Genomic DNA, 55,902 nt, shown 5'->3' with positions numbered 1-55,902 from the left:
TATTTAAGCTGCCCGCATAGTTCCAAGCCTGCTTAGGCGGTAATCGGTCCAGCAGTCGACTTCTTTGCACACCCAATGAGAGGTTGTGCTTGAACCCAGCCAAAGTCACTGCGCCTGCCACCTCAGTCTGAAGAGTGTCTGAGATGCGTTTTTCGTTCAGGCTACGAAAGTCATAGAGTGTGGCGTCTTGATCGACGGGGTATGACAAGCCCATGGAGCGCAGGTTGGAGCCCCATGCAAAAGTCAAATTGTCATCGGTGCGTAGTCGCTGACCGCCGTATTGCGTGGTCCACAGCCAGCCATTCTCAAGATTTTGCTTGAATCGGATGCTGCCAGTCATGCCTTTGAAAACGCCTGGTACTGACCAGCTTTGGCGAGTCAAATTGCTTTTGCCATCCACAGGCGCAGGCAGCTGGTCACCCAACAAGCTGTAGCCGTTCACCCCCATCTGTTGGCGCTCGCTTTGTTCAAACTCCCATTCCAGTTTGCTGTCTGGAGAAATGCGCCAATCCATGGCCAGGGCGATCAGGTTGCGGTGACCCTGGGTGTTGCGGATGTAGGGGTTCAGGTCTTCATAGGCCGCGTTGAAACGGTAGCCAAAGTCCTTGTTCTCGCCAAAGCGGCCGCCCAGGTCGAGGCTGATGCTGCTGCTCTTGCCCGGGCCGTAACTGGCGCTCACGCTGCGGATGACTTCGTCGTTGCCGTTGGGGGCACGCTTGACCACGTAGTTGACCAAACCGCCCGGTGCGCTGGTGCCCGCCTGGATGCCGCTCGTGCCTTTGAACAGCTCGATGCGCTCCTTGTTGTCCATGCCGATCATGGTTTCGGCCGAAATCGGCAAGCCTTCGCGGCGGTAGTTGTAGCGGTTGTCCAGCGTGTAGCCGCGCACGCTCAGCATGTCCCAATAGGCCGGCGAGTTGTAGCTGTCGGCCACGCTGGCGTCTAGGCGCAAGGCGTCCGATACACGTTGTGCACCCACGTCCTGCAGCACCTGGCGATCAAAACTGATGGCGCTGAATGGCGCTTTGCTCAAGGGCACATCACCAAAGCCGCTGATCTGCGAGGGTGCGGTGTCGGTGATGGTGATCTCGGTCGGACTTTGTGCATGGGCACAGCTCCAAGCCAGCCAGGCCACAGCACTGGCGATGTGTGTCGCTCGGCATGCGGCACGGGCGACAAAACGGTCAGAAGACCGGCGAGAGAATGGCGAAAAAAATGCCATGACGTTTTTCCTTCAACGTAATGGCAGGTCGGCTGACTGGGAACATGGCGCGCACCCAAGGCGGCACCGTTCTTTTGACAAGCTTCCCTGCGCGAGGATTACCTCAATCAGGTTCAAAGGGACTTTCTCAGTCGAAGACCTCACGGACTTCAACACCCCTAGCGAATGCGCCGCAAACATGCGGCGCAGTGTGGATTTTAGGCGATCCCCAGGCGCTTGTGCAGCAGAGTGGACGTTGTCGTGTACTGCAGCAGGGTCTTTGCGTCGGGCCGCAGCAAGCTCACCGCACCAAAGGCGGCCAGCGTGGCTTCGTGGAAGCCGCACAAGATGAGCTTCTTTTTGCCGGGATAGGTGTTGATGTCACCTACGGCAAAAATACCGGGTTCGGAGGTGGCGAAATTCTCGGTGTTCACCACCAGCTGCTTGCGTTCCATGGCCAAGCCCCATTGCGCCACAGGCCCCAGCTTGGGTGACAGGCCCAGGCAGGTTTGCAGCAGGTCCAGCGGCAGCCACTCGGTGTCGCCTTGGGGGTTGAGCAGTTCCAGCGCTTGCAGGCGGCCCGCCTCGCTGCGCAGTCCGGTGGGTTGACCGGCCATAAAGCGCATGCGGCCAGCAGCACAGGCTTCGCGCATTTGAGCCACCAGCTCGGGTGCGGCTGTGAATTGGTCGCGTCGGTGCAAGAGCGTGACACTGGCGGCGGCCTGATCGCCTGTGCATGCGTTCAGGCAAGTTTGCAGTGCCGCATCGCCATCGCCCGCCACCACGAGATGCAGGCCCGTCCAGCGTGTTGGCTGAGCCTCGTGTGCAAACACTTGGCTTTCGTTGAAAGCCTCCAGGCCATCGAGCACCAGTTGGCGTGGCACAAAGGCACCCACGCCAGCGGCGATGAACACGGTGGAGGCTACAAAGCGCTGGCCAGCAGTGGTGTCGACTTGCAGTCGACCATCCGTCTGACGCTCGATGCGGGTGACTTGCCAGCCCAGATGAAACGATGCGTTGAAAGGCGCGATTTGCTGCTGCAAACGCGCCACCAGTTCACGACCGGTGCAGACCGGAATGCCGGGGATGTCGTAAATCGGCTTGTCTGCATACAGCTCGGCGCACTGGCCGCCCACATGGGGCAGGGCGTCGACCACTTGGCAGCTGATGCCTTGCAGCCCGAGCTGAAACACCTGAAACAGCCCCACAGGGCCTGCACCAATGACCAGCGCTTCGGTGTCGATGGGAGTGGTCATGGGGTGTGCGTGGCGGCTTGAGAAAAAATGGCCGAAAGATTCGGCCATCGTGACAGCGCTGAGGGGTTCAGCGGACCAGTTCGGCCAGTTTGCCGGTCTTGTCTTTCCACTCGTCGGCGGTGGGCAGAGGGGCCTTGCGCTTGGTGATGCTCTTCCAGCCCGGCAGCAGAGCCAGCTCGGCGTTGATTTGGGTCATGTGCTGCTGGTCGGCCGGCAGGTCTTCTTCGGCATAGATGGCGTTCACGGGGCACTCGGGGATGCACACGGCGCAGTCGATGCACTCATCGGGGTCGATGGTCAGGAAGTTGGGGCCTTCGCGGAAGCAATCCACAGGGCAAACGTCCACACAGTCGGTGTATTTGCACTGGATACAGGATTCGGAAACAACGTGGGTCATGATGGACTCGGAAAAAGGGATGGGCGCCGCACATGCAGCGCCAAACCCATGATTTTAAAGGAGATCAGTTCACCAGCACGGCGCCTGAGGTTTTGTGCGTGGCGGTGTCCACCAACACCAGGGCGCCCAGAATGCGCGACTGGGCAAAGGGCAGCGTCACCAAGGGCTCTTGCAGGGCCAGGGTGACGTGGCCAATCGCGTTGGGGGCCAGCTCGGTGGCTTCTTCTTCGGCCAGGGTGTTCACGTCCAGGCGGTGCACCACGCGCTGCACCTTGACCTTGACCCAGCGGTGGCCGTGCAGCGCCCAGTACAGGCGGCCTGCCAGCAGGGGCTCGTCGTCCATCCAGGCGATGGTGGTGTTGAGCTGGCGCTGGCCTTCGGGGGCCCCAACGGCTGCCAGCAGCCAGTCGCCGCGCGACACATCCACCTCGCGGTCGAGCACGATGCCTGCGCTGTGACCGGCGGCTTTGTTTTGCGGCTGGCGGGTGGCCGACAGCACTTGCGAGACCACGGCGGTCTGGCCGCTGGGGAAGACCTTGATGGTCTGGCCCGGCTCGATGCTGCCCGTGGCCACGCGGCCCCAGAACACGCGGCGGCCTTGGGTGGTCACGCCGGAGTCGTGGAACTTCTCGACCCACTGCACCGGGAAGCTGAAAGCCACATCGGTCTCGGCAGGCGTGACCGGCAGGTCTTCGAGGATGCTCAAAAGGCTAGGGCCGGTGTAACCGCACCAGTCGGGTTGGCTGTCCACCACGTTCCAGCCCTTGAGGGCCGACACGGGCACCATGGCCGTGACGGTGATACCAGCCTCTTTGGCGAACTTCTCCAGAGCACCCGCGATGTTCTTGTACGCCACAGCGGCATCGGCCACGGCGTCGAGCTTGTTGATGGCGAACACGATGGAGGGCACGCGCAGCAGGTTCACCAGCAGCGAGTGGCGGCGCGTTTGCGGCAACAGTTGCAAATCGGGGTTGGCCCAGTCGAGCTTGATGGCGTCCACCAGCACCACGGCGGCGTCGGCGCTGGACGCGGCCGTGACCATGTTGCGGGTGTACTGCTCGTGGCCGGGCGCGTCACCGATGATGAACTTGCGCGCTTCGGTGTTGAAGTAACGGTAGGCCACGTCGATGGTGATGCCTTGCTCGCGCTCGGCGCTCAAGCCGTCGGTCAGCAGGGCCAGGTCGGTTTCACCCGAGCGCTGCACACCGGCCAGGTGGTCTTGCAGCACGGCCTTGGTGTCCACCAGCAGGCGGCCAATCAGCGTGCTCTTGCCGTCGTCGACCGAGCCGCAGGTGATGAATTTGAGGGCAGAAAAGTGTTGGTTGTTGCTCATGTCTTTTGCTCCCTGATCAGAAATAGCCGTCTTTTTTGCGCTTCTCCATCGAAGCCTCGGACGTCTTGTCGTCCATGCGGGTCGCGCCGCGCTCGCTCACATCGGCCGCCAGCGTCTCGATCACGATCTGCTCGGGCGTGGCCGCATCGCTTTCCACCGGGCAGGTGCAGGTGATGTCGCCCACGGTGCGGAAACGCACGTCGCGAATCTCAACCTTTTCGCCGTCTTTGGGTGGTGTCAATTCGGTCACGGGCACCAGCAAACCGCGGCGGTCCACCACCTCGCGCTTGTGGGTGTAGTAGATCGAAGGCAGCGCGATGTTTTCGCGGGCGATGTATTGCCACACGTCCAGCTCGGTCCAGTTGCTGATCGGGAACACGCGAAAGTGCTCGCCCGGTTGCAAGCGGGTGTTGAACAGCGTCCACAGTTCGGGGCGCTGGGCCTTGGGCTGCCACTGGCCAAAGCTGTCGCGGTGCGAAAAGATGCGCTCCTTGGCACGGGCCTTTTCTTCGTCGCGGCGGGCACCGCCGATCAGCGCGTCAAAACCGAACTCTTCAATCGCTTCGAGCAGCGTGACCGACTGGTGCACGTTGCGGCTCTCGCCCGGGTGGGCCAGGCGCACGGTGCCGCGCTTCATCGAGTCTTCAACGCTGCGCACGATCAGCTCGGCGCCGAGTTCTTTGGCACGCGAGTCGCGGAAATCGGTCACTTCCTTGAAGTTGTGTCCGGTGTCGATCATCAGCAGCGGGTAGGGGATGCGGCCCGCACCGAACGCCTTTTCGGCGCACTTGAGCATGACCAGCGAATCCTTGCCACCCGAAAACAGCAAGGTGGGGCGCTCGAAGGCGGCGGCGACTTCACGCAGGATGAAGATCGTCTCTTCCTCCAGCGCATCGAGGTGGCTGTTGCTCAGGGTGTGCAACTCGGTTTGTGTCATGGCGTTCATGTTGATTACTCTTCAAATTTGGTCAAGGCGGCGTCAGAAATATCCAAGGGTGATCGACTTGATGTGTGGGGCGCGGGAGGCGACGATGTGTGGCGCGAAGCGACTTCTGAGGAGCCTGCCGCGCCCCACACATCACTCCCCCAAATCATTTCTTGACGTGCAGCCCACACTCCTTGGCCGCCTCGTCTTCCCACCACCAGCGGCCTGCGCGGAACTCTTCGCCCAGGCTGATGGCGCGGGTGCAAGGGGCGCAGCCGATGCTGGGGAAGAACTGGTCGTGCAGCGGGTTGTAGTCCACTTGGTTTTCGGCGATGTAGTGCCACACGTCGCCCCAGGTCCACTTGGCCAGCGGGTTGAACTTGGCCAGGTGTTTGGTGGCTTCTTCGCTGGTGTCCAGCAGCGGCACTTCGGCGCGGGCGGTGGATTGCTCCTGACGCAAGCCCGTGATCCAAGCGCGTTGTCCCTTCAGGGCGCGGGCCAGCGGCTCCATCTTGCGGATGCCGCAGCACTCCTTGCGCAGTTCCATCGTCTTGTAAATCGCGTCCTGGCCTTTGTCGCGCACGAACTGGATCACCGCTTCCTGCTCAGGGCGGAACACGTGGATGGGCGCACGCGAATGTGCCTGCGTGCGTTCCAACAAGGCCAGGGTTTCGGTGTGCAGCGCGCCTGTCTCCAGCACAAACACCGGAATGTCGAGCTGCAGGCTGTTGATCAGGTGCGTGATCACCACGTCTTCGGCGCCCAGGCTGGAGGCTTGGGTCACCGGGGTGAACTCGGCGGCTGCGCGTTGCAGCAAGGCCTGGGTCTCCGCCAACTTGGCGGCAAAGTCAGGGCTGGCTTTGGCGTTTTGCTCGGTGGCTTTGAGCGGTGCGCTGCGGGAAGAAATCAGTGACGAAGTCATCAGGCCGCCTGCGCGAAATGAGGTTGCGTTTCCACAGCCGAGCCTTGGTAGAAACCGGCGTAGCGGTCCAGCTGGCGCTGGGCGGCGCTGGCATCGACGCCTTCTTTCAGCACAGCCACGTCAAAGCCAGTGCGCTGCATCTGCACCAGTTGGTCGATCAGCACGTCGCCGGTGGCGCGCAGCTCGCCTGAAAAGCGCAGGCGGCGGCGCAGCAAAAAGGCCTGGCTGTAGGCGCGGCCATCGGTGAAAGCCGGGAACTGCAGGTCGATGCGGGTGATGCCCGACAGATCCAGCGTGCGCGGGTCCACGTCGTTGGCGAGTTCCAAGACGCCGGTTTTGCTGGCGGTCTGGTGTTCTTGTGCGGTGATGATTTTCATGGTCGTTTTTTTCTGCTGTAGGAGCGGCGCCCTCGCCGCGATTGGCTATTCATCGCCGCGAGGGCGCGGCTCCTACAAGGGACTTCAGGCGGAGGTTTCTTCGGCTGGGTGGCGCGCCGCGTTGGCTGCAGCCTTGAACGGGTCGTTGCCGACACGGTGCAGGGTCTCGATGAAGGCTTCCTGCTTGCCGTTGGCCGTCGCCACGCGCAGTTGTTTGTAGGTGTCCAGGATGGCTTCGATCACGTCGGGCACCTCGAAGGAGGAGAACGACGGGCCGACCACCTTGCCGGGTGTGGCCGCGCCGGACAGGTCTTTGCCGTCCGAGCCGCCCAGCGTGACCTGGTACCACTCCTTGCCGTCTTTGTCGACACCCAAAATGCCGATGTGGCCCGAGTGGTGGTGACCGCAGGAGTTGATGCAGCCGCTGATGTGGAAGTCGATGTGTCCCAGGTCTTCCAGCTCGTCCAGGTCTTGGTAGCGCTCGGTGATGGCGCTGGCCGTGGGGATGGAGCGGGCATTGGCCAGCGCGCAGTAGTCGCCGCCGGGGCAGGCGATCATGTCGGTCAAGAGGCCAATGTTGGGCTGGGCCACGCCCAGCGCCTTGGCTTCGAGCCACAGGGCGTGCAGCTGGTCCAGGCGCACCCAAGGCAGCAGCAGGTTTTGGGTGTGCGAGACACGGGCTTCGCCCGCCGAGTATTTCTCGACCAGGGCCGCAGCGGCGTCGAGCTGCTCGGCCGTGGCGTCACCGGGGGCGTAGCCTGGGCGCTTGAAGGACAGCGATACAGCGCGCAGTTGGGGGTTGCGGTGTGGCTTGACGTTGCGTGCCAGCCAGCGGGCAAAGGCGGGCGTCTTGGCCGCTTCGATGCTGAGCGTCGCTTCGGCCTGGGCCAACCACTCATCTGTGTTCTCGGGCAGATTCAGGGCGGGGTCCACAAAACCGGCTTTCACGCGGTCGAGTTCGGCTTGCGGCAGGGTGTGCGGCGCGCCATCGCGTTCGATGATTTCACGGAACTCGGTCTCGACTTCGTCAAAGTAGCGCTGGCCTTCGGCCTTGACCAAAATTTTGATGCGGGCCTTGTACTTGTTGTCGCGGCGACCCCAGCGGTTGTAGACGCGCACCACGGCTTCGAGGTAGTTCATGATGTCCTGCCAAGGCAAGAACTCACGGATCACCACACCGTTGACGGGCGTGCGGCCCATGCCGCCACCCACCAGCACCTTGAAGCCGACCTTGCCAGCAGCGTTTTGGATGACCTGCAGGCCCACGTCGTGCCAGCCAATGGCGGCGCGGTCTTCGGTGGCGCCGGTGATGGCGATCTTGAACTTGCGCGGCAGGTGCGCAAACTCGGGGTGCAGCGTGCTCCATTGGCGGATCAGCTCGGCATAGGGGCGCGGGTCGACCACTTCGTCCACGGCCACACCGGCCAGCTCGTCGGTGGTGGTGTTGCGGATGCAGTTGCCGCTGGTCTGGATGCCGTGCATGTTCACGGTGGCCAGCAGCTCCATCACGTCGGCCGATTTGTCCAGCGGAATCCAGTTGAACTGCACGTTCTGGCGCGTGGTGAAGTGGCCGTAGTTGGTGGTCAGCTTGGGGGCCAGTCCGGCGATTTTGTCTTGGGTGGCTTGCGCTTCGGCCAGCAAGGATGCATCGGGTGTGTCGAATTCGCGGGCGATCTTGGCCAACACCTTGATCTGGGCGGCGTTGATCTCGCCGTAGGGCACCGCCACGCGCAGCATGGGCGCGTAGCGCTGCACATACCAGCCGTTTTGCAGGCGCAGGGGGCGGAATTGGTCTTCGGTCAGCTGACCGGTTTGCCAGCGACCCAGCTGGTCGCGGAACTCTGCAGCGCGGGCGCGCACAAAGGCTTTGTCGAATTCGGTGTACTGGTACATATCAACAGCAATAGAAAAAGATTAAATCAGGACCAGCTTGGTGCCTGCCCATGCGAGCAGCACGGACAGCAACGAGCGGATCACGCGGTCAGGCGTGTGGTGTGTCAGGCGCGAGCCCAGCCAGATGCCGGGGAGCGACCCCGCCAGCAACTTGGCCAGCAGCGGCCAGTCCACCGAGCCGAGTGACGCATGGCCCAAACCGGCCACCAAAGTCAGTGGCACGGCATAAGCAATGTCGGCCGCCACGATGCGCGGTAAAGGCAGCAGAGGATACAGCACCATCAGCACGGTGACGCCAATGGCACCTGCACCCACCGAGGTGAGTGTGACCAAGGTGCCGATCAGGGCGCCAAACAACAATGGCAGGCTCCAGTGGCGGGGGGTAGTGGCGCGGGCTTCATCCTGAGCGGCCAGCTGGCGGGGCACTTGTTTGCCGCGCACCGCTTTGTAAAGCATGGCCGCAGCGGTCAGCAGCAAGGCCACGCCCAAGGTGGTGGTCATCAAGGCCTGCACCTTGGGGTCGGCCGGGCCCACCCAGCGCAAGATGCCCAAGGTCACCAGGCAGGCAGGAATGCTGCCCGCGCTGAGCAGACCCACCACGCGCCAAGGCACGATGCGCTGGCGTGCAAAGCTCACGGTGCCGCCCAGCTTGGTGAAGGCTGCAAACAGCAAGTCGGTGCCGACCGCCATGTAGGGCTTCACGCCGAAGAAAAAGATCAGCAGCGGCGTCATCAAGGAGCCGCCACCGACGCCCGTCAGACCCACGATGGTGCCGACGAAGAAACCTGCAAAGACATAAGCGAAATCAACCATGGGCAGGACTGTAAACGTCCTTTATGCCAAAACAAACGATTTATTGGTTGTAGATATATTTCAAATCGATATAAGAACGTGTTCAAGCGCCCACGGCGGCTGACCGTTCCGCCAGGATTCGGGCAGAAGGCTTCACATTCATGGTCATTTGAAACAGGCCCGCCGACAAGCCAATGGCCACGGCGCCTTGCCAGGCCAGGTCGTAATTGCCCAGGCGGTTGTAAATCAAACCACCGCCCCAGGCGCCGATGAAGGAGCCCACTTGGTGGCTGAAAAACGCCACGCCGGACAAAGTGGCCATGTAGCGAAGGCCAAACAAATGGATCACCAGACCTGAGACCAAGGGGACCACGCCCAACCACAGCGTGCCCATGGCGGCGGCAAAGACCAAAGTGCTGGTGGGGGTGGGCGGCGTCAGAAAATACACCGCGATGATGACCGAGCGCAGCACATAAATGCCGCCCAAGAGCATGCGTTTGGAATATTTGCCGCCCAACCAGCCGAACAGGTAGGAGCCCATCACGTTGAACAGGCCCACCAGTGCCAGGGCTGTGCTGCCCACGCTGGGGTCCATGCCGCAGATGTCCAGGTAAGTGGGCAAATGGGTGGTGATGAAGACCAATTGCAAGCCGCACACAAAGAAGGCAATGGCCAACAACAGGTAACCGCGATGGCCCAAGGCTTCACGAATGGCTTCGGTCACGGTTTGTTGCACGCCCAAGGGGGCTAGCACTTCAATCTGGTCCGCACGCCCGGCCATGAAGGCCGCTGGCAGCATGACCGCGGCCAAGCCCAAAAAGCCGATCACGGCGGTTTGCCAACCCGCAGTGCTGATCAGGTGTTGCGCCATGGGCGAGGCCAAGGTCAGACCCAAAGAGCCCAAGGCAGACACCGAGCCCATGGCCATGCTGCGCTGCAGGGGTGAGACGGCTTTGGCCGTCACGCTCATGGCGATGTTGGATGCGGTGCACGACAGCGCCAAGCCGACACACAGGCCCATGCCCAGCGTCACGCCCCAAGCCGATGTCGCCGTGAGGGCAAAGACCAACCCCAAGGCATAAATTGCGACGCCCAGCAAGGCCACGGGGCGCGCCCCATGCCGGTCGGCCAGGATGCCCATGAAGGGCTGAGTGGCGCCCCAAACGATGTTCTGGATGGCAATGGCCAGCGAGAAGTCGGCCGCGGTGATCCCGATGTCGCGGATCATGTGGGGTTGCAGCAAACCAAAGCTTTGGCGCATGCCCATGGCCAAACTCAGCATCACGGCAGCGCCGCCGAGGATCAAGGCCACATGGAATCGGGACAAGTCGGTTTGTTTCATCCTGCTCATTATTTGCAAACCCCACCACATGGCCTGCCTGTTGGCGACACCGGATCGTCAAGCGCAGGCCATGGGGCCATGTGCTGTCTGTGGTTTTGGCCACACTGCTTGCGATCTTGCTGAATGTCACTGGTGCGACAGGTTTGAAGTCGGCTGGTAAAGTCTCGTTTTTTAACGCTAACCCCTAGGACCCTATGAACCGTTTTATGACCGCAGGCATGGTGCTTGTCGCCTCCACAGCCTTTGCCCAGACCCCCATCAAAATTGGCGAAATCAACAGCTATTCCGCCATCCCCCAGTTCACCCAGCCCTACAAACAAGGCTGGCAGCTGGCGGTTGAAGAGATCAACGCCCAAGGTGGCCTGCTGGGCCGCAAGGTCGAAGTCATCGCCCGAGACGACGCCGGCAAACCCGAAGAAGCTTTGCGCCATGCCATCGAGCTGAGTTCCAAAGAAAAAGTGGATGTGCTGGCCGGAGGCTTTTTGTCCAACGTGGGCCTGGCCCTGGCCGACCATGCGCAAAAGAACAAGCGCTTGTTTGTGGCCAGCGAGCCGCTGACCGATGCCATCGTTTGGGACAAGGGCAACCGCTACACCTTCCGCCTGCGCCCCAGCACCTACATGCAAGCGGCCATGCTGGTCGAAGAAGCGGCCAAGCTGCCCGCCAAGCGCTGGGCCACGATTGCGCCCAACTACGAATACGGCCAAAGCGCCGTGGCCAGCTTCAAGGAGCTGCTCAAGGCCAAGCGCCCCGATGTGGAGTTTGTGAGCGAGCAGTGGCCCGCCCAAGGCAAGATCGACGCGGGCAGCACGCTGACCGCCACCATGGCCAGCAAACCCGACGCGATCTTCAACGTGACCTTTGGCGCCGACTTGGCCAAGCTGGTGCGCGAGGGTAACCAGCGCAATGTCTTCCCCAAGACGCCCGTGGTATCGCTGCTGTCGGGTGAGCCCGAGTACCTGGAAGTGCTGAAAGACGAAACGCCCAAGGGCTGGATCGTGACCGGCTACCCTTGGGACCAGCTCGACAACAAAGAACACGCCAGCTTTGCGGCCAACTACTACAAGAAGTTCAACGAGAACCCCAAGGTCGGCTCGGTGGTGGGTTACGCCACCATGCAGGCGATCTTTGCGGGCATCAAAAAGGCCAACAGCACTGACAATGAAAAACTGGTCAACGCCATGCGCGGCCTGAAGTTCAGCACCCCGTTTGGCCCGGCCGAGTTCCGCGCGATTGACCAGCAATCCACCATGGGTGCCTACGTCGGCAAGCTCGACCAGCGCGGCGGCAAAGGCACCATGGTCCAGTGGCGCTACGCCGACGGCAAGGCGTACCAGCCCACCGATGCGTATGTGAAGTCGCGTCGCCCGGCTGAAGCAATGAAGTAAAGCCCTCATCCCGGGCTCACTCGTCATCCTGGATCAGTTCGTCATCCCTACAAACTTCGTCATCCCTCCAACGTTCGTCATTCCTCAAACGTTCGTCATCCCGGGCTTGACCCGGGATCCATCTTTGCGCAGGCATGGACCCCGCATCAAGTGCAGGGTGACAAGTTGGCGTGGACCCAGCATCCAGTGCGGGGTGACAGCTTGGCATGGGCCGCTCATCAAGTGCGAGGAGGCATGAGGAATAGAGCTCCCAACGGGAGCGGGCTGGCATGTCACCACAGTAAGGTGCAAGTCGTTCGGTGCTTCCTATAACGCTCCGCCGCCAGATGCTTGGCCAGTGAAGGTGCCAACGGCAGGGCTTCGTTTTCGAGCCAAGCCGTCAAAAGTTCGCCGCACAGCACCGACAAGCTGATGCCGCGTGCGCCCATGCCCGCGCACAGCCACAGGCCGGGCAGCCGTTCGCTGTCGATGGGGCCCACAGCGGGCAGGCGGTTGGGCAGGGTGCAGCGCAAGCCGGCCCAGCCGTGCACACGCTCAGGGCCAAACTGGTCTTGCATGGCCTCACCCAAGTCGGGCAGCAAGGTGGCCAGGCGCAATTGGTTGGCCGCGTGGTCTTCTTCGCGCACGGGGGCCTGTTCGCAGTTGCGCTCGAAGGTGGAGCCGATGTACCAGCCGGGCTGACCGTCCGGGGTGGGCACGTTGCTGATGAAGCTGCCGTGGCCGTTCACCGGGAACGTGGGCAAGAGCTGGCGCTGAGCTTCGTTCAAATCGTGCATGTGGCCAAAACTGATTTGGCCACGCAAGGGGTTCAGCGGTACGGCAAAACCGGGCAGGGGCTGCAGCAAAGCCAGGCTGTCAAAGGCACTGGCCACCACCAGCCAAGGTGCTTGGCCCAGGGTCTGGCCTTGGGCATCGGTCACGGTCCATAGATCGCCGCGCCGTTCAATGGCTTGCGCTTTGTGTTGCCAGAGCACCTGTACGCCCGGTGTTTGCAGCTGCGCCGCCACCAATTGCCGGGGCCTGATCCAGCCGGCCTGCCCGTGCCAGAGCGCCGGTGTGCCGGGCGCAAGTCCTGCAGCCGCAATTTGTGCTGCACTGGCTGGGCTGCTGCCATCCAGCGCATTGTCTGGGGAGCCCGGATCGGCTGTGGGCAGTTTGCGTTTGCCTGCCAGGTTGTGTTCCAGAACACCCGTCAGTGCCCAGTCGGTGCCGCTTTGCAGCAGCGCCTGAGCGCGTTGCAGCGTCGCGCTAACCCCCGCACGCGTGATGCGAGACAGCACGTTGTCGTCGGGCGAGACATGGGGTGCGGCCAAACCTGCAGGCAAACCCGATGCACCAGCGCCAACACCGCTCGCTTGGTCGATGACCGTGACGGCCCATCCGCGCACGGCCAAGCTGTGCGCTACGGCGGAGCCGGACAGACCCGCACCAATGACCAGCGCGTGGCGTGTCTGTGGCGGGTGGCTCAAGGCGTCAGGGTTTGCGCTGGACGCAGCCAAATCAATTGGCTGCTGGCGGCACGTAGCCTTGGGCCGCGTCTGCGCCAGAGCCAAAGAAATGGTTTTCCATCTGGCGAGCCAGGTATTGGCGGGCGCGCAGATCGGCCAGGTTCAGGCGGTTTTCATTGACCAGCATGGTCTGGTGCTTGAGCCAATCGGCCCAGGCTTGCTTGCTCACGCTTTCCCAAATGCGTTTGCCCAAATCGCCGGGGTAGGGCGGAAAATCCAGGCCCTCTGCTTCGGTGCCGAGTTTGATGCATTGAACGGTACGTGCCATGGTGATTGCTGCCTTGATCTATCTTAAGAAGCTCTGGTTATACGGATATAAAATTTCAGTATTTCCAGTTGTAAGCGGTTCGGGGGAAAATACGGCCTGTTTTGCGACAGGATCGGCTTTTCTCGCGGTCTTTCAAGGCCCAACTGTAGCAAGCTTTCAGCTCCCCTTTGTGGCCATGGGACTCTGGTTCCGGCCCCCAACCCAAAAGATTTCATGAGTGCATTTCTCGAAGAACGCGTTCTGAGCGTTCACCACTGGACCGACCGACTGTTCAGCTTCACCACCACGCGTGACCAGGCCCTGCGTTTTTCGAATGGCCACTTCACCATGATCGGCCTGCGCCAGGACAACGGCAAACCGCTGCTGCGCGCTTACTCGATTGCCAGCGCCAACTACGAAGAGCACCTCGAATTTTTGAGCATCAAGGTGCCCGACGGCCCGCTGACCTCCAAACTGCAGCACATCCAGGTGGGCGACACCATCGTTGTTGGCCGCAAGCCCACCGGCACCTTGTTGTGCGACTACCTCTTGCCTGGCAAAAACCTGTACCTGATGTCCACCGGCACGGGCTTGGCCCCCTTCATGAGCATCATCCGTGACCCTGAGACCTATGAGCGGTTCGAAAAAGTCATCCTGGTGCACGGCGTGCGCCAGGTCAATGAGCTGGCCTACCACGACTACATCACCCAAGAGCTGCCGGCCAACGAGTTCTTGGGCGAGATGGTGACGAACCAGCTGCTGTACTACCCCACCGTGACCCGCGAGCCCTACAAAAACCAGGGCCGCGTGACGGACCTGATCGAAAACGGCAAACTGTTCGCGGACTTGGGCATGCCCAAACTCAACCCCGAAACCGACCGCGTCATGATCTGCGGCTCCCCAGGCATGCTCAAGGACCTCAAGCGCATCTGCGAAGAGCATGGCCTGGCCGAAGGCAACACCAGCACCCCTGGCGCCTTTGTGATCGAACGGGCATTTGCCGACGCCTGATATTCAGGCGAGATCAAACGGCTTTGTGACCTGCGTCACGACCAGCCCAGCACAACGGGAGCACAATGCTCCCGTTTCCATTTGCAAAGCCCCATGAAACTGTTTTCCATCACCTTAAACCGCTGGATGGCGCTGATTGCACTGTCGTGCATCGGCATGCTGGCGTTTGGCTTGTACTTGCAACACGTGGTGGGCCTGAACCCTTGCCCCATGTGCATCGTGCAGCGCTACGCCCTGATCGGGGTGATGCTCATCGCATTGATTGGCTCGCGTTTGCGCAAACCCGGCGCGGTGGCTGTGTTCGGCGTGTTGCTGGCGCTGAAAGCCGGTTTTGGCGCTTTTGTGGCCGCCCGCCAAAGCTGGCTGCAGTGGTACCCGCCTGAGATCGTCACCTGCGGTCGTGACTTCTACGGCATGGTCGAAAATTTCCCGATCAACCGCGCCATCCCCATGATCTTCAAGGGCAGCGGTGATTGCACCAAGGTCGACTGGACCTTCCTCGGCGGCTCGATCGCCAACTGGTCATTCCTGGCTTTTGTCGGATTTGCGTTGATGGGCTTGCTGATCGCTGTGCAGGCTTGGCGCAGCCGCTGATTCAACGGGTGAGGGGTGTTGGCGCAGATGGACCCCGGGTCAAGCCCGGGGTGACAGGGTGGCTAGCTTGCTGGGGTTACTCGGGTTGCTGGAGTTCCAGGGGGCAGGGTTGGATGGGGTGACAGGGTTGGATGGGGTGACAGGGTTGGATGGGGTGACAGGGTAGACGGGCTGAAAAGCTGTCATACCGGACTTGATCCGGTATCCATGTCTGAGCAGGCACGCCGCCTGACCCACATCACAGCTTCTTGACCAGCACCAGGCTCTTGCGGTCCCAGTTGTATTTGCGTTTGCGAGCTTCGGGCAGCCAGTCGGGGTCGACCTGCACAAAACCGCGTTTGATGAACCAGTGCATGGTGCGCGTGGTCAGCACAAAAATGCTTTTCAGGCCCATGGCGCGGGCGCGTTGCTCCACACGTTTGAGCACCTTCTCGCCGTCGCCCTGGCCTTGCGATTGGGGTGACACGGTCAGCGCCGCCATCTCGGCGGTTTTGGCTTCGGGGTAGGGGTAGAGCGCTGCGCAGGCAAAGATCACGCCGTCGTGGTCGATGATGGTGTAGTGGTCAATGTCGCGCTCGATCTCGGTGCGGTCGCGCTTGACCAGCGTGCCGTCTTTCTCAAACGGCTCGATCAATTGCAAGATGCCACCCACATCGTCGGAAGTGGCTTCCCGCAGTTCTTCGAGCTTCTCGTCCACGATCATCGTGCCGATGCCGTCGTGCACATACACCTCCAAGAGCAAAGCGCCATCCACCGCAAAGGGCAAGATGTGGCTGCGCTCCACGCCTTCTTCGCACGCCTTCACGCAGTGCTGCAGATAAAACGCCAAGTCGGTCGGCTGCGTCGGGTTGGGCGACTCGGCCAGCAGTTTCTTGGCTGCGGCCAGTGGCAGCTCGGTGTCGATCGGGTTGTCGTCGCTGGCCGGCTCGTTCGGGTGGATGCGAATGCCCGGAATCTCGGTCACAAAAATCAGTTTGTCGGCCTGCAGTTCGGCCGCCACGCTGGTGGCCACTTCTTCCATGGTCAGGTTGAAGGCCTCGCCCGTGGGCGAAAAGCCAAAGGGCGAGAGCAGCACCATCGCGCCCATGTCCAGCGTGCGCATGATGCCGTCCACGTCCACCTTGCGCACCAGACCCGAGTGCTGAAAGTCCACCCCGTCCACAATGCCCACCGGCCGCGCCGTGATGAAGTTGCCCGAAATCACGCGCACCGTGGAGCCCGCCATGGGCGTGTTGGGCAAGCCCTGGCTGAAGGCCGCTTCGATCTCATAACGCAATTGGCCCGCCGCCTCTTGGGCGCAGTCGAGTGCCACGCTGTCGGTGATGCGCATGCCGTGCGAATACTTGGGGGTGTGGCCCTTGGCGGCCAGTTGCTCGTTCACCTGGGGTCGAAAGCCATGCACCAGCACCACCTTGACGCCCATGCTCTGGATCAGCGCCAAGTCTTGCGCAATATGGCCCAGCTTGCCTGCGGCAATGGCCTCGCCCGCGATGCCCACCACAAAGGTCTTGCCCCGGTGCATGTGGATGTAGGGCGCCACCGACCGGAACCAGGGCACGAAGGTGAAGTTGAAGACTGTGGACATGGGCTTGAGGTGTCAGGGCTTGAGCAAAAGAAGTTGGTCTGCGGGAAGCAGACGCGAAAAATCGCGGTCGAATGTGCAGAGTGTCTCACCGGATTGCATCACCGTTGCGGCGATCCAAGCATCGGTGATCAAGTTGCCTGTGGCTTGTTGTGCCAGGCACACTTGCCGCAAATTGGGCCAGGTGGCACCCTGCGGCTGAAATTGCACGCCTGGGCAGCTGAGCAGGCTGTCGATGAAGTCGCTCACATCCTGCAAAGGATCGGTTTCCCGAAAGATTTTGGGGTTGGTGCTGATGCGTAAAAAGCCAGTCACCACGGTGCCCAGCAGGATCAGGCTGTTGCGTCCATTGGCAGCTTGGAGCATGGCTTCATCTAGCCAAGCTCGTGCAGGCAAGTGGTGAGGGTGGTCAAGCCGGAAAGCGGCCACCAACACATTCACATCTGGCGTCATGACAGGTTTTTCAGGTCCATGCCCGCGTCCATCGCGTCGTACAGGGATCGGTTGCTGCTGGGGTCAATGCCCGGCCGCAGGCCGCCACGGGCTTTGGAGACGGGTAATTTGGGAATCACAATCGGAGCCAATGGCATATCTTGTCGCACATAAGCAGACAGCATTTCGCGCACCTTGGCGCTCAGCGAGGTGCCTTCTTGAATGGCTTTGATGCGGGCTTGTTTGACGAGGTTTTCGTCGAGGGAAATGGTCAGGTTGGTCATCCAAACCTCCAAGTTGAAAGTTCACGTAAACCAGTGTAGCACGTGAACACGTGTCGTGGGATAATCCAGCCCGTGACCGAGTCTGCAAACCCCACCCCCCTCCAAATCGACTTCCCCGAAGGCCTGCCGGTCTCTGCCCGCCGTGACGAAATCATGGCCGCCATGGACCAGCACCAGGTCATCATCGTCTGCGGCGAGACCGGCTCGGGCAAGACCACGCAGCTGCCCAAGATTGCGCTGATGCTGGGGCGCGGGCGGCTGAATGCCAAGCCCGGCGAGCGAGGGCGGTTGATTGGCCACACCCAGCCCCGGCGCATTGCGGCCAGCTCGGTGGCCAAGCGCATTGCCGAAGAATTGAAGACGCCGCTCGGCGAAGTGGTGGGTTTCAAGGTGCGGTTTCAAGACCGTTTGAGCAAAAACGCGTCCGTCAAGCTTATGACCGATGGCATCTTGCTGGCCGAAACCCAGACCGACCCGCTGCTGCAAGCGTATGACACCATCATCATCGACGAGGCACACGAACGCAGCCTGAACATCGACTTCTTGCTGGGCTACCTGCGCCAGATCCTGCCGCGCAGGCCAGACCTCAAGATCGTCGTCACCTCGGCCACCATTGATGCCGACCGCTTTGCCAAGCACTTTGCCTCGCGCAACGGACCGGCGCCGGTCATCATGGTCTCGGGCCGCACCTTCCCGGTGGAGCAGCGCTACCGCCCGTTTGAAGAGTCGCGTGACTACGGCCTGAACGAGGCCATGGCCGATGCGGTGGACGAACTCTGGCAGGGCGGGGCAGGGGGCGACATCCTGATTTTTTTGCCGGGCGAGCGCGAGATCCGCGAAGCCGCCGACCACCTGCGCAAACATCTGGCGCACCAGCCGCTCACGCGCAACGCCGAGGTGCTGCCGCTGTTTGCCCGCCTGTCGCAGGCCGAGCAGGACCGGATTTTTGAAGCGTCCAACGGCCGCCGCATCGTGCTGGCCACCAACGTGGCCGAAACTTCATTGACGGTGCCCGGCATCCGTTATGTGATCGACGCGGGCACGGCGCGGGTCAAGCGCTACAGCCTGCGCAGCAAGGTCGAGCAGCTGATGGTCGAGCCCATCAGCCAGGCGGCAGCCAACCAGCGTGCGGGTCGTTGCGGCCGCGTGGCCAACGGCATTTGCATTCGCCTGTACGACGACAAAGACTTTGCGGGCCGCCCGCGCTTCACCGACCCTGAAATCTTGCGCTCGTCTTTGGCGGGTGTGATCTTGCGCATGAAGAGCCTGCACCTGGGTGTGGTGGAAGACTTCCCGTTCATCGAAGCACCGTCCAAACGCGCCATCACCGACGGCTATCAGTTGCTGGCCGAGCTGGGCGCGGTGGATGATGACAACGAGCTGACCCCCATTGGCAAAGAGCTGGCCCGCCTGCCGCTGGACCCCCGCGTCGGCCGCATGATTTTGGAAGCGCGTGGCCGCGAAGCACTGGACGAAGTGCTGGTGATCGCCAGCGCCATGAGTGTGCAAGACGTGCGCGACCGCCCCATGGACGCGCAAGCCCAGGCTGACCAACAACACGCCAAGTTTGACGACGACAAGAGCGAATTCACCGGCTACCTGAAGCTGTGGAAATGGATTCACGATGCCCGTGGCGGCGAACCCCATGCCCGTGTATCCGTCATTGCGAGCGAAGCGCGGCAATCCAGTGGTATTCAGACTGGATCGCCACCTCGCTCCGCTCCTCGCGATGACGGGGGCCGCACCAACCCGTCCACCCACAAACTCAGCAACCGCCAATACGAGCAACTGCTGCGTCAGAACTTCATCAACGTGCGCCGGGTGCGCGAGTGGCGCGACACGCACACCCAGCTGCTCACGGTGGTGGCCGAGCACAAGTGGCGCATCAACACGCAGCCCGCGAGCTATGAGCAATTGCACCTGTCCATGCTGGCGGGTCTGCTGGGCAACGTGGGCTACAAGCTCGAAGACGAAGAGGCCTATCTGGGCGCACGCGGCATCAAGTTCCACAAACACCCCGGCGCGCACCTGAGCAAAAAGCCGGGCCGCTGGATCGTGGTGGCTGAGTTGGTGGAAACCACGCGCCTGTTTGGCCGGGGCATTGCCGCCATCGAGCCGCAGTGGTTGGAGCAGGTTGGCGCGCATTTGCTCAAGAAACAACTGCTCGACCCGCATTGGGAAAAGAAGTCTGCCGAAGTCGTGGCGCTGGAGCGGGCCACGCTCTATGGCCTGGTCGTTTACAGCGGCCGCCGCATGCCCTACAGCCGGGTGGACATGCACGGTGCACGCGAGATCTTCATCCGCGAAGCGCTGGTGGGTGACCAGTGGGAAACCAAGCTGCCGTTCCTGGCGGCCAACCACAAGATGATCGCCAAGGTCGAAGAGCTGGAGCACAAGTCGCGCCGCCAAGACGTGCTGGTGGACGACGAGCTGATCTACGCTTTTTACGACCAGCAGATTCCGCCCGAAGTCTGCAGCGGCCGCCTGCTCGAAGAGTGGTATCGGCACGAAAGCGTTAAGCAACCGCGCCTGCTGATGCTGACCCGCGAAGAGCTGATGCGCCACGAAGCCGCAGGCATCACCACGCAGGCTTTCCCCAAGCACATCCGTTTGGGCGGCACCGACTGCCAGGCCACGTACCTGCACCAGCCCGGCGATGCCCGCGACGGCGTGACCGTGACGGTGCCGTTGTTTGTGCTCAACCAGGTGAGCGAAGACCGCTGCGAATGGCTGGTGCCCGGCTTGCTCAAAGACAAAATCCAGGCCCTGCTCAAAAGCCTGCCGCAGCGCCCGCGCAGCCGCTTTGTGCCGCTGCCCGAATCGGCCACGCGGCTGGCCGCCGAGCTGTCGGTGCCCGAGTTGTTTGGTGCCGGGTCGCTGACCGAGGTGCTGCTGAAAAAAGTGCGTGACGAAACCAGCCTGGACGTGAAGCGCACCGACTTCAAACACGACATGCTCAGCCCGCATTTGTTCATGAACCTGCTGGTGGTGGACGAACACGGCCGCCAGCTGGGCATGGGCCGCAACCTGGGCGCGCTCAAAGGCGAGTTGGGAGCCAAAGCACGGGGTGCGTTCCAGGCGCTGGCACAGCTCAAAGTCGCTTCATCGGTCATGCCTGCCTCTGCTGTCATGCCCGCGAACGCGGGCATCCATGACCCCCATGGACACCCGATCAAGTCGGGTGTGACAAAGGGTGAGTCGGGTGTGACAAAGGGTGAGTCGGGTGTGACAAAAGAATCTGTCATACCCGCCGCCAATGTCATACCCGCTTCTTATGTCATACCCGCGAACGCGGGTATCCATGCCCGCACAGGCACAACCCCCGCCAAACAGACCCCCACAGCCCCCCAGCGCTACACCACCTGGACCTTCGGCGAACTCCCCGAGCTGATGGAAATCAGCAAAGGCGGCCAGACCCTGATCGGCTTCCCCGCGCTGGTGGACGTGCAAGACGCCGTGACCATCGAGGTGTTTGACGAGCCCGATGTGGCCGCCACCAAAAACCGCGCTGGCCTGCGCCGCCTGTTTGCGCTGCAGATCAAAGACGCGCTCAAGTACCTTGAGAAAAACATCCCCGACCTGCAAAAAATGGCCGTGGCCTACATGCCGCTGGGCACGGCTGACGAACTCAAAACGCAAATCATCGACGTGGCGCTGGACCGCGCCTTTTTGCTCGACCCGCTGCCTAACGACGAGCCGAGCTTCAAACGCCGCATCGAAGAAGGCCGGGGCCGCCTCACGCTGATTGCGAACGAAGTGGCCCGACTGGCGGGCACCGTCTTGCTGGAGTTTGGCGCGGCCACCCGCAAGATCAAGGACACCAAAAACGCCCCTGACGCCACGGCAGACTGCACCCAACAACTGCAACGCCTGATGCCCAAAAACTTCATGGCCGCCACGCCCTGGCCGCAGCTCCAGCACTGCGCCCGCTACCTCAAGGCCATCACCCTGCGCCTGGACAAATACCGCGCCGACCCCGCCCGCGACGCCCAGCGCCTGACCGAGCTGAAACCGCAAGAGCAACGCTACTGGCGTCTGGTGGCCGAACGCAAAGGCGCCCAAGACGCCCGCATGCTGGAGTTCCGCTGGCTACTGGAAGAGTTGCGCGTGAGCTTCTTCGCGCAAGAGTTGCGCACCCCGCAGCCGGTGAGCATCAAACGGCTGGAGAAGGCTTGGGGGCAGTTGAATCATTGAGGTCTTCAACCTAGTTGCAATTGAAAAGTGCAAGCAACACTTGACCTGCTAGACCGATGCCCATGTTCTTAATCTTCGCTTCGTACAGGTGCGACAGTTCGTGCTTTTGGGCCTGGCTGCCAAAGCGCAGTTCGTCGATGCGGTCGATTACGTCGCGCAGGTTGTAGCCGCTTTGGATTTTGTTGGTGATCTCGCTGAACACTTCACCGATTTTGTATTCGATGGTCTGTGGCCCGCTGGCGCGTTGCTTGAAGCCAGCCAGATACGGAAACAGTTTGGTGTTGACAAAGGCCTTGAGGTCGTCGCCCGTGAGCGCAGCGTTGTGGTCGATCTTGCCGTCAGCACCCTGACCTGACAATTTTGGCGCGGCCCATGCCGACCAGCGGTAGGGCTCGCTCAAGATGAACTGATAGTCACGCCCCTCCAGCACCGCCTCGGTGGCTTTGTCGGCTTCGAGGGCGTCGAGGTACTTTAAAAACAGCAGCCAAGAGGATTGCTCTGTGTAGTCCAGCTCGCTGGTGCACCCCGCGTCTTTGTACAGGATGTCATCGATATTTTTAAAGGTTTGTTCGAACATAGGTTTGCATTTTAGGGGCGTGTTGGGGGCTGCCCGAATGTGAAAAAGGCATCCGAAGATGCCTTGGTGTTGGCTGTGTGGCGGCTCACGCCTGCATGGGCTGCGCCACCAGCTTCACCCCCAGCGCGGTGCAAACACGGGCAATCGTGTCAAAGCGTGGGTGCGAAGTGGGGCGTAGGGCTTTGTAGAGCGCTTCGCGGGTCAGGCCTGAGGCGCGGGCCACTTCGGTCATGCCGCGTGCGCGTGCGATGGTGCCCAGCGCGTGGGTCAGCTCGGCTGGGTCGTTTTCTTCCAGCACCAGCGTCAGGTAGTTGGCCACATCCTCGTCGGTCTTGAGGTATTCGGCCATGTCGAAGTCGGGCAGGTCGGCGGCTTTGATTTTTCGGGTCATGGTCAATCACTCCGTGATGGTTCGGCTCAATGCAATGGCGCGGGCGATGTCGTCTGACTGCGTGGACTTGTCGCCACCGCCCAGCATCACGATCAGCATGCCGTCTCGCTCGACGTAATACATGCGCCAGCCGGGTCCAAAGAACTCGCGCATTTCGCTGACGCCTTCGCCTACAGGAGCCACATCGCCTAGCAAACCGCGCTGGACTTTTTCGAGCCGTCGGGTCAGTCGGATGCGTGTCATGCCGTCCCTGAGGCTGGCCAGCCACTCATCAAACTCGGGCATGCGTTTGATCGTGTACATCGTGATTGTAATCAGTTGTTCACACTTTGGGAGTGTGTTGGAGGCAGCAATGCCTCAAGACTAGCCACATATCGACCATAAAAATAGATTATTAAGTAATAAATTATTATTTTGTGGCGGAGTGCAATTTCAGTAAAAACCGCTGTGGTGCATCACTCAGGCAAACTATCCCCCTTAGTTCACCTTCCCAGCCGCCTATCAATCGATACGTCGGCCGCTGGGACGCCCCAATTGCCCGGAACCACAGCATGGAAATCAAAGTCAATTTTCTCGACAAACTGCGCCTGGAGGCCAAGTTTGACGACTTCACCGTGCTGGCCGATCAGCCCATTCGTTACAAGGGCGATGGCTCTGCGCCGGGGCCGTTTGATTACTTCTTGGCCTCATCGGCTTTGTGTGCGGCTTATTTTGTGAAGCTGTATTGCGAAACGCGCGGCATCTCTACCGAGCACATCCGCCTGTCGCAAAACAACATCGTGGACCCCGACAACCGCTATCTGCAGACCATCAAGATTCAGGTGGAGTTGCCGGCCGACATGTCCGACAAAGACCGCTTGGGCATTTTGCGGTCGATTGACCGGTGCACGGTCAAAAAGGCGATTCAAGCGGGCCCCACTTTCATCGTTGAGGCGGTGGACAACCTCGACGCCGACGCGCAGGCCTTGCTCACCCTGAGCCCCGATGCGCAGTCGCAGACCTTGATTGCGGGCAAGGACTTGCCGCTGGAGCAGACCATCGCCAACATGACGGCGGTCTTGGCCAATTTGGGCATCAAGATCGAGATCGCGTCCTGGCGCAACCTGGTGCCCAATGTGTGGTCGCTGCACATCCGCGACGCGCATTCGCCCATGTGCTTCACCAACGGCAAGGGCTCCACCAAAGAGAGCGCCTTGGCCTCGGCGCTGGGCGAATACATCGAGCGCCTGAACAACAACCATTTTTACGCGGGCGTGTTTTTTGGCGAAGACATCGCGCAGGCCGACTTTGTGCACGACCCGAAGGAGCGCTGGTTCCAGCCCGGCAAGCGCGACGCGCTGCCCAAAGGCTTGTTGGACGCCCATTGCTTGGCCATTTACAACCCCGACGGCGAGCTCAAGGCCTCGCACCTGTTTGACACCAACTCGGGCAACACCGAGCGCGGCATTTGTGCGCTGCCCTATGTGCGCCAGTCCGACGGTGAGGTGGTGTACTTCCCATCCAACCTGGTGGAAAACCTGTTTGTGAGCAACGGCATGAGCGCGGGCAACACGCTGGTAGAAGCGCAGGTGCAGTGCCTGTCCGAGATTTTTGAGCGGGCCGTCAAGCGCGAGATTCTGGAAGGCGAAATGGCCTTGCCCGACGTGCCGCAGGCCGTGCTGGCCAAGTACCCCGGCATCGTGGCGGGCATCGAGGCTTTGGAAGCGCAAGGCTTTCCAGTCTTGGTCAAAGACGCGTCGCTGGGCGGTGTTTACCCCGTGATGTGCGTGACCTTGATGAACCCGCGCACCGGCGGTGTGTTCGCGTCCTTTGGCGCACACCCGCGTATGGAGGTGGCGCTGGAGCGCAGCCTGACCGAGCTGTTGCAGGGCCGCAGTTTTGAGGGCCTGAACGACCTGCCTGCGCCCACCTTCATCAGCAACGCGGTGACCGAGCCCAACAACTTTGTGGAGCACTTCATCGACTCCAGCGGTGTGGTTTCGTGGCGGTTTTTCAGCGCGCAATCGGACTACGAATTTGTGGCGTGGGACTTTGCCGGGGAGGGCGAGGACGCCACCGCGCAAGAGGCCGCCACACTGTTCGGCATTTTGCAGGCCATGGGCAAAGAAGCTTATGTGGCGGTGCACGACCAACTGGGTGCCACCGCCTGCCGCATCTTGGTGCCGGGCTATTCCGAGGTGTACCCAGTGGACGACCTGATCTGGGACAACACCAACAAAGCGCTTTTGTTCCGCGCCGATGTGCTGAACCTGCACAAATTGGACGACGAGGCTTTGGATGCATTGCTCGATCGCTTGGAAAACAACGAGCTGGACGATTACCTCGACATCGCCACGCTGATCGGCATCGAGTTTGACGACAACACGGTGTGGGGCCAGTTGACGGTGATGGAGCTCAAGCTTTTGATCCACCTGGCTTTGCAGCAGCTGGAAGAGGCCCACGAACTGGTGGGTGCTTTCTTGCAATACAACGACAACACGGTGGAGCGCCGCTTGTTTTACCAAGCCTTGAACGTGGTGCTGGAGGTGACGCTGGACGATGACTTGGCCCTGGAAGACTACGTGGTGAACTTCAGGCGCATGTTCGGCGATGAGCGCATGGATGCGGCCATCGGCTCGGTGGACGGCAGCGTGCGCTTTCATGGCCTCACGCCCACCAGCTTGCAGCTGGAAACCTTGGACCGGCATCAGCGCTTGCTCGACAGCTACAAAAAACTGCACGCAGCGCGGGCGCGTGTGGCCGCGAAGCAGGCCTTGGTTTAAACCGGCCAAGCGGGCAGCTGCCGGTCATGGGCGGCTGCCGATGCCTGCCCATGAAAAAAGCACCCGAAGGTGCTTTGGTGTTGGCGGTGGCGCGTCTCAAGCCTGCGATATCGCATTCGCCATCAGTTGTTCACACTTTTCAAGTGAGTGGTTTCCGGTTCCCCATCCGGCCCGAGGAGCACCAGTTCTTCCACGCCTGCGTTTTTGGAAACCACGAATCGGACCTGTCGGTCGTGCTCCGACAAGGGGTTGAGCACATAGACCGTGGCATTGGGGTCGCGGTCGTGGCCGCGTTCGGTATTCAGGTCGCCGATCACGCGTTGGCCATTGGCCAGCATCCGGTAGCCCAAGAGGTCGTCGCGCAGTTGCAGCTCGATGTCTTGGCCATCCAGCTCGCCGATGTAGGTGGGGCCGTTGTAAGTGGTTCGGGGGGAGGTCTGTGTGGACTTGTTGCAGGTGTCCCAGCGTTCTTCGTAGCGCCCGCCATCGTCCAGGCAGCGGTCATTGGCCACAAAGGCCCGGCCCCAGCCCAAATAGAGCGCCACAAAACCGGCGATGGTGCAGACCACCAGCGCCAGCCATGGGGGGATGCGCAAGGTCACCGCACCACCTTCAGCAAGGTGTAGGTGATGCTGGGTGCATCGGCTGGCGCGTTTTCAAGCTTGTCTTTGCGCACGCGCAGGGTGTAGTGTTTGCCGGGCACGTGCGTGAAGCCTGCGATGCTGCCAAACAGGGGCTCCCATCGGGGGGCTGCTTGGCCGGGCTCACGCTCGCGCACCCACTCTCTGACCATGAGGCATTGCATCTCGACCATGCCGGTGCAGCTGCGGCGCTTGGGCGCCACTTCCAGCGTGACGGCGCTGCTCATCCAGGGGCGCACGCATTGGTTCAGCTCTTCGTTCCATTGGAAGCCTGCAGAGGCCTTGCAGCCATGCGCGTCCACATCGCTGCCGGGCATGGGCATGAGGACGGGTTGGGGTGTGGACATGGATACGGCCTTGCATTCGCCTTCAGACAAGAAAGTGGCTTTGGCTGCGTCGAGCATGCAGCGGTTGGGGAAGGTGCGGGGCGCTGGCTCTCCTGCGACCAGGCCGCACACGGGGGCGTATTCGCGGGGGCAGATTTGCGCGAAGGAGGTGCTGGCGGCGAACAAGCTGATGACGGCGAACAAGCTGGCACAGAGTTTTGGGTGGCGCTGAAGTTGTTTCATGAGGGTGTGGGGCCAAGGCTGAGGTTCATGCATGACGCCCGAGAGGTGCATTGGCTCGCGGTGCTGACCGCGGTCACAACAGCTTTAAGCCGCGTCAGTGGTTTTGTCGTCGGGCTTGGCGGCCAGCTCGGTCAGGCGCGACACCATGAAGCGGGAGGCTTGCATCAGGTGTTCGCGGGCCAGCTTTTCGGCCACATCGGGCGTGCCTGCTGCAATGGCGTCCAGGATAGCGGCGTGCTGGTCCCAGATGTCGCGGGGGCTTTGGTCTTGTACCAGGACTTCGCCCATGGCCCGTTGGGTGAAGGTCAGGTGGGCGTCCATGGCCGGGCCAATCAGGGGGTTGCCCGACAGGCCGTAGAGGAACTCGTGGAAGCGGATGTCGGCGGCGATCATTTTGGCGACCGAGCCGCTGGCCACCGCCTTGCGTCCTGCTTCAATCAGCGCGGCGCCTTGTTTGCGAGCTTGGTCGGCTTTTTGTTCCGAGGCCAGCCGGCAGGCCATGCCCTCGATGGCAGCGCGGATCTGATAGACGTGGTGCACATGGTTGGGGTCGATCGGGGTGACGATCAGCCCGCGCCCAGCGGCGTCTTGCAGTACGCCTTGGTTGCGCAGCAGCATCAAAGCTTGCTGAACCGGCTGGCGTGACACGCCCAGCGCCTGGGCGATTTGCTCCTGGATGATGCGTTCACCCGGCTGCAGTTGCCCTGTGGCGATCTCGTTGAGCAGGGCATCACGCACTTGCTCGACAAGGTTGGGAATAGGCGATATGGCTTTCATAGGGGGATAGTCTAGCGCGGCCGGCCATGTGGTCATGGCCGGCCGCGTGCTGGCTCAGGCCAGCGCGGGCGATGCGCTCATCTGGTCTCGCAGGATGCGGTGCAAAATTTTGCCGGTGGCGGTGCGCGGCATGTCGCTGTCGGCCACAAACCGGATTGTCTGAGGCCGCTTGTAGCCGGCCATGCGGCCACGGCACCAGTCGATCAGCTCGGCCTCCGACAGAGTTTGGCCATGGTGCAGCACCACCACCGCATGCACAGCTTCGCCCCATTTGTCATGCTGCAGGCCGATCACGGCCACGTCCTTGATTTTTTCGTGGGTACCCAGGATGCCTTCGACTTCAGAGGGGTAGATGTTTTCTCCGCCGCTGATGATCATGTTGCTCTTGCGGTCCACCAGGTGGATGAAGCCGTCTGCATCGCGCCGGGCCATGTCGCCCACCGAACACCAATCGCCTTGGAAGGCCTCGGCGGTTTTTTCCGGATTTTTCCAGTAGCCATCGAAGACATAAGGGGTGTGCGAGAACAGTTCGCCCACTTCGCCATCGGGTACTTCATGGCCTTGTGCATCGAGCAGGCGAATCGGACCCGAGGCGGCCCACTCGCGGCCCACAGAGCCGAGTCTGGCGATTTGCTCTTGCGGGCGCAGCAGCGTGACCCAGCCAGCCTCTGTTGAGCCATAGAGTTCGTACAGTTTGCCGTTTTTGAAGAAATCCATGATGGCGAGCTTGGTTTCCTTGCGCGCGGGGGCTGACGAAATCATCAGCTTTTCGACGGCGCTCACGTCGTATCGGGCCTTCACGGCCTCGGGCAGGCCCAGCATCATGATGTAGTGCGTGGGCACCAGTGAGGTGAACGTGACGTGCTCGGCGGCCAGCGTGGCCAGCAGCGCTTCGGGGTCGAAGCTGCGGCGGTCGTCGATCACGCAGGTGGCACCCAGGTGCACGAATGTGTGGCTGAAATACAGCGAGTTGGCGTGGCACATGGGCATGACCAGCAAGACCGTGTCTTCGCTGGTGAAGCCCATTTCCAAAGCGGTGGCCAAGGCAATCAGGGTGCTGCCTTCATGGCTGCGCATGGCGCCTTTGGGGCGGCCTGTGGTGCCCGAGGTGTACATGAGTGCGCTCATGTCGCTGGGCAATACGGTGGTGACGGCTGGCTGGTTTTTTTCTTTCGCCTGGGCGATCAGTTGCTCGTAATGCGTCCAGCCGGCGGGCAGGTTGTCACCAAACGCGATCCATGCGCCGGGCTCCAGGCCCAGGGTTTGGCGAAGTGGCTCGACCACCGAGGCCAGCACGTCCTGCACGATGAAGGCGCGTGCTTCGCTGTGCTCTGCGATGTAGGCGATTTCGGGTGCGGTCAGCCTGAAGTTCAGCGGCACAGCCACCAGCCCGGCACGCGCCAGGGCGGCGTACAGCTCCATCCACTCCAGGCAGTTGTAGGCAAGCAGGGCGACGCGATCGCCTTTTTGCAGGCCCAAGGCGCGCAAGCCCTGGGCCAGCTGCTCAGTGCGCTCGTTCCATTGCGCAAACGTCAGGCTGCGGCGCGAGTCGCGGACAGCGAGTTTTTGAGGGCTCAGGCGTGCATGTGTGGCGACGGCATCGCTCAAGGTGTTCAGTCGGTTCATGTCGATCTCCAGAGACATTGAAGGTGTTGAAATGGCTGGATCATAGTATTCTGAATTCAGAATGCACTAGGGAAAATACCGATGTGCTAGAACTCTGAATTCAGAATACTTGAGCCCGCTTTGAAAGCACAACCCTTTCCAGGCGCCTCACCGCGCCGTCATAACCAGGAGACCTCAGTGATACAACGCAGACAATTTCTTCAAGCCGGTGCGGTCGCATCGAGTGCATTTGTGCCGGGCCTGACGCTGGCGCAGGGCAAGGCGCCAGAATTCAAATTCAAGTTGGGTACCGATTTGCCGGTGACCCATTCGGTCAACGTGCGTTTGAAAGAAGCCATCGCAGCCATTCAGGGCGAGACCGGTGGTCGGGTCGCCATCGAGCTGTTCCCCAACAACCAGTTGGGCAGCGATTCGGACATGATGTCCCAGCTGCGCTCGGGTGCGCTGGAGATGGCCACTTTCCCCGGCACCGTGATGTCCACTTTGATTCCCACCACGGCTTTGACGGGTGCGGGCTTTCTGTTTTCGGGCTATGACAAAGTCTGGGCCGCCATGGACGGTGCGGTGGGCAACCACATCCGCGCAGCCATTGAGAAAACCAACCTGGTGCCGTTCAACACGGTCTGGGACAACGGCTTCCGCCAGATCACGACCAGCACACGCCCGATCCGCACGCCTGAGGACCTGAAGAACTTCAAGATCCGTGTGCCGGTGGTGCCGCTGTGGGTGTCGATGTTCAGGACGCTGGGCGCCGCACCCGTCAGCTTGCCTTTGTCCGAGGCTTATCAGGCTTTGCAGACCAAGGTGGCCGATGGCCAGGAAAATCCGCTGGCCCTGATCGATACAGCCAAGTTCTTCGAAGTGCAGAAGTACTGCTCGCTGACCAACCATTCGTGGGACGGCTTCTGGTTCGTGGCCAACAAGACGATCTGGCAAGGTGTGCCTGTCGATGTGCAGCAAATCATTTCGCGCCACATCAACGCGGCAGCGCGCCGCCAACGTGACGACATCGCACGCGCCAACCTCGATCTGCAAAAGCAGCTCGAAGCCAAAGGCCTGGTGTTCAACACCGTGGACACCACCGCGTTCCGCAAGACGCTCCAAAACGCAGGTTTCTATGCGCAGGTGAAAGAAAAGTTCGGTGCCGATGCGTGGGCGCTGTTGCAGCCCTTCGTCGGCCAAAACGTCTGAGGTGAATCATGAGTGCCCACATTGCCAGTCTGGAAAACTTGTCTGCCGGTCTGCCTGAGTCTGCGTTCAACAGCCTGCCCAAGCGCCTCATTGCGAAGGTTGAGACGGTCATTGGCCGTTGCGTCGAAGCGGTTGCGGCGGTGCTGATCGCGGTCGAGGTCGGTATCTTGATGGCTGCTGTCATCGCCCGCTATTGGCTGCACACGCCATTGGTGTGGAGCGATGAGGTCGCGTCGCTGCTTTTCCTGTGGCTGTCGGTGCTGGGCGCTGTGATTGCTTTTCGCCGTGGCGAGCACATGCGCATGACGGCCCTGGTGGCCAGACTGAGCCCGCATGCGCGCGCCATGGCCGACACCTTGGCGGTGGCGGCTTCGTTGGTGTTTCTGCTTTTTCAGGTGCCGGCGGCGTTTCGCTATGCGCATGAAGAAGCGGCGATTCTGACGCCCGCACTTGAAATCTCGGCGGCCTGGCGTGCCGGTGCTTTGCCAGTGGGGCTGGGCCTGATGGCCTTGATCACGCTGCTGCGTTTGTTCCGCCAGTCTTCGGTGCGCCAAGCCTGCGGTGCTTTGGCCGTTGTGGCCGTCTTGTGTGCGGCCATGGTGGCGATGGCGCCTTTGTTTCAGGGCTTGGGCCAGCTGAACCTGCTGATTTTCTTTGTGGGCATCACCGGCCTGTGCGTGTTTGGTGGAGTGCCGATCGCGGTGTCCTTTGGCTTGGCCACCCTGGGCTTTTTGGCGCTCACGACACGCATGCCTTTGGGTGTGATGATCGGGCGCATGGAAGAGGGCATGTCGCATGTCATCTTGTTGTCGGTGCCCTTGTTTGTGTTTTTGGGCTTGCTCATCGAGATGACGGGCATGGCCCGCGCGATGGTGGCTTTCCTGTCCAGTTTGCTGGGCCATGTGCGCGGTGGTTTGTCTTATGTCTTGCTGGGCGCCATGTACCTGGTGTCCGGCATTTCGGGCTCCAAAGTGGCCGACATGGCCGCTGTGGCGCCGGTGCTGTTTCCGGAAATGCGCCAACGCGGTGCCAAGGACGGCGACCTGGTGGCCTTGCTGTCGGCCAGTGGCGCGCAAACCGAAACCATCCCGCCCAGCCTGGTGTTGATCACGATTGGTTCGGTGACAGGGGTGTCGATCGCGGCCTTGTTCACCGGCGGCATGCTGCCCGGTCTGGTGATGGGGCTGGCGCTGTGCGCGGTGATCGGCTGGCGTTACCGCAGCGAAGACCTTTCGCACGTGCGCTGCGCCACCCTGGGCGAAGTGGGTAAGGCCATGCTCGTCGCCTTGCCGGCGATGGCCTTGCCGTTTGTGATTCGCGCCGCTGTGGTGGAAGGGGTGGCCACCGCCACCGAAGTCTCCACCCTTGGAATTGCCTATGCGGTGCTGGCGGGCTTGTTCTTTTACCGTCAGTTTGATCTCAAGCGCGTGGTGCCCATGCTGGTGGAAACCGCCGCACTGACGGGGGCCATCTTGCTGATCATCGGCACTGCCAACGGCATGGCCTGGTCGCTCACGCAGTCGGGCTTCTCGGCGCAGCTGGCGCAGCTCATGGGCAGCTTGCCTGGCGGCACCGGCATGTTCCTGTTTGTTTCGGTGCTGGCCTTCATTGTGCTGGGCAGTGTGCTTGAAGGCATCCCGGCCATCGTCTTGTTTGGCCCTTTGCTGTTCCCGATTGCCCGCCAGATGGGGGTGCATGAAGTGCACTACGCGATGGTGGTGGTGCTGGCCATGGGCATCGGCCTGTTTGCACCGCCTTTTGGTGTGGGTTACTACGCGGCTTGCGCGATTGGCCGCGTGGACCCGCGCGAAGGCATGCGTCCGATTCTGGGCTATGTGCTGGCTTTGCTGGTGGGCCTGGCCGTGGTCACTGCTGTGCCCTGGATTTCTATTGGCTTCATTGCCGCCCGTTGATATTGACAAGGAAAAATCATGAGTTCACCTGTGGTGACAGAACGCAGCACGGCTGCCTGGATTGCCCGTTGCCTCAAGGCGCGGGGTGTGGATCGCGTCTTTGCCCTGTGCGGCGGGCACATCATGCCCTTGTGGATGCGGCTCGATGCCGAAGGCATCCGCATCATCGACGTGCGTGACGAGCGCGCCGCGGTCTACATGGCGCACGCGCATGCCGAGTTGACCGGTCAGCTTGGGGTGGCCCTGGTCACCGCAGGCCCGGGTGTGACCAATGCCATGACCGGCATTGCCAACGCCCATGTGGCGCGGGCTTCGGTGCTGGTGATGTCGGGCACGCCGCCGCGTGCGCAGGAAAACCGTGGCGCCTTGCAGGACATGGTGCACACCGAGTTTGTGCGACCACTGACGCGATATGCCCGCACGGTGCGTGAACCCGATCTGGTCATGCAAGAACTGGACGAAGCCATCGCCCGTGCCCAGGGCATTGGCGGTGAGCCTGGCCCGGTGTACATCGACTTTCCGGTGGACACGCTGCGTGCCGAGCCGAGCGCGGCCATGCAGCTGCCTGAATGGCTGGCGCCCCGTCGCAAGCCGCGGCTGCAGCCCGATCCGGTGTCGGTGGCCGAAGCGGTCGAGGTGATGTGGTCTGCACGCCGTCCGCTGGTGATCAGCGGCCATGGCGCACGCGGCGCCAGTGCCGAGCTGATCCGATTGCTCGACGCGCTGGGTGCGGTGTACCTGGACACCGGCGAAAGCCGTGGCCTGGTGCCCGAGTCACACCCCGCTGTGGTGGCCGCCATGCGCGGTGCGGTGATGACCGAGGCCGACGTGGTGATCACCCTGGGTCGCAAGCTGGACTTCCAGCTGGCCTATGGTTCGCCTGCGGTGTTTGGCGACGCCAGGTTTGTGCGCATTGCAGACACCCCGACCGAGTTGCGTGACAACCGACGCGGCGCCGCCGAGGTGCTGGGTTCGGTCGAGGCGGCGCTGGAGGCGATTTTGAAAGCCGCCGCAGACCGTGTGCCCGCCGTGGACCGGGCTTGGGCGCAAAAAGCCCGCGCCCAACATGAGCAGCGTTCGCAAAAATTGCTGACCTCGATGCAGCAAGCGCCTGCAGGCAGCGACGGCCGCATGCACCCCAACCGCCTCTTGGCCGCGTTGCGCGAGGCCTTGCCTGCCGACTCCGTGGTGGTGGCCGATGGCGGTGATTTTTTGAGTTTTGCGCGCGTGGGCTTGCCCACCTCCACCTATCTGGACCCGGGTTCGCTCGGCTGCATTGGTGTGGGCACACCTTTTGGTGTGGCCGCCAGCCTGGCGCTGCCGGGCCGCACCGTGGTGGTGGCCACAGGCGATGGTGCCTTTGGCTTCAACGCCATGGAAATCGACACCGCCGCACGCCACAAGGCGCCGGTGCTGATCGTGGTGGCGAACAATGGCTCCTGGGCCATCGAGGTGCGTGACCAGCAAGAAACGCACGGCAAGGTGGTCGGTACGCACCTGCAATACGCCGACCACGCGGCCATGGCACGCGGCTTTGGCTTGCACGCCGAGCGTGTGGAGCGCGCGGAAGATTTGCCTGCAGCGATTGCGCATGCTTTGCAGAACCTGCCCGCTTTGCTGGATGTGGTGGTGACCCCGGAAGCCGCGTCGTCAGACGCCAAATCGGGTCTGGCCTGGGTGCCCGACCTGCAGGCGCTGGGCGCCTGGGACGAAGCGGAAGAGCGCTGGAGACAAACACAAGGAGCATCGGCATGATCGATTTTGCACTCACGCCTGAACTCAAGGATCTGCAGCAGCGCACGCGCGCTTTCATCGCCGAGCAGATCATCCCGATGGAGTCGGACCCGCGCCAGGGCGCGCATGGACCTGAAGAGTCGCTGCGTCTCGATCTGGTGGCCAAGGCGCGTCAGGCGGGCCTGCTCTCGCCGCATGCCGAGCCCGAATATGGTGGCCTGGGTCTGAGCCATGTGGGCCGTGCCGTCGTGTTCGAGGAAAGCGGTTATTCACCGCTGGGTCCGATCGCCATGAACGTCTTTGCACCCGATGAAGGCAATATGCACCTGCTGCATGCGGTAGCCACCCACGAACAAAAAGAGCGCTGGTTGCGCCCACTGGTCGAAGGCCGTATCCGTTCGTGTTTTTGCATGACAGAGCCCGCACCCGGTGCCGGGTCTGACCCTTCGCTGCTGGCCACCACCGCCACACCCGATGGCGACGGCTGGCTGATCACAGGGCGCAAATGGCTAATCACCGGAGCCGATGGGGCCAGCGTGGGCATCGTCATGGCCAATGTGCCTGATGTGGGCGCCACGATGTTCCTCACCCCCATGGATGCGCCCGGCATTCACCTGGAGCGCAACATGGACACGCTGGACCGCTGCTTTCCCGGCGGCCATGGCGTCCTGCGATTTCAGAACCTGCGGGTTGGGCCGCAAGACGTGCTGGGCGAGGTGGGTCAGGGATACCGCTATGCGCAGGTGCGCCTGTCGCCCGCGCGTTTGACGCACTGCATGCGCTGGCTGGGTGCGGCACGCCGTGCCCACGATGTGGCGCTGGACTATGCCCGAAAGCGCCAAGCCTTTGGTCGCCCCATTGGGCAGCACGAGGGCGTGGGCTTTGCGCTGGCCGACAACGCCATGGACTTGCACCTGGCGCGGCTCGCGACCTGGCATGCGGCCTGGGTACTCGACCAAGGTGGCCTGGGCTTGCAGGACTCCAGCCGTGCCAAGGTCATCGTCTCCGAAGCCGTCTGGCGTGTGGTGGACCGCTGCGTGCAGGTGCTGGGCGGACAAGGGGTGACCGGCGAGACAGTGGTGGCGCGCATCTTTGCCGACATCCGGGGCTTTCGCATCTACGACGGCCCGTCCGAAGTGCACCGCTGGAGCCTGGCCAAGCACCTCATCAAAGGCACTGCAACGGATACCATGCCATGAGCCGCTTGCCAGATTTTCGACTCGACGGCCAGCGTGCCCTCATCACGGGTGCCAGCAGTGGTCTGGGCCTGCACTTTGCCAGCACGCTGGCGGCTGCCGGTGCCGAGGTGGTCCTCGCGGCCCGGCGCAAAGACCGCCTTGACGGTGCTGTGAACGCTTTGCAAGCGGCAGGCCACCAAGCCAGCGCCGTGGCGCTGGACGTGAGCGACGCAGCCAGTGTGAACACCGTGATGGATGGCTTGCTGGCCCAGCAGCAACTGCCCGATGTGCTGGTGCATTGCGCAGGCGTGGCCGTGTCCAAGCCCCTGCTGGAACAAAGCGAGCAGGACTGGGACCAGGTGCTCGACACCAACCTCAAAGGGGCCTGGTTGGTCGCGCAGGCCTGGGCCCAGTGCCGTGTGAACACGGGTCAGGGCGGGGCGATCGTGAACATCGCCTCCATCACGGGCGAGCGCGTCGCTGGCGGCGTGGCACCCTACGCCACATCCAAGGCGGGTCTCATTCACCTCACACGTCAGATGGCGCTGGAGTTGGCCAAGCACGGCATCCGCGTCAACGCGCTCGCACCCGGCTATGTGCGCACCGATCTGAATGCGGCTTTTCTGTCCAGCAACGCTGGTGAACGCTTGCGCAGTCGCATTCCCCAGCAGCGCTTTGGCGATCCCTCTGACCTGGATGGGCCTTTGCTGCTGCTGTGCAGCGCAGCCGGTGCGTTCATGACGGGCAGTGTGGTTTGCGCCGATGGCGGTCATCTGGTGAGCAGCCTGTGAACGCCTCCGAACAACAAGCCCTGAGCGCCTGGTGGATTCAGCACATGGGGCCGCTGCAAGCGCCTTTGCAATTCATGCCTTTGACGGGCGGGCAGTCCAACCCGACCTACCGCGTCAGCTCGGGAGGGCAGCATTGGGTGCTGCGCAGCCAGCCGGGCGGTGCGCTGCTGGCCTCTGCGCACGCGGTGGACCGCGAATACCGGGTCATGCAGGCGCTGGCTGACACAGACGTTCCGGTGCCCCGCATGCGGGCGCTGTGCACCGATGCATCCGTGATCGGACGCTCTTTTTACGTGATGGACTTCATTGATGGCCGCGTCTTCATGGACCCCAGCCTGCCAGGCGTGAGCGTGCCAGAGCGCGCGGCCATTTATGCCGAACTGCAGCGTGTGGCTGCGGCCATCCATGGTGTGCAGCCCGAGACTGTGGGTTTGCAAGGGTTCGGTCGTCCGGAAAACTACCGTGCCCGCCAGTTGCAGCGTTGGGCCAGTCAGTACCGCGCGACGCAGACCGAAGAGATCGCAGCGATGGACCGACTGATCGATTGGCTGCAAGACAAGGCGCCGAGCAGCGCATCCACCGGCTTGGTGCATGGCGACTTGCGGCTCGACAACATGATTTTTCACCCCACGCAACCGCGTGTGCTGGCCGTGATCGACTGGGAGTTGGCCACGCTGGGCGACCCCGAGGTGGATTTTGCGTACCACTGCATGGCATGGCGCCTGACCTCGCAAGAGTTTCGCGGCATGCGCGAACATGACCTGACCGCGCTCGGCATCCCCTCCGAGCACGCGCATCTGCAAGCCTGGTGCCGCTTGACCGGGCGCACACCACCACCGCATTGGGACTACCTGATGGCGTTCAACATGTTCCGGTTGGCGGCCATTTTGCAGGGCATCCGCTTCAGGGCCTTGCAAGGCAATGCCGCATCGGCCGATGCCCAAAGCACTGGCGCACGCGCACGCTTGCTGGCCGATGCCGGTTGGCGTCTGGTGCAAGCACTGGCTTGAACGCAAAGGCCTCGGGTGGATTTGCTCAACAACATTTTCTCGGTCACCTTCCCGTTCTTTGCTTTGGTGCTGTGCGGTTATTGGTTGACGAGGCGTGGCATGGTGGCGCTGGAGACCATCCCCGGCTTCAACTTTTATGTGCTGTACCTGGCGCTGCCCGCCATGCTGTTTCGCTTTGCGGCCAGCACGCCGATCGCCAGCTTGCTGGACCCGGGTATGGTGCTGACGTACCTGCTCTGCGCCCTGGGCATGCTGGTGCTGACCGTGCTCACCACGCGCAGGGGTGCCATCGGCTGGAACGATGCGGCTTTTGGTGCGCTGGTCGCGGCTTTTCCCAACTCGGGCTTCATGGGTGTGCCTTTGCTGGTGGCTTTGTTGGGGTCGGCTGCCGCTGCGCCTGCCATCGTGGCGCTGTCCATCGACATGGTGTTGACTTCATCGCTGTGCATCGCTTTGTCGCGTCTGGATGGGCAAGGTATGTCCAGTGCCGGGCGTGCCGCACGTCAGGCGCTGGTGGGCATGGCGCTCAACCCGTTGCCCTGGGCCATCTTGTCAGGCAGTCTGCTTTCGGCCAGTGAGCTGCCATTGCCGGTGGCCGCCAATGCCTGGTTGAATTTGCTGGCCCAGTCGGCATCGCCTGTGGCTTTGTTCACCCTGGGGTGTGTGCTGGCACGCACGCAAAAATGGATCCACGCGGCACCGGCATCGCGTGCGGCCAGGCCTCGTGATGTGGGCAAGATTGTGGCCTACAAACTGCTGCTGCATCCGGCCTTGGTGTGGGTCGTGGGGCAGCTGCTGGTGCTCGCGGGTGTGCCGCTTGATCCGTTCAGTGCCATGGTGTTGGTGCTGGTGGCCGCATTGCCCAGTGCGAGCAACGTGCCCATGCTGGCCGAGCGCTTTGGTGCCGATGCCGGTCGCCTGGCCCAGGTCGTGCTGGGCACCACCGCCATCGCTTTCGTGACCTTCATGGTGGTTGTGATGAGCGTGGTGCCGGGCGATCTGGTGGTGGTTGGCCGCTGAAGCGCTCTGGTGCAGGCCTGTACCCGGGCTTAACGCGCCAGCGGCGCATGCCGGTGGCAGCTGACCAGATGGTCGTTGACCATGCCTGAGGCTTGCATGAAGGCGTAGCAAATGGTGGAGCCCACGAATTTGAAACCGGCTTTGAGCAGGGCTTTGCTCATGGCGTCGGACTGGGGCGTCTGGGCGGGCACCTCGCTCATGCTGCGGCGCTGGTGCTGCAGAGGCTGGCCATCGACAAATTGCCAGACGAAGTCGCTGAAGCTTTGGCCCTTGGCTTGCAGGTCCAGAAAGGCTTTGGCATTGCCGATGGTGGCCGCCACCTTGAGGCGGTTGCGCACAATGCCCGGGTCGGCCAGCAGTTGGGCGACTTTGTGCGCGTCGTAGCGGGCGATTTTTTCAGGGTCAAACTGGTCAAAAGCGAGGCGATACGTCTCGCGTTTTTTCAAGACGGTGGACCAGGACAGCCCGGCCTGTGCGCCTTCGAGGTTGATCAGCTCGAACAAGGCCCGGTCATCGCGCAGGGGCACACCCCATTCGGTGTCGTGGTAGTGGCGGTACAGCTCAAAGCCTTCGCACCAGGGGCAGCGTTGCATCGGGGACCTTTGGTTTTCTGATTTGAGCGCTTGGGCTGATTTGCCACGTGGGAGCACAGGCGCGGCACTGGGGCGTTGGACACCGTGTCTATACCCGAAGGTGAATTGACCCCATGCGGCGGGCGTTGAAAAATCCATCCACATTTTATGAAAGGTGGATGCCATGGTGCCCTGTCATGCGATCTTGGTGGCGAATTCGTCCTTGGCGCGTTTGTTTGAACGACACAGTTTGCTGCAACCTTGGGTGGAGGTTCAGGATTGGTGGCATGGTGAAGGCCAAACGCATGCCCGCGATCTGGAACGCACGCCGCCGGGCCATTCGATGGCTGGCCGCACGGGTCTGGCACCTCACACAGACACCCGGCACCGCGAGCGTGCGGTGTTTGCCCAAGCCGTGGCCAAGGACTTGGAGCAGGCGATGGTCATGGACAAGTGGCAAGAACTGGAAATTTTTGCCTCCAATCCTTTTTTGGGCGAGTTGATGGCGCACTTGGACGGCGCCTTGAAAAAGACAATTCGGGCCACGCATCCCCTGGATCTGACGTCACTGTCTGCGCAAGACATCGAAGCGCGTTGGCGCAAAGATTTCATGGTTTGAGCGGTGGCGCAGATCGCAGCATTTGCAGGACGGCTGCATCTTCGACGGGCTGAAAATCTTCGTAAAACTGCCCGACACCCTGGAAGTTCTCTGGCACCAGCAGGCACACCAGCTCGTCGGCCCAGGGTTTGACGTGTTCGAGCGCCTGGGCACTGGCCACAGGAACGGCGCACACCAGTCGAGCGGGCTTGTGTTGCCGAAGGGTTTTCAACGCGGCAAGCATGGTGGCCCCCGTGGCCAGGCCATCGTCCACCACGATCACAGTGCGGTGGGTCGGGCTGATGGGGGGACGTATCGCCGTGTACTGTCGCCTTCTTTGCTGCAGTGTTTTCAACTGAATCGCGGTTTCTTTTTGAATGTAGTGGCTGTCGGCACCCAGGTCTTGGGCATGCTCGGCCAAACAGGTGTCGCCATATTCGTCGATGGCCCCAATGGCGACTTCAGGCATCCAGGGGGCACGCAGTTTGTGCACCAGCACCACATCCATCTGGCCATGCAGTTGCCGTGCAAGCACCAGGGCCATGGGCACTGCCCCTCTTGGAATGGCCAACACCAAGGGGTGCTGACCTTGGTAGGCCTTCAAGGCCTTGGCCAATTGCCGTGCAGCGTCCAGACGGTTTTTGAACATCACCGATCCATTCCTTATATTTGAAAACCATGTGAACTTGCCACCTTGCTCACCATTTGCCCGATGCACCGCCGCCGCCAAAACCGCCACCGCCGCCTTTGAAGCCGCCGCCCGGGCCGCCACGGCCATAGCGGGCACGCAGCAAGCCAGCCAGGCCGATCCAGGTGGTCAGCAAGGTGATGCCGCCTGCCATCAGGGCCATGGAGAAGATGCCCAGCAAAAGCCAGGTGACCCCACCGACGATGGCGGCGGTCATGACCGCGCCAGGAAAGCGCCCCAGAACGGCGCGCAAGACAAAGCCGAGCAGGGCACCGGCCACGATGATCCAGGTGATGTCCATGTAGGGCGCCGTGGTGGTGTCCATGCTGGGGGCGGGCAGGGGTTCGCCATCGATCACCCGCACCATGCGCTGCACACCGGCTTGCAGGCCCCCGGCGAAGTCTTGTTGCCGAAAGCGGGGCGTGATGACTTCTTCGATGATCCGTTTGCTGGTGGCGTCGTTCAGCGCGCCTTCCAGGCCGTAGCCCACCTCGATGCGCACGCTGCGGTCGTTTTTGGCGACGAGCAAAATCGCGCCGTCGTCGACTTTTTTGCGACCCAATTGCCAACGCTCGGCCACGCGCAGGGCGTATTGCTCGATCGTTTCGGGTTGCGTGCTGGGCACCAGCAGCACGGCCAGTTGGCTGCCTTTGCGCGATTCCAGCTCACTCAGGATTTGTTCGAGCGTTTGCTTCTGTTCGGCTGTGAGTGTGCGGGTTTGGTCGACCACATGGCCGCTCAATGGGGGCACCGGCACCTGTGCGCACAGCGCCCCGCTCAGCAAGGCGACAAGCCCAATGAACCGGCTGAGTGCGCGCCGCCACATGGTCACTTTGACGCAGGCGTTGGGGGCCCGAAATGGACCGAAGGTGGTTGGGCGATGGCCGCTTCATTCTCCACTGTGAAGTTGGGTTTTTCCTTGTAGCCCAGCGCCATGGCCGTCAGGTTGGAGGGAAAGGAATGCACGGTCACGTTGTAGTCCTGCACAGCCTTGATGTAACGGTTGCGGGCCACGGCGATGCGGTTTTCGGTGCCTTCGAGCTGGGCCTGCAGGTCCATGAAGCCCTGGTTGGCCCGCAAGGCGGGGTAGTTTTCCGAGACCACCAGCAAACGCGACAGGGAGCCCGACAAGTCTTTTTGGGCCTGCTGGAATTTCTGGAAAGCCTGCGGGTCGTTCACCAATTCAGGCGATGCCTGCAAGGATGTGGCTTTGGACCGCGCATCGACCACGGCTTGCAAGGTGCTTTGCTCAAAGTCGGCCTGGCCTTTGACCACATTGACCAGGTTGGGGATCAGGTCGGCACGGCGCTGGTATTGGCTGAGCACTTCGGACCAGCTGGCCTTGACTTGCTCGTTGCCGCTTTGGAACTGGTTGTAGCCACAGGCAGACAGGCTCAGGGTGATCGCCATCAGGCAGAGGGCGCTCCATCGGTGAAATGCGGTGCTCATGACAGGCCTTGATAGAAAGTTGCAGGATGTCTGGTCAGCTTAATTCGGTACCGCGATGGGCTCTGTGCGCCTGCTGACGGTGGGTGCATCAAAGCGTGATGTGGTGTTTGCCCGCTGGGTAAACACTGCTCGCCTGTGGACCTTCTTCGCCCATCTCTTCGACGAAGTACACCGGCGTGCCTTCGGTCAATGCATCGAGTTCTGCGCCGATCACGCTGTTGCGGTGAAAGTAGAGCCAATGGCCATCCACCGATTCGATGCGGCCATGGGTCTTGTCTGGCGAGATGTCGGTGATGTGGCCATGCGGTTTGTCTTCGTGGTGTTTGACATGGCCCTGTTGGTGTTGCGACAGGGCTTGCAGCTGCCTGCGCATGGCGCTGAAGGCATCGCGCACCGCCACATACACATCGGTGTGAGCCGGGTTTTTCTCGGACTCGCGTTTGGCCACCAACGTCTGCCCGGGCAGTCTCACGCTGATGCCCACATGAAATGCTTGGCCTTGATGGTGGTGGCGGTGCTGTTGTTCCACGGTGACGCTGCAGTGTTGGATGCCTGGGTGAACGTGACCCAATTTCTGGACTTTCTCGCGGATGCGGCTTTCGACCGCGTCGGACGGGTCCAGGTGAAGAAAAGTGATTTGAACGGGAATGGCTGGGGTGTGCATGGGCCTGGCTCCGAAAGTCGGTGCCTGCATGTTGCCGCCATGCCGGTCAGGCGTCTGTGCGCTGGTCGACGCAGTGGCAGGCCAAGGTGTGTTGGGGCACTGACACCCGGCAGCAGGCTTTGCATGATGGTGACCCGTTACAAGGAGCCATGCCATGGGTGAACGTTTGACAACCGGTGAAATATGCACGCGTGAGGTCAGCATCGCTTTCAAGCACACGAGCTTGGTGGAGGCGGCGCAGCTCATGCGTCAAAACCATGTGGGCTGTCTGGTGGTGGTGGACGATGAAGACGGCAGCCGTTCGGTGCGCGGCCTCATCACCGACCGTGACATGGTGATGTCGGTGATCGCCACCGGGCTTGATCCGGCGCCTTTGTGCGTGGAAGACGTGATGACCGAGCGCCTGGTGACGGCGCTGGAGAGCGACTCCTTGATGGACCTCATGCGATCCATGCGTGAGCACGGTGTGCGCCGCGTGCCAGTGGTGGGTTTGCAAGACGAGTTGATGGGTCTGGTCACGATGGACGATGTGCTCAAAATTCTGGCCCAGGAGTTGACCCTGTTGGTCGGCTCGGTGGATACCGGCCTCAAACGCGAGAAAAAACGCAGGCAGTGAGCTCAGGCGGTGGGAGCCAACTTCATTTAACTTTGCTTTGCCTTTGGGCGATTTGACCTTGCTCAGCGCTTATCTTGTGTGTCTTTCCAGTCATGAGGGGCACATGAAAAAATTCGCTTGTTTGTTCGGCTTGCTGTCTTCCTTGGCCTGCCATGCGCAGTCCGTGCAGGCGGATGCACCATCGGATGCCGCGCCCCGTGCGCAGGTCATCACCAGTGCACGCCCTGTGGATTCGGTGGAGCCATTGCAGCGTCAATTGCAACTGACGCCAGAGCAGTGGCCCCTGTGGCAGGTCTACCAATCCAAGGTGGAGGCCTTCACCCAGCACTTTTACCGTGAGCGGCCTGTGCTGCCCAGTGCGCAAGAGTGTGCGCCTGCGCAAATGGGCCGTGTGGTGATGAACCTGCAGAACCGTTTGGCCTTGCTGGAAGACGCAGAGCAGGCGGTCAAGAATTTGTATGCCGTGTTGACGCCGACTCAGCAGCTGTTGGCCAACCAGGCTTTGCTGGGCGCGATGCCTGGCTTGCTGCCCGCTGTGGGATCGGCTGGTACGCACGATGAAGGGCGCCGTTCAGAGCCACGCCCGGGCACCGAGATGCGCCGCCGCGGGGGCGGTATGGGCAGCGGCATGGGCGGTAGTCGGGGCTTTTGAGGTTTTGTTTTGGCCTGCTCAGTGGGCGGAGGGCAGTCGTTGTGACAGGACTTTGACTTGCTCGGACAGCTCGCGCACGGCCTGGGTCAGCACCAACAGTTTTTGCTCTTTCATGATGTCGATTTTTTCATGCAGGAGCTCGATTTCCAGTTCGGCTTTGACGTTGATTTCGTAGTCATTTTGCGCATGGCGTCGGTCCATTTCGGACTGGCGGTTTTGACTCATCATGATCGCTGGCGCGGTGTAGGCCGCTTGAAATGACAGCAGCAAGTTCAGCAAGATGAAGGGGTAGGGGTCCCAGGCCGCTGTACCGCTCAAGACGTTGCCCGCGATCCAGACCACGATGGCGGTGCTCTGGAGGATGATGAAACGCCAGGAACCCACGGTGGCGGCCACGATGTCGGCCAGCCATTGGCCGCGTGTGGGCGGTGGGATCTGGAGGTGTTCGGCCGACAGCATCGGGACGATGGCGTGTTTTTGCCGATGAGCCCGGCGGTGCTGGCGCAGCAGTTCAAGCTGTTGGCTTTCGTCCTGTGGCGCAGGCGCGGCGGTGTGGGTTGGGGATGTCATCTGGACCTCATGGCTGTGTTGCTGCAGGTTAGCAGGCTTCGGGCGGGTCTTGTCTGTGTGGTTTGCAAAACAGACAAGGCGATCGTCAAGCATGACAGTGTGGGTGGGGCTTGGTGACCCACCAGTCTCGCGGGCGTTGCGCCCCGTCAGCGCTCGAACAAAGTGCAGCCCACGGCTTGCAGATGTTTTCAACCAATGGAGAAATGACCATGAGCAACCTCACACGCTTTAACCCTTTCAGTGAATTGAGAGATCCTTTCGGGGATGATTTTTTCAAGGGCTTTGCCATGCGCCCGGTGTACCGCATGCTGGAGGGCGAGCCACAGATGCGGCTTGACTTGTCAGAAGATGACAAGAATTTTTTTGTGAAAGCCGAAATTCCCGGTGTCAACAAGGACGACATCAAGGTGTCGGTGGACGGCAACCAGGTGTCGCTCAGTGCCGAAGTGAAAAAAGAAAAGGAAGAAAAGGAAGGCGCCAAAGTCATCCGCAGCGAGCGCTATTACGGCAGCGTGTCGCGCAGCTTCACGCTCGATGAGAGTGTGGACCAGGCGGCGGCACAGGCCAAGTACGAAGACGGCGTGTTGCAGCTGACCTTGCCCAAGAAGCCCAATGGGCAAGCCCGTTTGCTCAAGATCGCTTGATCTCGCTGTGGCCCTGAGGGTCGCGGATCACAAAGCCCCGCAAGGCATGCGTTTTGCGGGGCTTTGTGTTTGGCCGCCTGAGCCAGCGGTTTAAACTGGACGCATGGCCCAAATGCAGGCAAACTGCTGGGCTGCTGTTGAACTTTTCTCCATGAGCATCCAAGTCTTGATCGTCGGTATCCACCTCGCGCGCAGCACGCGGGGCAAGCCTTGCGCGCCGCCGCAGTGGCTCTGAACCTTTCCTTGTAGGTCGGCGGCTTCAGCCCCGACATGTTGGTGATCAATAAGTGCCACGTCGGACTTGAAGGTCCGACCTACAAAAATCCTTTTTTGTTTGACCGATTTCAATTCGGGCCGCGCGCACACAGCAGCATGGCCCGATTCACTGCTGGAGATTTTTCATGGCTGATTTGTTTGACAACCCCATGGGCCTGTGCGGCTTCGAGTTCGTCGAGTTCGCTTCCCCTGTCGCCAACACGCTGGAGCCCTTGTTTGAAAAAATGGGCTTTTCTCTGGTGGCTAAGCACAGGTCCAAGGACGTGGTGCTCTACCGTCAGGGCGACATCAATTTCATCGTCAACCGCGAGCCCAAAAGCCTAGCCGGCTACTTTGCCTCTGAGCACGGCCCCTGTGCCTGTGCCTTGGCGTTTCGCGTGAAGGATTCGCACAAAGCTTATGCCCGTGCATTGGAGATGGGCGCCCAGCCGGTGGATGTGCCCACCGGCCCGATGGAGTTGCGCCTGCCCGCGATCAAGGGCATTGGCGGTGCGCCGCTGTATTTGATCGACCGCTACGAAGACGGCAAGAGCATTTACGACATCGACTTCGAATTCATCGACGGCGTGGACCGCCACCCGCCGGGCCATGGTTTCAAACTCATCGACCATTTGACGCACAACGTGTACAAAGGCCGCATGGCGTTTTGGGGCAGCTTCTACGAGAAGATTTTCAACTTCCGCGAGATCCGTTACTTCGACATCAAGGGCGAATACACGGGTCTCACCAGCCGGGCCATGACCGCGCCCGATGGCCTGATCCGCATCCCGCTGAATGAAGAGTCGGGCAAGACCGGTGGCCAGATCGAAGAGTTCCTGATGCAGTTCAATGGCGAGGGCATCCAGCACATTGCGCTTTTGACCGATGACATTCTCAAAAGCGTGGACGCGTTGCAGATGGCGGGCATTCCGCTCATGACCGCACCCAACGACATTTACTACGAGATGCTCGAAGAGCGCTTGAGCGGCCACGGTGAACCGGTGCCCGAGTTGCAGGCGCGTGGCATTTTGATGGATGGCTCCACCGCCAACGGCGAAAAGCGTTTGCTGCTGCAGATCTTCAGCCAGACCTTGCTGGGGCCGGTGTTTTTTGAGTTCATCCAGCGCAAAGCCGACGAGGGCTTTGGCGAGGGGAACTTCAAGGCGCTGTTTGAGAGCTTGGAGCGCGATCAGATCCGCCGTGGGGCGATCGAAGTTTGAGGCGCGTCAGGACAGTCGTTTCAGCGCGCCAGCGTCAGCATCGGAATGTCTTTGGCCGTGGCCAGCTTGTCCAGCTGGGCGCGGGTTTGGCTGGCCAGGAATGTTTCGACGGCTTTGCGCGTGGCGGGCTTGAACAGGTCTTTGACGGGGTGTGCCAACGTGATGCCAGCGGCTTCGCAAAGACGGATGGCAAAGTGCGGCTCCAGCGCAGCCACGGCCACGCGGCCGTTTTTGCAGGCATAGACCCGGTAGCCCGCGTGTGCGCCACCCACAGCGCCATCGGGCGTGGTCATGCGCAGCTGGCGGGGCAGGGCCAACCAGGCTGCGGCATCTGACAAGGCCACTTCGTGGTGGCTGCCTTTGCCGGTGGTCTTGAGCGTGATCAAGGCCTTGAGTGTGGCTTCGCTGGCCATGAGTGCACCGCCCATGTCGGCGAACAGGCTGGGCGGCAAGTCCATGCCGTTGACCAGACCGACTTCGGCTTGGTACGTCAAATCGTGTCCAGGGATCTCGGCCAGCGGGCCGGGAGCACCGACCACTTCGATCAAGCTCAGTGTGGGGTATTGCTTGTGCAAAGTTTTCCAGCTCAGGCCCAACTTGCTCAGGGCCGAGGGCCGAAACGAGGTCAGCAGGACATCGGTCTTGGGCAGCAGCTTGTGCAGCGCCGCCTGACCGGCGGCGGTTTTGAGGTCCAGCGTTTTGTGCTTGGCGCCATGGTGCAGCATGTCGTAGCCGTCGGGTGTGTAGTGCTGCATCGGGTCGCCCGAAGGCGGGTTGACCTTGGTGCAGCTGGCGCCCATTTGGGCCAAGCGCATGAGCGCGGCGGGGCCGGGCAGGTTGAGGGCGAGGCTGAGAACGCGCACACCGCGCAGGGGTTTAAGAGAGGACATGCTGGACCTTGAAATGCTTTGGTCCACATTATGAGCAGTGCGCTGACGGGGTACTGTCACGTTTGCTTGGCGTTGAATCCGCTGACCTGCAAATAGCCGGCCCCCGCAGGTCGGCACCTTCAGGTCCGACGTTTGCAGGCCAGGCACAACCCTGACCGGTCATGTGGCGCAAGGCATGGACCCCGGATCAAGTCCGGGGTGACAAGCAAGTTGCTTTTTCGATACGGTGAGCAAGTTGCGTTTTCGATACGGTGAGCAAGTTGCTTTTTCGATATGGTGAGCAAGTTGCTGTTTCGATGCAGCGCGCAAGTTGCTGTTTTGATGCTGCGTGCAACTTGCCGTATTGATGTCATAAGAGCCGAGCGCGCATGCCAGGGCTTGCAAAAAAGCATGTCATACCGGCCTGCGAGCCGGTATCCATGGGGCTCCGAATCAGTCACCAAAGTCCAGCGGCAGCCCCACGTAGTTCTCGGCAATGGTTTGGGAGCCCGATTCGCTGTGGATCAGGTAATCGAGTTCAGCGTCCTGGAACTTTTGGCCGATGTCGCCGTTTTCCGGGAAGTTGTGCATCAGGCTGGTGAACCACCAGGAAAAACGCTCGGCCCGCCAGATGCGGCGCAGGCAGCGCTCGGAATAGCTGTCGATGCCGGCCTCCGAGTTCTCCTGGTAGTACTCGATGAGGGCGGCGGACAGGTACTTCACGTCGGTGGCGGCGAGGTTCAGGCCCTTGGCGCCGGTGGGCGGCACGATGTGGGCGGCGTCACCGGCCAGGAACATGCGGCCAAAGCGCATCGGCTCGGTCACAAAGCTGCGCAGCGGGGCGATGCTTTTTTCGATGCTGGGGCCAGTGACCAGGTGCTCGCGGGCTTCGGGGTCGAGGCGATTGCGCAGCTCTTCCCAAAAGGCTTCGTCGCTCCAGTCTTCCACCTTGTCGGTCAGCGGCACTTGCAGGTAGTAGCGGCTGCGCGTGGCGCTGCGCTGCGAGCACAGGGCAAAGCCGCGCGTGCTGTTGGCGTAAATCAGCTCGTGGTGCACAGGCGGGGTGTCGGACAGCACGCCCAGCCAGCCGAAGGGGTAGACCTTTTCGTATTCGCGGATCTTGTCTTTGGGGGCGCTGGCGCGGCACACGCCGTGAAAGCCGTCGCAGCCTGCGATGAAGTCGCACTCAATGGTGTGAACTTGACCGTCCTTTTCGTAGGTCACGCGAGGCTTGGCAGAGTCAAACTCGTGCACCTGCACATTGCCCGCCTCGTACACGGTGGGCAAGCCTGCGGCTTGGCGGGCATCCATCAGGTCGCGGGTGACTTCGGTCTGGCCGTACACGATGACGTTTTTGCCGCCCGTGAGCTGGTTCATGTCGATGCGGTGGCGTGCGCCTTTGAACAGCAGGTCAAAGCCGCCGTGGATCAAGCCTTCTGCATGCATGCGCTGGCCGACCCCCGCTTCATCGAGCAGGTCCATGGTGACTTGCTCCAGCACACCTGCACGGATGCGGCTCAGCACGTAATCGCCGCTTTGGCGCTCCACGATGATGGCGTCAACGCCTGCTTTGTGCAGCAATTGGCCGAGCAGCAAGCCCGAGGGGCCTGCGCCAATGATGGCAACTTGGGTGCGGGTGGCTTTGGTCATGGGTGTGTCTCCTTCAAGAAGTCTCAAAACAATGAGCACGAGCTTAGGCGTCCTGTCGGTTTCAATGCTTTGCACTGATCTGAGTTTGCACGTTCAGTGGATAATTTGTGCGATCATCGCGCAAATTGATGCGCATCAACACGGGCATTCAACACAGCATGTCAAAGCTGAAGCCGCCGACTTCCCGATGACTTTGTAGGTCGGTGGCTGCAGCCCCGACGTTTCACGATCAAGGACCACATGACCATCGCCAAAGCGGATTACATCGAAGGCCTGGCCAAAGGCCTGGCCGTGCTGGAAGCCTTTGACACCGAGCGCCAGCGCCTGAATGCGACCTTGGCCGCGCAACGCACCGGCATCACCCGCGCGGCGGCGCGGCGGCATTTGCTCACGCTGGCCGAGTTGGGTTATCTGGAAACCGATGGCAGCCACTACTGGTTGTCGGCCCGTGTGCTGCGCTTTGCGGGCAGCTACATGGCCACCTCACGCTTGCCCCGAGCCTTGCAACCCACACTCAACCGCCTGGCCTCGCAGACGCAGGCGGCGTTTTCTGCGGTGGTGCTGGACGGTGACGAATGCGTGATCGTGGCGCGCAGCGCGGGCGTGGCCGAGCCTGTGCGTCACCTCGCTTACGGCTTGCACTTGGGCGCGAGATTGCCGGCACACGCCACATCCACCGGGCAGGTTTTGTTGGCCAATTGGCCCAAGGCCGAATTGAGCGCATGGCTCAAAGGCCGCAGCCTGGCCCGCATCACGCCGCAAACCGAAGTGGGCACGGCGGCTTTCAAAAAAATCATCGACCAGGTTCGCACGCAAGACCACGCCTTGTCGCGCGATGCCCACGAGCTGGGCATCCATGCGCTGGCGGTGCCGCTGCGCAATATGCAGGGCCGAACTTTGGCTGCGCTCAATGTGGTGGGCACGCCCGAACAGTTGTCAGACGCTGCGGTGCAACGCAAGTGGTTGCCCCTGCTCTTGGAGGCAGCGCGGGAGTTGCGGCCTTTGCTGTGAGGCTCAGAGACAGCGCACAGGCTTGTCTGTGATCGCGCGAGCAGCCACGAACGCTTCAAAGGCCTGCGCGCTGGTCTTGTCAGGCGTGTAGCCGAACCGGGTTTTGAGCGCGGTGTTCAGCAGCACAGGCCGATAGCGCAGAAAGTCGAGTTGCTCGGGGCCGTAGCGGCTGATGCCCAGCTTGTGCCCCACAAACAAAGCGGATTGCAACAACCAAGCGGGCAAGACAAGGGCTGGTTTGTTCAAGCGCTGAGCGATCTCGAAGATCGTCAGAGCGCCGTCACCGGCCAGGTTGAAGCAGCCGCTTTCGGCTTGGCCGCTCAGCGCATGCACGATGGCACCGGTCACGTCTTCGTCCCAGATGAACACAAAGGGGCTGTCACTTCCACGGATGGCCAACAGGCGTTTTTTCTCAAACAGGGCGGTGATCTGGTTGTTGACCCGCTCGCCCAGGATGGTGCCGATGCGCAGCACGGTTTGCTGCAGTTGCGGATGGCTCTGGCGGTATTGCGCCAGCATCTCTTCGACCAGACGTTTGTGGTGCGAGTAGGCAAAGCTCTCGTTGCCGCGCAGCGGCATGTCTTCGGTGAGCCAGGCCGCGTTGTCGGCGTGGTAGCCGTAGGCCGCGCCGCTGGACGAGACCACGATGTGCGCCACGCCACGTTGCACACAGGCTTGCAGCACGTTTTGAGTGCCCCCCACATCGACGGAATATTCAAATGCGCGGTTCGAATCTTTGCCGGGCGTGACGATGGAGGCCAGGTGCACCACGGTGTCGATGCGGTGTGCGGCAAGGGTGCCGGCCAGCGCCGGATCGCGCACATCTTGCGTGACGTAGCTGATGCCGGGCAGGCGTTGTTCGGGCGGCACCTCGCGCACATCGACCGCGACCACGTGTGCGCAAGTACGGCGCTCTGCCAGGGTGCGGATCAGGCCCTGACCCAAAAAGCCAGAGGCCCCGGTGATCAGCACGCGGGCGGCTTGGGGCGTCTTCACGCTGTGGGGTCCACCGCTGCAGGGCCGCCACTGGTCAAGGGTTTGCGCGCCCACCAACCGGCCAGGATCAGGCCCGCGATGATGTCCCAAAAGCCCCAAACGCCCGCCACCACGGCCATGCCGCCCAAGCCGTTGAAGAAGCTGAAGATCAGCACCAGGCCCAGACCCGCGTTGCGGATGCCCACTTCAATGGACACGGCGCGGCAGTCGTAGTCGCTCAATCGCGCCATGCGCGCAATCGACCAGCCGGTGGCAAAGGCCAGCGCGTCGTGCAGCACCACCGCCATGAGTACCAAGCCGACATAGTCCATGAAGTAGCGCCAGTTGCCCGCGATGGCGCCGATGATGAAGCCGATCAAGGCCAGAAAACTGAGGATGCGCAGCGGCTTTTTGAAGCGCTCGGTCCAGACCGGAAAGCGGTGCACGCAAGCCAGGCCCAGCACAAAGGGCAAGCCGATGATCAAGAGGATGTGCACGAACATCTGTGCAGGATCGAGCGCAATGCTGGTCAACAGCTTGGACGCCGTGGGGTGGATGCTGCCCCAGAAAGCAAAGTTGAGCGGCATGGCGAACACCGAGATGGCGTTTGACACGGCGGTCATGGACACGCTGAGCGCCACATTGCCGTTGGCTCGGTGGGTCAGGATGTTGCTCACGTTGCCGGGTGGGCAGCAGGCCACCAAAATCATGCCCAGCGCGATGCTGGGCGCAGGCTGCAGCACCAGCGTGAGGCCAAAGGTGATGGCGGGCAGCACCAGAAACTGCGCCGCAATGCCCACGGCAAAAGCCATGGGCATGCGCAGCAAGCGGCGAAAGTCTTCGATGCGGGTATCGAGCGCGATGCCGAACATCAAAAAGCCCAGCACCACATTGAGCACCGCCAGCGAGGCGGGGTTGAAGTTCAGGCGGATCTCGTCAACAGGCAGCATGGGGTGTTCCTTATGGGGGCTGTGGTCAGGCCAGCGCGGCCGAGGCTTGGCGCACGGCAGCGCGGTAGGCGTCTTTGTTGACGTAGTAAGCCATGCGTTCGAGTTGCAGGTATTGGTAGCCCCCCGACACATCGGGCGAGGGGCCTTGGCGGGCTGTGTTCAAGGCCGCCGCTGCTGTGCTGCCAGTGTCCAGCCCTTTGAAGTAGCGGGCCACCAGCTCTGCTTGTTCGTAGCGGCCTTGCCAGCCCAGACCACTGGCCTCGACCATGCCCAGCACGGCCAGACGGCTGAACTGTGGCGAGAGGATGTTGAGGTAGAGCTTGGGCGCCATGCCTTGCCAGTTGAGCAGGGCGCGGTCGATGAAGGGGTAGTGCAGCTTGTATCCAGTGGCGGCCATGACCATGTCGTAGTCTTTTTGGCTGCCGTCTTTGAAGTGCACGGTGTGGCCATCCAGCCGCGCGATGTCGGGGCGCACCTTCACATCGCCATGGCCAATGTGGTACAGGATGAGTGAGTTGACCACCGGGTGCGACTCGTACATCTTGTAGGCGGGCTTGGGGAAGCCAAAGCGCACCGGATCGCCGGTGAACCATTTGAGGATGGTGCTGTCGATGGCTTGCTTCAGGCGCATGGGCAGCGTGATCTTGCCGCCCACGGTGTCGGCCGGTTTGCCGAACACGTATTTGGGCACGAAGTAATAACCCCGGCGCACCGAGATGTCGATGCTTTGGGCGTGGTGCACGGCGTCGACCGCGATGTCGCAACCCGAGTTGCCCGCGCCCACGATGAGCACGCGTTTGCCGTCGAACTGGCGGGCGCTTTTGTAGGCCGAGGTGTGCAGCAGCTCGCCGCTGAACTGGCCTTCAAAAGCGGGCATATTGGGCTCAGCCAGGGTGCCGTTGGCAATGACCACGCCTTTGTAGTTGGCCGTCTCCAGTCGGCCGTTGCCGGGGTCGATGCTCACGCGCCAGAGCGTGTCGGGCGCATCGCTCACCGGTTCGACCCGGACCACGCGCACACCAAAGCGGTAATGCCGCAGCAAATCGAAATGCTCGGCATAGGCCTTGAAATAAGGCAACAACTCGCGGTGGCTGGGGTAGTCGGCGGCATCACCAGACATCGGGAATTCGGTGAATTCCGTCATGCGTTTGCTGGAGATCAGATGGGCGGACTCGTAGACGGTGGAGCGGGGGTTGCCCGCGTTCCACAGGCCACCCACTTCGGTGTGGGCTTCAAAGCCCTGAAAGGGCACGCCGTGCAGGCTGAGCGCCCGCGCACCGGCCAGGCCAGCGGGGCCTGCGCCAATGAGGGCGATTTGTTCTTCGGTGCGGGTGGTGGTCATGGTGGGGACGATGAGGATGGGGGCAGACCCGGAATGGGCGTGGCGCCCGCTTGGCCTGCACGCGGCTTGCGGGGCTGGCCCAGCAAAATGCGGTCGTGCAGCCTTGCAGGCAGCAGCGACAAGGCTTTGGACAGCCAGCCGATGCGCCGGGGCAAAACAATGTGTTCACGGCCTTGGACGAGGCCTTGCAGCAAAGCGCTGGCGGCTTCGTCGGGGCCGAGCAGGCCGGGCATGGCAAAGGTGTTGCCTGCTGTGAGTGCGGTGCGCAAATACCCGGGGCTGATGGTGTGAACGGTGAGTCGTGTGGGCCGCAATTCGGCGCGCAGGCTTTGCAAATAGGCGATCAAGCCCGCTTTGCTCGCGCAATACGCCCCGTTACCCGGCATGCCGCGCCAACCTGCCACGCTGGCCACGCCGACCAGCGCGCCGCCTTGGCCGCTGTCACGCATGGCACGCAAGAAGGGATGGAAGGTGCTGGCCACGCCCAGCAGGTTGATCTCCAGCATGCGGCGCATCACGGCCAAGTCTGTCGATTCTGCAGTGTCAAAACCACCGGCCACGCCCGCATTGGCAATGACCAAATCGGGGGTGCCATGGTGTTGCAGCCAGTCTGCGCCCATGGCCTGCATGGCGAGCGCATCCGACACATCGGGGGTGTAGACGCGGCAACGCTCTGGCGCCAGCGCCGCCAAGTCGTTCAAGGCTGAGGTGTTCATGCCCACCAAAGCGACATGAGCACCTTGTCCGATCAGAAGACGTGCCAGGGCTTGCCCCAGGCCGCCACATGCGCCGGTGATGACTGCGTTGCGAAACATGTGTGCTGCAAACCTGTGAATGTGTTGCAGCTGATTTTGGCATGCCAAGGGCCTCAAGCTCTTTGGTGAAGACCCTTGGACTGATTCAAACACCTCCCTGTGATGGGGCAGTGGGTGTTGGAGGTGTGGACCTTGTCGCGGCTGGTTTTTTTAGGCAAACCCGAGTGCACAAGGCGAGTCTGCACACAGTTGTGTGCATGAAGACCGCGTTCGCTTCTGTGGGGGGGCTTGTTGATGGGGGATATGGCCTGTCCGACAGGAATCGAACCTGTGACCCACAGCTTAGAAGGCTGTTGCTCTATCCAACTGAGCTACGGACAGTTGCAAAAACAAAAAAGGCCCTGACGGGCCTTTGATGTTCAGTGCCCTCGCGGGTCTTGATGAATGGTCGGAGCGGCGGGATTCGAACTCGCGACCCTCTGCTCCCAAAGCAGATGCGCTACCAGGCTGCGCTACGCTCCGACTGCCGTTATTCTAACCAGCAAATCGCCTGTTCTTGGGTTGGGCATCAAAAAACTTCAGCGTTTTTTGTACTGCGCGGCACCAAATAAGGCCTTTTTGGCTTTGTCGTCCAGCAAAGGTTTGCGGGCATCGGCCAGCACCTGAACGGCTTTTTGAACGGCAGGGCGTTCGGCGATGCGGTCAAACCAGACTTTGAGGTGAGGGTAATCGGCCCAGTCGATGCCTTGGTTTTGCCAGCTGCGCAGCCAAGGGAAGATGGCCATGTCGGCCACGGAGTACTCATCGCCTGCGATCCAGTCATGGTTTTTGAGCTGTTTGTCCATCACGCCATACAGGCGCTTGGCCTCGTTGGTGTATCGGTTGATGCCGTATTCGATCTTCTCGGGCGCGTAGATGCGAAAGTGGTGGGCCTGGCCCAACATGGGACCCACGCCGCCCATCTGGAACATCAGCCATTGCAGCACATCGTATTTGGCGTGGTCACTTTGCGGCAAAAATTTGCCGGTCTTGGCCGCCAAGTACAGCAAGATGGCGCCAGACTCGAACAGGGCGATGGGCTTGCCGTCAGGGCCGTCAGAGTCCACCAGTGCGGGGATCTTGTTGTTGGGGCTGATCTTGAGGAATGCGGGCTTGAACTGGTCGCCGGTGCCGATGTTGATGGCATGGACCTTGTAGGGCAGGCCGCACTCCTCCAGCATGATGTGGATTTTGTGGCCGTTGGGTGTGGGCCAAGTGTACAGATCAATCATGGTGGGTCACTTCAGGTCTGAGTCAAAGAGGTGATCATCTCAAAAAAACGGCCTGCCACACATGGGTGGAGCAGGCCGTTGATGGCAAGAGGTGGGTGCTTCAGCTGCCGCGTGTGATGGGCATGTCCACTTCACCGGGCATGGCCAGGTGTTTGGCCAGCTCCAGCTTGGCCAGCGAGTTGCGGTGCACTTCGTCCGGACCGTCGGCCAAGCGCAGTGTGCGCTGGTGGGCGTAGGCATAGGCCAGCGGGAAGTCTTGCGATACGCCGCCACCGCCGTGGGCCTGGATGGCCCAGTCGATGATCTGGCAAGCCATGTTGGGGGCCACGATCTTGATCATGGCGATCTCGGCCTTGGCCACCTTGTTGCCCACGGTGTCCATCATGGAGGCGGCTTTGAGGGTGAGCAGACGGGCCTGCTCAATCATGCAGCGGGACTCGGCAATGCGCTCTTGCCAGACCGTTTGGCGGGCCACTTCGCGGCCAAAGGCCACGCGGCTGTTCAGGCGTTTGCACATCAACTCGAGCGCGCGCTCGGCGATGCCGATGGTGCGCATGCAGTGGTGGATGCGTCCAGGGCCCAAGCGGCCTTGGGCGATCTCGAAGCCACGGCCTTCGCCCAGCAGCAGGTTGCTGGCCGGCACGCGCACGTCTTTGAGCACCACCTCCATGTGGCCGTGCGGCGCATCGTCATAGCCGAACACCGACAAAGCCCGCACCACGGTGACGCCCGGTGCATTGGCAGGCACCACGATCATGGACTGCTGCTCGTGGCGGCCCGCGTCGGGGTTGGTCTTGCCCATCACGATGTAGACGGCGCAGCGTGGGTCACCGGCACCGGACGACCACCACTTGCGCCCGTTGATGACGTAGTCGTCGCCATCGCGGCGGATTTCGCATTCGATGTTGGTGGCGTCCGACGATGCCACGTCGGGCTCGGTCATCAGAAAGGCCGAGCGGATTTCGCCGCGCAGCAGGGGCTCCAGCCATTCGTCCTTGAGGGCTTCGCTGGCGTAGCGTTCCAGCGTTTCCATGTTGCCGGTGTCAGGGGCCGAGCAGTTGAAGATCTCTGCGGCAAAAGGCACGCGGCCCATGATTTCGCACAGGGGGGCGTATTCCAGGTTCGACAGACCTTGCGGTGCGCGTGGTGACTTGGGCAGGAACAGGTTCCACAGTCCAGCGGCTTGGGCTTTGGGCTTGAGTTCCTCGACGATTTTGGTCGGGATCCAGGCGTTGCCTTTGGCGCGGTTTTCAGCGATCTCTTCGAAGAACCTCGCTTCGTTGGGGTAAATGT

Annotated in this window: 54 protein-coding genes, 2 tRNA genes and 1 riboswitch (1 of these 57 only partly in view); of the genes, 18 read left to right on the top strand and 38 right to left on the bottom strand. The window is 61.6% G+C overall.

The genetic code is table 11. The features are described 5' to 3' along the window. The 10 genes from Q1W40_RS07165 to Q1W40_RS07120 form a co-directional block, all read right to left on the bottom strand. A protein-coding gene (locus Q1W40_RS07165) for a TonB-dependent siderophore receptor (RefSeq protein WP_300710424.1) crosses the window boundary here: on the bottom strand, positions 1–1,222 show its 5' portion. It extends 947 nt beyond the left edge of the window; 1,222 of the gene's 2,169 nt are visible here — the first part of the coding sequence; the start codon lies at positions 1,220–1,222; its stop codon lies off the left edge, out of view. A 67-nt stretch (positions 1,223–1,289) separates the two neighbouring features. Continuing rightward, positions 1,290–1,392: riboswitch (TPP riboswitch) on the bottom strand. A gap of 27 nt (positions 1,393–1,419) precedes the next feature. Next, entirely contained in the window at positions 1,420–2,457 is a 1,038-nt protein-coding gene (locus tag Q1W40_RS07160) for an NAD(P)/FAD-dependent oxidoreductase (RefSeq protein WP_300710422.1), read from the bottom strand. 67 nt (positions 2,458–2,524) lie between these two features. Further along, positions 2,525–2,854 carry a ferredoxin FdxA gene (fdxA, locus tag Q1W40_RS07155; protein WP_300710420.1) on the bottom strand — a complete coding sequence of 110 codons (330 nt, stop codon included), beginning with the start codon at positions 2,852–2,854 and terminating at the stop codon, positions 2,525–2,527. Positions 2,855–2,918: 64 nt separating this feature from the next. Further along, positions 2,919–4,187 (bottom strand): GTP-binding protein, encoded by a 1,269-nt coding sequence (locus Q1W40_RS07150; RefSeq protein WP_300710418.1) that lies wholly within the window; start codon positions 4,185–4,187, stop codon positions 2,919–2,921. 16 nt (positions 4,188–4,203) lie between these two features. Continuing rightward, complete coding sequence (gene cysD, locus Q1W40_RS07145; RefSeq protein ID WP_300710416.1) at positions 4,204–5,133, bottom strand: sulfate adenylyltransferase subunit CysD; 930 nt, start codon at positions 5,131–5,133, stop codon at positions 4,204–4,206. 145 nt (positions 5,134–5,278) lie between these two features. After that, on the bottom strand, positions 5,279–6,034 hold the full coding sequence (locus Q1W40_RS07140; protein ID WP_300710414.1) for a phosphoadenylyl-sulfate reductase: 756 nt from the start codon (positions 6,032–6,034) through the stop codon (positions 5,279–5,281). Next, positions 6,034–6,411, bottom strand: a complete 378-nt coding sequence (locus Q1W40_RS07135) for a DUF934 domain-containing protein (RefSeq protein WP_300710412.1) — start codon at positions 6,409–6,411, stop codon at positions 6,034–6,036. The genes Q1W40_RS07140 and Q1W40_RS07135 overlap by 1 nt, the downstream gene beginning before the upstream one ends. Positions 6,412–6,495: 84 nt before the next feature. After that, entirely contained in the window at positions 6,496–8,304 is a 1,809-nt protein-coding gene (locus tag Q1W40_RS07130; protein ID WP_300710410.1) for a nitrite/sulfite reductase, read from the bottom strand. Between the two features lie 21 nt (positions 8,305–8,325). Beyond that, positions 8,326–9,117, bottom strand: coding sequence for a sulfite exporter TauE/SafE family protein (locus Q1W40_RS07125; protein ID WP_300710408.1), 792 nt, complete (start codon positions 9,115–9,117; stop codon positions 8,326–8,328). An 82-nt stretch (positions 9,118–9,199) separates the two neighbouring features. After that, positions 9,200–10,438, bottom strand: a complete 1,239-nt coding sequence (locus Q1W40_RS07120) for an MFS transporter (RefSeq protein WP_300710406.1) — start codon at positions 10,436–10,438, stop codon at positions 9,200–9,202. A 194-nt stretch (positions 10,439–10,632) separates the two neighbouring features. Here Q1W40_RS07120 and Q1W40_RS07115 point away from each other — a divergent pair, with 194 nt between their 5' ends. Next, the gene (locus Q1W40_RS07115) at positions 10,633–11,826 is read left to right on the top strand and encodes an ABC transporter substrate-binding protein (RefSeq protein WP_300710404.1); all 1,194 of its coding nucleotides are present in this window, start codon (positions 10,633–10,635) and stop codon (positions 11,824–11,826) included. Between the two features lie 272 nt (positions 11,827–12,098). Here Q1W40_RS07115 and mnmC read toward each other — a convergent pair whose 3' ends face one another. Further along, positions 12,099–13,295 (bottom strand): FAD-dependent 5-carboxymethylaminomethyl-2-thiouridine(34) oxidoreductase MnmC, encoded by a 1,197-nt coding sequence (gene mnmC / locus Q1W40_RS07110; RefSeq protein ID WP_300710402.1) that lies wholly within the window; start codon positions 13,293–13,295, stop codon positions 12,099–12,101. Positions 13,296–13,326: 31 nt separating this feature from the next. Beyond that, the gene (locus Q1W40_RS07105; protein ID WP_108326622.1) at positions 13,327–13,602 is read right to left on the bottom strand and encodes an oxidative damage protection protein; all 276 of its coding nucleotides are present in this window, start codon (positions 13,600–13,602) and stop codon (positions 13,327–13,329) included. A 213-nt stretch (positions 13,603–13,815) separates the two neighbouring features. Between Q1W40_RS07105 and Q1W40_RS07100 the strand changes: the two genes are divergently transcribed. Further along, on the top strand, positions 13,816–14,592 hold the full coding sequence (locus tag Q1W40_RS07100; RefSeq protein ID WP_300710399.1) for a ferredoxin--NADP reductase: 777 nt from the start codon (positions 13,816–13,818) through the stop codon (positions 14,590–14,592). Between the two features lie 93 nt (positions 14,593–14,685). Next, positions 14,686–15,186 carry a disulfide bond formation protein B gene (locus Q1W40_RS07095; protein ID WP_300710397.1) on the top strand — a complete coding sequence of 167 codons (501 nt, stop codon included), beginning with the start codon at positions 14,686–14,688 and terminating at the stop codon, positions 15,184–15,186. Positions 15,187–15,424: 238 nt separating this feature from the next. Here the strand turns inward: Q1W40_RS07095 and argA are convergent, their stop codons facing one another. From argA to Q1W40_RS07080, 3 genes are read right to left on the bottom strand one after another with little or no spacing between them, the layout of a single operon-like run. Beyond that, positions 15,425–16,771 carry an amino-acid N-acetyltransferase gene (gene argA, locus Q1W40_RS07090; RefSeq protein ID WP_300710395.1) on the bottom strand — a complete coding sequence of 449 codons (1,347 nt, stop codon included), beginning with the start codon at positions 16,769–16,771 and terminating at the stop codon, positions 15,425–15,427. A 12-nt stretch (positions 16,772–16,783) separates the two neighbouring features. Then, positions 16,784–17,221: a TA system VapC family ribonuclease toxin gene (locus Q1W40_RS07085; RefSeq protein WP_300710393.1), complete on the bottom strand. Its 438-nt coding sequence runs from the start codon at positions 17,219–17,221 to the stop codon at positions 16,784–16,786. Next, positions 17,218–17,484: a DUF6364 family protein gene (locus Q1W40_RS07080; RefSeq protein WP_300710391.1), complete on the bottom strand. Its 267-nt coding sequence runs from the start codon at positions 17,482–17,484 to the stop codon at positions 17,218–17,220. Before Q1W40_RS07080 ends, Q1W40_RS07085 begins: the two co-directional genes overlap by 4 nt. A gap of 72 nt (positions 17,485–17,556) precedes the next feature. Here Q1W40_RS07080 and hrpA point away from each other — a divergent pair, with 72 nt between their 5' ends. Then, complete coding sequence (gene hrpA, locus Q1W40_RS07075) at positions 17,557–21,678, top strand: ATP-dependent RNA helicase HrpA (RefSeq protein WP_300710389.1); 4,122 nt, start codon at positions 17,557–17,559, stop codon at positions 21,676–21,678. A 10-nt stretch (positions 21,679–21,688) separates the two neighbouring features. On the opposite strand, the gene Q1W40_RS07070 is transcribed toward hrpA, so the two are convergent. The 3 genes from Q1W40_RS07070 to Q1W40_RS07060 all read right to left on the bottom strand — a co-directional run bounded on the left by Q1W40_RS07070 (position 21,689) and on the right by Q1W40_RS07060 (position 22,949). Beyond that, positions 21,689–22,255 (bottom strand): type I restriction-modification system subunit M N-terminal domain-containing protein, encoded by a 567-nt coding sequence (locus Q1W40_RS07070; RefSeq protein ID WP_300710387.1) that lies wholly within the window; start codon positions 22,253–22,255, stop codon positions 21,689–21,691. 85 nt (positions 22,256–22,340) lie between these two features. Further along, positions 22,341–22,646 (bottom strand): addiction module antidote protein, encoded by a 306-nt coding sequence (locus Q1W40_RS07065; protein WP_300710385.1) that lies wholly within the window; start codon positions 22,644–22,646, stop codon positions 22,341–22,343. Positions 22,647–22,652: 6 nt separating this feature from the next. Next, positions 22,653–22,949, bottom strand: coding sequence for a type II toxin-antitoxin system RelE/ParE family toxin (locus Q1W40_RS07060; RefSeq protein ID WP_300710383.1), 297 nt, complete (start codon positions 22,947–22,949; stop codon positions 22,653–22,655). 248 nt (positions 22,950–23,197) lie between these two features. On the opposite strand from Q1W40_RS07060, the gene Q1W40_RS07055 reads away from it, so the two are divergent. Continuing rightward, complete coding sequence (locus tag Q1W40_RS07055) at positions 23,198–25,408, top strand: OsmC domain/YcaO domain-containing protein (protein ID WP_300710381.1); 2,211 nt, start codon at positions 23,198–23,200, stop codon at positions 25,406–25,408. 122 nt (positions 25,409–25,530) lie between these two features. Here the strand turns inward: Q1W40_RS07055 and Q1W40_RS07050 are convergent, their stop codons facing one another. The 4 genes from Q1W40_RS07050 to Q1W40_RS07035 form a co-directional block, all read right to left on the bottom strand. Next, entirely contained in the window at positions 25,531–26,010 is a 480-nt protein-coding gene (locus Q1W40_RS07050; protein WP_300710379.1) for a hypothetical protein, read from the bottom strand. Then, positions 26,007–26,618 carry a DUF4377 domain-containing protein gene (locus Q1W40_RS07045; RefSeq protein ID WP_300710377.1) on the bottom strand — a complete coding sequence of 204 codons (612 nt, stop codon included), beginning with the start codon at positions 26,616–26,618 and terminating at the stop codon, positions 26,007–26,009. Before Q1W40_RS07045 ends, Q1W40_RS07050 begins: the two co-directional genes overlap by 4 nt. 84 nt (positions 26,619–26,702) lie before the next feature. Beyond that, on the bottom strand, positions 26,703–27,395 hold the full coding sequence (locus Q1W40_RS07040; protein WP_300710375.1) for a GntR family transcriptional regulator: 693 nt from the start codon (positions 27,393–27,395) through the stop codon (positions 26,703–26,705). A gap of 54 nt (positions 27,396–27,449) precedes the next feature. After that, positions 27,450–29,021, bottom strand: coding sequence for an AMP-binding protein (locus tag Q1W40_RS07035; protein WP_300710373.1), 1,572 nt, complete (start codon positions 29,019–29,021; stop codon positions 27,450–27,452). Positions 29,022–29,198: 177 nt separating this feature from the next. On the opposite strand from Q1W40_RS07035, the gene Q1W40_RS07030 reads away from it, so the two are divergent. From Q1W40_RS07030 to Q1W40_RS07000, 7 genes are read left to right on the top strand one after another with little or no spacing between them, the layout of a single operon-like run. After that, positions 29,199–30,212, top strand: a complete 1,014-nt coding sequence (locus Q1W40_RS07030; protein ID WP_300710371.1) for a TRAP transporter substrate-binding protein — start codon at positions 29,199–29,201, stop codon at positions 30,210–30,212. 8 nt (positions 30,213–30,220) lie between these two features. After that, a complete protein-coding gene (locus tag Q1W40_RS07025; RefSeq protein ID WP_300710369.1) occupies positions 30,221–32,125 on the top strand; it encodes a TRAP transporter large permease subunit in 1,905 nt (634 codons plus the stop codon). A gap of 18 nt (positions 32,126–32,143) precedes the next feature. After that, entirely contained in the window at positions 32,144–33,880 is a 1,737-nt protein-coding gene (locus tag Q1W40_RS07020; protein WP_300710367.1) for a thiamine pyrophosphate-binding protein, read from the top strand. Then, positions 33,880–35,058 carry an acyl-CoA dehydrogenase family protein gene (locus Q1W40_RS07015; protein WP_300710426.1) on the top strand — a complete coding sequence of 393 codons (1,179 nt, stop codon included), beginning with the start codon at positions 33,880–33,882 and terminating at the stop codon, positions 35,056–35,058. Before Q1W40_RS07020 ends, Q1W40_RS07015 begins: the two co-directional genes overlap by 1 nt. Further along, entirely contained in the window at positions 35,055–35,828 is a 774-nt protein-coding gene (locus tag Q1W40_RS07010) for an SDR family oxidoreductase (RefSeq protein WP_300710365.1), read from the top strand. The genes Q1W40_RS07015 and Q1W40_RS07010 overlap by 4 nt, the downstream gene beginning before the upstream one ends. Then, positions 35,825–36,838 carry a phosphotransferase gene (locus Q1W40_RS07005; RefSeq protein WP_300710363.1) on the top strand — a complete coding sequence of 338 codons (1,014 nt, stop codon included), beginning with the start codon at positions 35,825–35,827 and terminating at the stop codon, positions 36,836–36,838. Before Q1W40_RS07010 ends, Q1W40_RS07005 begins: the two co-directional genes overlap by 4 nt. Before the next feature lie 15 nt (positions 36,839–36,853). Then, the gene (locus Q1W40_RS07000; protein WP_300710361.1) at positions 36,854–37,858 is read left to right on the top strand and encodes an AEC family transporter; all 1,005 of its coding nucleotides are present in this window, start codon (positions 36,854–36,856) and stop codon (positions 37,856–37,858) included. 29 nt (positions 37,859–37,887) lie between these two features. On the opposite strand, the gene Q1W40_RS06995 is transcribed toward Q1W40_RS07000, so the two are convergent. Beyond that, a complete protein-coding gene (locus tag Q1W40_RS06995; RefSeq protein WP_300710359.1) occupies positions 37,888–38,451 on the bottom strand; it encodes a DNA-3-methyladenine glycosylase I in 564 nt (187 codons plus the stop codon). Positions 38,452–38,614: 163 nt separating this feature from the next. Between Q1W40_RS06995 and Q1W40_RS06990 the strand changes: the two genes are divergently transcribed. Beyond that, a complete protein-coding gene (locus Q1W40_RS06990; protein WP_300710356.1) occupies positions 38,615–39,049 on the top strand; it encodes a host attachment protein in 435 nt (144 codons plus the stop codon). On the opposite strand, the gene Q1W40_RS06985 is transcribed toward Q1W40_RS06990, so the two are convergent. From Q1W40_RS06985 to Q1W40_RS06970, 4 genes are all read right to left on the bottom strand, one after another. Beyond that, entirely contained in the window at positions 39,039–39,677 is a 639-nt protein-coding gene (locus Q1W40_RS06985; RefSeq protein WP_315168970.1) for a phosphoribosyltransferase family protein, read from the bottom strand. The two genes, Q1W40_RS06990 and Q1W40_RS06985, sit on opposite strands and share 11 nt — an antisense overlap. Positions 39,678–39,726: 49 nt before the next feature. After that, a complete protein-coding gene (locus Q1W40_RS06980) occupies positions 39,727–40,542 on the bottom strand; it encodes a YgcG family protein (RefSeq protein ID WP_300710353.1) in 816 nt (271 codons plus the stop codon). A 2-nt stretch (positions 40,543–40,544) separates the two neighbouring features. Beyond that, positions 40,545–41,165, bottom strand: coding sequence for a LemA family protein (locus tag Q1W40_RS06975; RefSeq protein WP_300710351.1), 621 nt, complete (start codon positions 41,163–41,165; stop codon positions 40,545–40,547). Positions 41,166–41,253: 88 nt separating this feature from the next. Then, a complete protein-coding gene (locus Q1W40_RS06970; RefSeq protein WP_300710349.1) occupies positions 41,254–41,829 on the bottom strand; it encodes an HPF/RaiA family ribosome-associated protein in 576 nt (191 codons plus the stop codon). Positions 41,830–41,983: 154 nt separating this feature from the next. On the opposite strand from Q1W40_RS06970, the gene Q1W40_RS06965 reads away from it, so the two are divergent. Both Q1W40_RS06965 and Q1W40_RS06960 read left to right on the top strand, forming a co-directional pair. Continuing rightward, positions 41,984–42,445 (top strand): CBS domain-containing protein, encoded by a 462-nt coding sequence (locus Q1W40_RS06965; protein WP_300710347.1) that lies wholly within the window; start codon positions 41,984–41,986, stop codon positions 42,443–42,445. Positions 42,446–42,548: 103 nt separating this feature from the next. After that, positions 42,549–43,097: a Spy/CpxP family protein refolding chaperone gene (locus tag Q1W40_RS06960; protein ID WP_300710344.1), complete on the top strand. Its 549-nt coding sequence runs from the start codon at positions 42,549–42,551 to the stop codon at positions 43,095–43,097. 18 nt (positions 43,098–43,115) lie between these two features. On the opposite strand, the gene Q1W40_RS06955 is transcribed toward Q1W40_RS06960, so the two are convergent. Continuing rightward, positions 43,116–43,667, bottom strand: coding sequence for a DUF1003 domain-containing protein (locus Q1W40_RS06955; protein ID WP_300710341.1), 552 nt, complete (start codon positions 43,665–43,667; stop codon positions 43,116–43,118). 209 nt (positions 43,668–43,876) lie between these two features. Between Q1W40_RS06955 and Q1W40_RS06950 the strand changes: the two genes are divergently transcribed. Together Q1W40_RS06950 and hppD are read left to right on the top strand one after the other, a co-directional pair. Then, positions 43,877–44,311 carry an Hsp20 family protein gene (locus Q1W40_RS06950; RefSeq protein WP_300710339.1) on the top strand — a complete coding sequence of 145 codons (435 nt, stop codon included), beginning with the start codon at positions 43,877–43,879 and terminating at the stop codon, positions 44,309–44,311. A 401-nt stretch (positions 44,312–44,712) separates the two neighbouring features. Continuing rightward, positions 44,713–45,786 (top strand): 4-hydroxyphenylpyruvate dioxygenase, encoded by a 1,074-nt coding sequence (gene hppD / locus Q1W40_RS06945; RefSeq protein WP_300710337.1) that lies wholly within the window; start codon positions 44,713–44,715, stop codon positions 45,784–45,786. 20 nt (positions 45,787–45,806) lie between these two features. Here the strand turns inward: hppD and Q1W40_RS06940 are convergent, their stop codons facing one another. Continuing rightward, positions 45,807–46,676, bottom strand: coding sequence for a CoA transferase (locus Q1W40_RS06940; protein ID WP_300710334.1), 870 nt, complete (start codon positions 46,674–46,676; stop codon positions 45,807–45,809). A 432-nt stretch (positions 46,677–47,108) separates the two neighbouring features. Then, complete coding sequence (gene pobA / locus Q1W40_RS06935) at positions 47,109–48,305, bottom strand: 4-hydroxybenzoate 3-monooxygenase (protein ID WP_300710332.1); 1,197 nt, start codon at positions 48,303–48,305, stop codon at positions 47,109–47,111. Between the two features lie 240 nt (positions 48,306–48,545). Here pobA and Q1W40_RS06930 point away from each other — a divergent pair, with 240 nt between their 5' ends. Further along, positions 48,546–49,316 carry an IclR family transcriptional regulator C-terminal domain-containing protein gene (locus Q1W40_RS06930; protein ID WP_300710330.1) on the top strand — a complete coding sequence of 257 codons (771 nt, stop codon included), beginning with the start codon at positions 48,546–48,548 and terminating at the stop codon, positions 49,314–49,316. 3 nt (positions 49,317–49,319) lie between these two features. Here the strand turns inward: Q1W40_RS06930 and Q1W40_RS06925 are convergent, their stop codons facing one another. The 8 genes from Q1W40_RS06925 to Q1W40_RS06890 form a co-directional block, all read right to left on the bottom strand. Then, positions 49,320–50,312 (bottom strand): SDR family oxidoreductase, encoded by a 993-nt coding sequence (locus tag Q1W40_RS06925; RefSeq protein ID WP_300710328.1) that lies wholly within the window; start codon positions 50,310–50,312, stop codon positions 49,320–49,322. Then, positions 50,309–51,241, bottom strand: coding sequence for a bile acid:sodium symporter family protein (locus Q1W40_RS06920; protein ID WP_300710326.1), 933 nt, complete (start codon positions 51,239–51,241; stop codon positions 50,309–50,311). The genes Q1W40_RS06925 and Q1W40_RS06920 overlap by 4 nt, the downstream gene beginning before the upstream one ends. Before the next feature lie 25 nt (positions 51,242–51,266). Beyond that, positions 51,267–52,583, bottom strand: coding sequence for an NAD(P)-binding domain-containing protein (locus tag Q1W40_RS06915; RefSeq protein WP_300710324.1), 1,317 nt, complete (start codon positions 52,581–52,583; stop codon positions 51,267–51,269). After that, on the bottom strand, positions 52,580–53,398 hold the full coding sequence (locus Q1W40_RS06910; protein WP_300710322.1) for an SDR family oxidoreductase: 819 nt from the start codon (positions 53,396–53,398) through the stop codon (positions 52,580–52,582). The genes Q1W40_RS06915 and Q1W40_RS06910 overlap by 4 nt, the downstream gene beginning before the upstream one ends. A gap of 244 nt (positions 53,399–53,642) precedes the next feature. Further along, positions 53,643–53,719: transfer RNA gene (locus Q1W40_RS06905), tRNA-Arg, on the bottom strand. A gap of 64 nt (positions 53,720–53,783) precedes the next feature. Then, positions 53,784–53,860, bottom strand: a tRNA-Pro gene (locus tag Q1W40_RS06900). A gap of 56 nt (positions 53,861–53,916) precedes the next feature. Beyond that, entirely contained in the window at positions 53,917–54,609 is a 693-nt protein-coding gene (locus tag Q1W40_RS06895; RefSeq protein ID WP_300710320.1) for a glutathione binding-like protein, read from the bottom strand. Positions 54,610–54,709: 100 nt separating this feature from the next. Further along, positions 54,710–55,902: acyl-CoA dehydrogenase family protein (locus tag Q1W40_RS06890; protein ID WP_300710317.1), on the bottom strand; the 1,193-nt coding region annotated here is incomplete at its 5' end.

Origin of the sequence: Limnohabitans sp. (assembly GCF_030158565.1) — a bacterium.
In the GTDB taxonomy this organism is placed as follows: Bacteria; Pseudomonadota; Gammaproteobacteria; order Burkholderiales; family Burkholderiaceae_C; genus Limnohabitans_A.
Note: the sequence above shows the minus strand (reverse complement) of the source record. Positions and strands in the feature narration are given on the sequence as shown.

Coding starts and splice junctions, on each gene's coding strand:
- Q1W40_RS07160 (WP_300710422.1), bottom strand. CDS start 2,457: ATGACCACTCCCATCGACACCGAAGCGCTGGTCATTGGTGCAGGCCCT.
- fdxA (WP_300710420.1), bottom strand. CDS start 2,854: ATGACCCACGTTGTTTCCGAATCCTGTATCCAGTGCAAATACACCGAC.
- Q1W40_RS07150 (WP_300710418.1), bottom strand. CDS start 4,187: ATGAGCAACAACCAACACTTTTCTGCCCTCAAATTCATCACCTGCGGC.
- cysD (WP_300710416.1), bottom strand. CDS start 5,133: ATGAACGCCATGACACAAACCGAGTTGCACACCCTGAGCAACAGCCAC.
- Q1W40_RS07140 (WP_300710414.1), bottom strand. CDS start 6,034: ATGACTTCGTCACTGATTTCTTCCCGCAGCGCACCGCTCAAAGCCACC.
- Q1W40_RS07135 (WP_300710412.1), bottom strand. CDS start 6,411: ATGAAAATCATCACCGCACAAGAACACCAGACCGCCAGCAAAACCGGC.
- Q1W40_RS07130 (WP_300710410.1), bottom strand. CDS start 8,304: ATGTACCAGTACACCGAATTCGACAAAGCCTTTGTGCGCGCCCGCGCT.
- Q1W40_RS07125 (WP_300710408.1), bottom strand. CDS start 9,117: ATGGTTGATTTCGCTTATGTCTTTGCAGGTTTCTTCGTCGGCACCATC.
- Q1W40_RS07120 (WP_300710406.1), bottom strand. CDS start 10,438: ATGAAACAAACCGACTTGTCCCGATTCCATGTGGCCTTGATCCTCGGC.
- Q1W40_RS07115 (WP_300710404.1), top strand. CDS start 10,633: ATGAACCGTTTTATGACCGCAGGCATGGTGCTTGTCGCCTCCACAGCC.
- Q1W40_RS07105 (WP_108326622.1), bottom strand. CDS start 13,602: ATGGCACGTACCGTTCAATGCATCAAACTCGGCACCGAAGCAGAGGGC.
- Q1W40_RS07100 (WP_300710399.1), top strand. CDS start 13,816: ATGAGTGCATTTCTCGAAGAACGCGTTCTGAGCGTTCACCACTGGACC.
- Q1W40_RS07095 (WP_300710397.1), top strand. CDS start 14,686: ATGAAACTGTTTTCCATCACCTTAAACCGCTGGATGGCGCTGATTGCA.
- argA (WP_300710395.1), bottom strand. CDS start 16,771: ATGTCCACAGTCTTCAACTTCACCTTCGTGCCCTGGTTCCGGTCGGTG.
- Q1W40_RS07085 (WP_300710393.1), bottom strand. CDS start 17,221: ATGACGCCAGATGTGAATGTGTTGGTGGCCGCTTTCCGGCTTGACCAC.
- Q1W40_RS07080 (WP_300710391.1), bottom strand. CDS start 17,484: ATGACCAACCTGACCATTTCCCTCGACGAAAACCTCGTCAAACAAGCC.
- Q1W40_RS07070 (WP_300710387.1), bottom strand. CDS start 22,255: ATGTTCGAACAAACCTTTAAAAATATCGATGACATCCTGTACAAAGAC.
- Q1W40_RS07065 (WP_300710385.1), bottom strand. CDS start 22,646: ATGACCCGAAAAATCAAAGCCGCCGACCTGCCCGACTTCGACATGGCC.
- Q1W40_RS07060 (WP_300710383.1), bottom strand. CDS start 22,949: ATGTACACGATCAAACGCATGCCCGAGTTTGATGAGTGGCTGGCCAGC.
- Q1W40_RS07055 (WP_300710381.1), top strand. CDS start 23,198: ATGGAAATCAAAGTCAATTTTCTCGACAAACTGCGCCTGGAGGCCAAG.
- Q1W40_RS07045 (WP_300710377.1), bottom strand. CDS start 26,618: ATGAAACAACTTCAGCGCCACCCAAAACTCTGTGCCAGCTTGTTCGCC.
- Q1W40_RS07040 (WP_300710375.1), bottom strand. CDS start 27,395: ATGAAAGCCATATCGCCTATTCCCAACCTTGTCGAGCAAGTGCGTGAT.
- Q1W40_RS07035 (WP_300710373.1), bottom strand. CDS start 29,021: ATGAACCGACTGAACACCTTGAGCGATGCCGTCGCCACACATGCACGC.
- Q1W40_RS07025 (WP_300710369.1), top strand. CDS start 30,221: ATGAGTGCCCACATTGCCAGTCTGGAAAACTTGTCTGCCGGTCTGCCT.
- Q1W40_RS07020 (WP_300710367.1), top strand. CDS start 32,144: ATGAGTTCACCTGTGGTGACAGAACGCAGCACGGCTGCCTGGATTGCC.
- Q1W40_RS07010 (WP_300710365.1), top strand. CDS start 35,055: ATGAGCCGCTTGCCAGATTTTCGACTCGACGGCCAGCGTGCCCTCATC.
- Q1W40_RS06995 (WP_300710359.1), bottom strand. CDS start 38,451: ATGCAACGCTGCCCCTGGTGCGAAGGCTTTGAGCTGTACCGCCACTAC.
- Q1W40_RS06990 (WP_300710356.1), top strand. CDS start 38,615: ATGGTGCCCTGTCATGCGATCTTGGTGGCGAATTCGTCCTTGGCGCGT.
- Q1W40_RS06985 (WP_315168970.1), bottom strand. CDS start 39,677: ATGTTCAAAAACCGTCTGGACGCTGCACGGCAATTGGCCAAGGCCTTG.
- Q1W40_RS06980 (WP_300710353.1), bottom strand. CDS start 40,542: ATGTGGCGGCGCGCACTCAGCCGGTTCATTGGGCTTGTCGCCTTGCTG.
- Q1W40_RS06975 (WP_300710351.1), bottom strand. CDS start 41,165: ATGAGCACCGCATTTCACCGATGGAGCGCCCTCTGCCTGATGGCGATC.
- Q1W40_RS06970 (WP_300710349.1), bottom strand. CDS start 41,829: ATGCACACCCCAGCCATTCCCGTTCAAATCACTTTTCTTCACCTGGAC.
- Q1W40_RS06965 (WP_300710347.1), top strand. CDS start 41,984: ATGGGTGAACGTTTGACAACCGGTGAAATATGCACGCGTGAGGTCAGC.
- Q1W40_RS06960 (WP_300710344.1), top strand. CDS start 42,549: ATGAAAAAATTCGCTTGTTTGTTCGGCTTGCTGTCTTCCTTGGCCTGC.
- Q1W40_RS06955 (WP_300710341.1), bottom strand. CDS start 43,667: ATGACATCCCCAACCCACACCGCCGCGCCTGCGCCACAGGACGAAAGC.
- Q1W40_RS06950 (WP_300710339.1), top strand. CDS start 43,877: ATGAGCAACCTCACACGCTTTAACCCTTTCAGTGAATTGAGAGATCCT.
- hppD (WP_300710337.1), top strand. CDS start 44,713: ATGGCTGATTTGTTTGACAACCCCATGGGCCTGTGCGGCTTCGAGTTC.
- Q1W40_RS06940 (WP_300710334.1), bottom strand. CDS start 46,676: ATGTCCTCTCTTAAACCCCTGCGCGGTGTGCGCGTTCTCAGCCTCGCC.
- pobA (WP_300710332.1), bottom strand. CDS start 48,305: ATGACCAAAGCCACCCGCACCCAAGTTGCCATCATTGGCGCAGGCCCC.
- Q1W40_RS06930 (WP_300710330.1), top strand. CDS start 48,546: ATGACCATCGCCAAAGCGGATTACATCGAAGGCCTGGCCAAAGGCCTG.
- Q1W40_RS06920 (WP_300710326.1), bottom strand. CDS start 51,241: ATGCTGCCTGTTGACGAGATCCGCCTGAACTTCAACCCCGCCTCGCTG.
- Q1W40_RS06915 (WP_300710324.1), bottom strand. CDS start 52,583: ATGACCACCACCCGCACCGAAGAACAAATCGCCCTCATTGGCGCAGGC.
- Q1W40_RS06910 (WP_300710322.1), bottom strand. CDS start 53,398: ATGTTTCGCAACGCAGTCATCACCGGCGCATGTGGCGGCCTGGGGCAA.
- Q1W40_RS06895 (WP_300710320.1), bottom strand. CDS start 54,609: ATGATTGATCTGTACACTTGGCCCACACCCAACGGCCACAAAATCCAC.